Genomic DNA, 57,671 nt, shown 5'->3' with positions numbered 1-57,671 from the left:
CGGCGACTTCAAAGGCGCCCTGCGGTCGCTGACCGAGCGGCTCGATCACCACTTCATCATCGAGGAGGGCTCGCTGGCCCCCGATACGCTGGCCTGCCTCGAGCGCGAGGGTTTCGCGCTATTCATGATGCCCTTCCGCACCACGGCGGAGAACCTTGCGAAGTGGTTCTTCGACGCTCTGGCCGAGATGGGGCTGCCCGTAGCCCAAGTGGATGTGTACGAGACGCCGAACAACTGCGCCTACTACCGGAAGGATGCGTAGCAGATCTTCCGCAGGTTGGGGAAGAATTTGGATTGCAGTTGGTTGGCGAGCGAAAGGACGCCTGAGGTATGGTACCCGAGGAAGAGAACGACGGCCTGCTGGATGCCGAGCGGCACCAGGCGCGACATACTATTGCGGCGCGGGCGCAGCTGTTCCCCGTGGCCGAGAAGTTCGTGAGCCTGAACGGGGAGGGGCTCGCCGCTGGCCGCCCGGCGGCCTTCATCCGGTTCGCCGGGTGCAACATGTGGTGCACCTACTGCGACACGCGCTGGGCGAACCATCCCCTCGTAGAGGTGGAAGGGTGGAGCGTGCCCCAGCTTCTGGCTTGGGTGGCCGAAACCGGTGTGTCCTGCGTGACCCTCACCGGCGGCGAGCCGCTGCTGCAGCCCTACCTGCCCGATCTGGTGCAGGCGCTGCTGTCGGTGGAGAGCCCGCGACCCCTGCGCGTGGAGATCGAGACCAACGGTTCGCGCGATCTGGCCCCCATGGCCCACTTGCGCGAGGCGTGCGCCGAGGCGGGGCTGCCCGGCAGTCTGCACTTCACCGTGGATTGGAAGACGCCCACGGCCGGCGAGGCCGTGTCGGCTGCCATGCGGCGGGAGAGCTACGACCTGCTGGACTCACGCGACGCGGTGAAGTTCGTCGTGGGCAGCGAGGAGGACCTGGCCTTCATGGAAGCGCGGGCCGACGAGGCGGGGCTGTGGGACCGCTGCCAGGTGCTCGTGAGCCCCGTGTGGGGCGCCATCGAGCCGGCCGAGATCGCGGCCTACCTCATCGAGCATGGCCTGGACCGCGCTCGCTTGCAGCTGCAGCTGCACAAGATCATCTGGCCAAACGAGAGCCGGGGCGTTTAGGACGGCAGGGAAGAGGGGCGCGGGCTGGGGCGCCTTGCCCGACCGGTGGCGCTCGCCCGGATGCGGTATTCCGCCGAGCGCGTCGTCCCTCTGGAACGAAAGAAGGAAGAGTGACTATGCAGGAAAAGGCCCTCGTACTGTGCTCGGGCGGCGTGGATTCCACGACGCTACTCGCCGGGGCCGTGGCCCGGTTCGGGGCCGAGAACGTCTACGCCCTGTCCATCAGCTACGGGCAGAAGCACATCCGCGAGATCGAGGCGGCCCGGGCCGTAGCGGTCCACTACGGGGTGGAGCAGCGCTTCCTGGACTTGGGGGCCATCTTCGCCGACAGCGCCTGCTCGCTGCTGGCCCATTCCGACGAGGCGGTTCCCACGGGTGCCTACGGGGAGCAGCAAGAGGCGGCCGCGGGGGGCATCGTGAGCACCTACGTGCCCTTCCGCAACGGGCTGTTCCTGTCTTCGGCGGCCTCCATGGCCCTTTCCCTGGGCTGCTCAGTGGTGCTCTACGGCGCCCACCACGATGACTGGGCCGGCGCCGCCTATCCCGATTGCTCTCCGGCGTTCGTGGAGGCCATGGCCGCTGCCATCGCCGAGGGCACTGGCGGCGAGCTGCGCCTGGAGGCCCCGTTCGTGACCTGGTCGAAGGCGGACATCGTGGCCGAGGGGCTGACGCTTGGGGTGCCCTACGAGCTGACCTGGTCCTGCTACGAGGGCGGCGCGGCTCCCTGCGGTGCGTGCGCCACCTGCCTCGACCGTGCGGCCGCCTTCGCCGCCAACCACGTTGAAGACCCCGCGCTCGCCTCTGGCGAGTAGCGACATCGCGCGCCTGCAAGCCCCGAGCGCCCAAGAGGCGCCCTGAGAAAGGAGCCACCCTTGAAACCTTTGGAAATGGCCGAAGCCCTGTTCGGTGACGAGAAGCACGACGCTCCCGAGAGCCGCGCCGCGGAGGGCTCCGTGGACAGCTCCGCTCTGGCGGCGGTGGCCGCCCACCTCAAGCGCACGGCGGGGGAGGTGGACGCCGGCTCCCTCGCGGGCCGCGACGAGGACGAGACCCGTGCCGGCGGCGTCACTCACCTGGGCAGCCAGGGCACGCAGTACCCCACTGACTATGACCCCTCGGTGTTGGAGACCTTCGTCAACAAGCATCCGGGCAACGACTACTTCGTGAAGTTCAACTGCCCCGAGTTCACGAGCCTGTGCCCCATCACGGGCCAGCCGGATTTCGCCACTATCTACATCTCCTATGTGCCCGGCGAGCTGATGGTGGAGTCCAAGAGCCTGAAGTTGTACCTGTTCAGTTTCCGCAACCACGGCGACTTCCACGAGGACTGCATGAACATCATCATGAAGGACCTCATCAGTCTCATGGATCCGAAGTACATCGAGGTGTGGGGCAAGTTCACCCCGCGCGGCGGCATCTCCATCGACCCGTACTGCAACTACGGCCGTGCCGGCACGCCGTGGGAGAAGGTGGCCTGGGAGCGCCTGACCCAGCACGACCTGTATCCCGAGAAGGTGGACAACCGCTAGGAGGCCGTGTGGCCGGACGTTAAAGCTGAGCGCAAGGGCGCGTCCGGCGAGGGCGCCTTGCGGGCGCGTGCCGTGCGGGTGCGCCTCGCAAACGGCCGCGCGCGGGCTTGCTGACGGGACGTGAAAAAGTCGACGCTTTCTCTGAGCGTTGCGGGGCTGCGGTGCTATACTGCGCCCTGGCAGACTAGGGTCGACCCAAAGGACCGCAATGTTTCTCACCGTCACGTGCAATCCGGCGCTCGATTGGATGATGCGCCTGCCCGCTTTCGCCGAGGGCGTCACGAACCGATCGGCGGCTGATGATCTGTCCTACGGCGGCAAGGGTGTGAACGTGGCCACCATGCTGCACCGCTTCGGCCAAGATGCGTGCGCCTCCGGGTTCATCGCCGGCACCACGGGCACGGCGCTCGTGGAAGGCGTGGAGGCCGCCGGCGTCCCCTGCGATTTCGTGCGCCTGGATGCGGGGCAGACCCGCATCAACGTGAAGATGAAGCGCCCCCGCGCCGACGGCTCGTTGGAAGAGACGGAGATCAACGGCTGCGGTCCGGCGGTGGGCCCGGCCGACATCGCGGCGCTCCGTCGCCGCATCGAGCGGTTGGGCTCGGACGATTGCCTTGTGCTGTCGGGCTCCCTGGCGCCGGGCTGCCCGGCGGACCTCTACGCCGATCTGGCCGCGGCTGCCGCCGAGCACGGCGCGCGATGCGCGGTCGATACCACGGGCTCGGCCCTGACCGAGGCCCTCGCCGCACGGCCCTTCCTCGTAAAACCCAACAACCACGAGCTGGCCGAGCTGGCCGGCTGCGATGCCGCCGACGAGGCCGCCGTGGTAGCTGCTGCGCGCGACCTTGCCCGGGCCGGCGCCCGTTTCGTGCTCGTCAGCTGCGGTGCGGCCGGAGCGCTGCTGGTGGACGCGAAGGGGCTTGTCGCCCGGGGCGCGGCCCCGGCGGGCGCCCTCGTGAACTCGGTGGGCGCGGGCGATTCCATGGTGGCGGGTTTTCTGGCGGGGCTCGCGGGAGCCTCCCTTCCCGGCTGCGAGTCGCTCTGCCCTGGCGCGGACAACGCCGTCTACGCCCTGCGCCTCGGCCTGGCGGCCGGCTCCGCCACGGCCTTCTCTCCCTCTTTGGCATCGGCGGGGCAGGTATCCGACCTGCTTCCTGTCACTTTCGTGGAACCCTGCAACTGAAAGGAGTGCGGTTCGTCTATGAGAATTGTCGATTTGCTTCAACCCGGGGCCATTGCCATCGGTGGCGCGCCCGCCGACAAGGCCGGCGCCATCGCCCAGCTCGTGGAGCTGCACGACGGTGCCGGAAACCTCAACGACAAGGAGGCCTTCCGCGAGGCCATCATCGCCCGCGAGAACCAGGGCACCACGGCCGTGGGCGAGGGCATCGCCATCCCCCATGCAAAGACGGCGGCCACGAAGCGGGCGTCCCTTGCGGCCATGACGGCGCCTGCCGGGGTGGATTACGGCGCTCCGGACGGGGCTCCCTCCACGCTGCTGTTCATGATCGCCGCGCCCGACGACGGGGGAGATGTGCACCTGGAGGTGCTCTCGCGGCTCATGACCATCCTCATGGACCTCGACTTCCGCGCCCAGCTCATGGCGGCGGAAACCCCCGAGGCGTTCCTCGCCGCCATCGACGCGAAAGAGCGCGAGCGCTTCGCCGAGGCGGTGGAGGCCGAGGCCGAAGCCGATATGGAAGGCGACATGGAAGGCACCGAGGCCCTCATCGACGCTGCCAAGGCCGCCTATGCCGAGGAGCACGGCAAGGCCGACGGCTTCCGCATCCTGGCGGTGACAGCGTGTCCCACGGGCATCGCCCACACCTACATGGCCGCCGAGGCGCTCACGAAGGCCGCCGAGGCGCGCGGTATCGCCCTGAAGGCCGAGACCAACGGCACCGGGGGCACCAAGAACCGCCTGACCCGCGAGGAAATCGCCGCCGCCGACGGCATCATCGTGGCTGCCGACAAGGAAGTGGAGATGGCCCGTTTCGACGGCAAACCCGCGGTCATCGTGAAGGTGTCCGACGGCATCAACAAGCCCGACGAGCTCATCGACCGCATCCTGGCGGGCGACGCGCGCGTGTACCACCACGCCGGCGGCGCGAATGCGGCGGCTGCCGAGGACGAGGCGGGCGAGAGCGCTGGCCGCAAGATTTACAAGCACCTCATGGAGGGCGTCTCCCATATGCTGCCCTTCGTGGTATCTGGCGGCCTGTTCATCGCGCTCGCCTTCCTCATCGATGGCATCGCCGGGGTGCCCCAGGACGGCAACTTCGGCACCGGCACGCCGATCTCGGCCTGGTTCAAGACCATCGGCGGCTTCGCTTTCAGCTTCATGGTGCCGATCCTCGCCGCCTACATCGCCCAGTCTATCGCTGACCGCCCCGGTTTGGTGGTGGGCTTCGTCGGCGGCTTCATGGCCACGCTCGGCTCCACCTTCGGGCTGCCCGGCGGCGACATTCCCTCAGGATTCCTCGGCGGCCTGCTTGCGGGCTTCGCGGGCGGCTACGCCATGCTCGGCATCGAGAAGCTGTGCGAGAAGATGCCCGACTCGCTGGCCGGCATCAAGCAGATCCTCATCTACCCGCTGGCGGGCCTGGGGGCCATTGCCGTCATCATGTGCGCGGTCGGGCCGTTCGTGGGCATGATCAACACCGGCATGTCCAATGCGCTCACCTGGCTTTCCGATAACAACTTCGGCATTGTGCTCGGCATGATTCTGGCCGGCATGATGGCCATCGACATGGGCGGCCCCTTCAACAAGGCGGCCTACGTGTTCGGCACCGGCATGCTCGCCCTCGGCACCGACGCCAGCTTCCAGATCATGGCCTCGGTCATGATCGGCGGCATGGTGCCTCCCATCGCCATCGCGCTGTCCACCACCTTCTTCAAGGACCGCTGGACGGCCGACGAGCGCAAGAACGGCCCGGTGAACTACATCATGGGCCTGTCGTTCATCACCGAGGGCGCCATTCCCTACGCTGCCTCGGACCCGCTGCGCGTCATCCCCTCCTGCGTGGTGGGCTCGGCTGTGGCCGGCGGCCTGTCGTGGTTCTTCGGCTGCACGCTCATGGCGCCCCACGGCGGCATCTTCGTGGTGCCCGTCATCGGCGGCGCGCTCATGTATCTGGTGGCCCTTGCGGTCGGCTCGGTTGCGGGCATGCTCATGCTCGCGCTGCTGAAGAAGAAGCGCACTGAGGCCTAGGGCGGCGGCAAGAGCCTCCGGCGCGGGTCCCGGCGGGAGCGTTTCGGCGGGAGCGCTCCGGTGCACGTGCCCCGGTGGGAGCACCCGACGGGAGCGGCCCATCGCCGAGCGCCCCTAGCGGGAGCGCTTGGCGGCAGACAGAAGCATTCGACCTGACGATAAGGAGAAAACTATGGTTTCCCAGACGATCACCCTCACCAACGGCAGCGGCCTGCACATGCGTCCGGCCGGTGTCTTGGCCTCGGCCATGGCGCCCTTCGCAAGCGATGTCACCATCGTGGCTGCGGGCAAGGAAGTGAACGCGAAGAGCCTCATGGCCATTGTGGCCGCCGGCATCAAGTGCGGCACCGAGGTCGAGGTGCGCTGCGAGGGCGCCGACGAGCAGGCGGCACTCGACGCGGCCATCCAGCTTATCGAGTCGGGCCTGGGAGAGTAGCCCCATGGCCGCGCTTGAGGGCGTTGCCGCCTCGCCGGGGCTGGGCATCGGCACGGTGATGGTCATCGCCGAGCCCTGCCTTGCCTACGAGGTAGTGGAAGTGGCCGACGCCGAGGCGGAGAAGGGGCGGCTGCATAGCGCCATCGAGGCCTTCTCGGTGCTCACGCGCGAGAAGGCCGAGGTGGTGCGCGGGCGCGTGGGCGATGCCGAGGCCGCCATCCTCGAGGGCCATGTGCTCATGATCTCCGACCCGTTCATGGTGGCCGAGATGGACAATCTCATCGACGCCGGCCAGTGCGCCGAGGCGGCGCTCGATACGGTGTGCGAGACCTTCGCCGCCATGTTCGAGGCCGCCGACGACGACCTGACGCGCCAGCGGGCCGCCGATGTGCGCGACATCAAGAGCGGCGTGCTCTGCCAGCTGCTCGGCGTGCGAGAGGTGGATGTGTCCCGCGTGCCCCGCGGCACCGTGCTCGTCACCCACGATCTGGTGCCCTCCATGACCGCCGGCCTCGACCGCGACAACGTCGTGGGCATTGTGACGGAGACCGGCGGCATGACGAGCCACTCGGCCATCCTCGCCCGCGCCCTGGAGATTCCTGCCGTGCTGGCCGTGCCGGATGCGGTGCAGGAACTGCCCGAGGGGGCCCAGGTCATCGTGGACGGTGGCGAAGGCGTGGTAACCGTGGCGCCCGATGAGGCCGAGCTTGCGGCGGCCCGCGTGCGCCAGGAGGCCCTGCGCCGCGAGAAGGAGGCCCTCCAGCGCTTCGTGGGGAAGAAGACCGTCACCGCCGACGGGTGCCAGGTGGAACTGTTCGGCAACATCGGCTCGGTGGAGGACGCCCGGGCCGTGGTGGACAACGACGGCGAGGGCGTGGGCCTGTTCCGCACCGAGTTTCTGTTCATGGACGGCGGCGCGATGCCCACCGAGGAGGATCAGTTCCGCGCCTACCAGCAGGCGGCCCTCATCATGAAGGGGCGCCCCGTCATCATCCGCACCCTGGACATCGGCGGCGACAAGGACATTCCCTACCTGGGCCTGGAGAAGGAGGACAACCCCTTCATGGGCTTCCGCGCCATTCGCTACTGCCTGGCCCGCGAGGACGTGTTCCGCACCCAGCTGCGGGCGCTTTTGCGGGCGAGCGCCTTCGGGGACGTGCGCATCATGGTGCCGCTCGTGACCGGCGTGGAGGAGCTGCGCCAGGTGCGCGCCCTCATCCGCCGCTACGCCGACGAGTTCTCCCGCGAGGGCGTCGCCTGCAACAAGGACGTGCCCGTGGGCGTGATGATCGAGACGCCGGCGGCGGCCCTCATGGCCGATGCGCTGGCGGCCGAGGCCGACTTCTTCAGCATCGGCACGAACGATCTGACCGGCTACACCATGGCGGTGGATCGCGGCAACGACCGAGTGCGCTACCTGTACTCCACCTTCAACCCCGCGGTGCTCCGCTCCATCCGCTCGGTCATTGCCGCCGGCACAGAGGCGGGTATTCCCGTGGGCATGTGCGGCGAGGCGGCCGCCGATCCGCTGCTCATCCCGTTGTGGATCAGCTTCGGGCTCACCGAGTACAGCGTGGGGCCCGCGAGCATCCTCGCCACCCGCGCCGCCATTGCCGGGTGGAACCACGAGAAGGCCCGCGCCCTGGCCGCGGCAGTCATGGAGGCGGTGACCCCCGACGAGGTGCTCGACCTTTTGAAGGCGGCGTCCGCGTAGCGCCGCCGCTTTCATGGCGCTAGAGCCGGGGTGGCCTTTCGGTTGAAGGGGAGGGCTGGAGCCTTCCCCTACGGTCCCCCCCGCAGCTTGCGCCTCCACGGCTTGCGCCCCCCCCGTAGGGGCGGGCTTCAGCCCGCCCGCTCTGCCGTAGATTGCGGTGCTTTCGAGGAGGGGCCGCTTTCTGCTGCCCAAGCGTTGCGCAGACCGCATGGGGCGCCGGTTGGGTTCTGTGAATTGTAACGAGAGCCTCCCGCGGCGGTGACAGGCGCGGGCCTTTATGCGAAAATGGACGGCAAGACACAAGAGTTTGAGCATGTTAGGTAGCCTGTCACCATGACCGCCCAGTTCAGCATTCGGGAAGCCGATCCCGCCATCGTCGCGCGCTTGCAGCACGACCTCAGCCTGCCCCACTTCATCGCGACGACGCTTGTGGCCCGCGGCATCACCACGGTGCGCGCCGCCAAGCGCTTTCTCTCCCCCTCGCTCGATCGCGACTGGCTGAATCCCTACGATATCCCCGGCTTGGCCGAGGTGGCCGACGGTTTGCAGGCGGCCCTGGCGGCCAAGAAGCGCATCGTGGTCTTCGGCGACTTCGATCTGGACGGCATCTCGGCCACCACGGTGCTCACCCGCGGCCTGCGGGCCTTGGGCGGCTGTGCCTTCCCCTTCATCCCGCACCGCTTCGACGAGGGCTACGGCATCACCGCCGCCGCTTTCGAGCGCGTCCGCGAGCTGGCTCCCGACGTGATCGTCACCGTGGACTGCGGCATCGCCTGCAAGCACGAGGTGGCCGAGATCGTGAAGACCGGCATCGAGGTGTACATCACCGACCACCACGAGGCCGCCGACCTGGTGCCCGAGAACGTGTGCGTGGCCGATCCGAAGATGGAGCCGGGCTGTCCGAGTGCCATTCTGGCCGGGGTGGGCGTGGCTCTGAAGCTCGTGCAGATGCTGGGCGCGCGCCTCGGGTTCCCTCACCTGTGGCGCAGTTACACCGACTTCGCCACCTTGGGCACGGTGGCCGACCTCATGCCCATGCGCGACGAGAACCGGGCGCTCGTGGCCGACGGCCTGGCCCGCATGAACGCGAACCCGCGCCCCTGCATCGCGGCGCTTCTGGCCACCACGGGCCAGGCGGGCAAGGTGCTCACGGCGACGAACCTGTCGTTCTCGCTCATCCCGCGTCTGAACGCGGCCGGGCGCATGGGGAACGCCGACCTGGCCCTCGATTTGCTGATGTGCGACAACTACGCCGACTGCTGCACCATGGCCGAGGCTTTGGAAGAGGTGAACAACCAGCGCCGCGCCATCGAGGCAGAGCTGTCCGACATCGCGAAGGCACAGGCCGCCGAGACCTACCGGGGCCAGCGGGCGCTCGTGGTGGCCGGCGAGGGCTGGCACGAGGGCGTGAAGGGCATCGTGGCCTCCCGCCTCGTAAACACCTATGGGGTGCCGTCGCTGCTGTTCACCGTGGACGGAGAGGAGGCCCGCGGGTCGGGCCGCTCGGTGGGCAATGTGAACCTGTTCGAGGCCGTGGAGTCGCTCTCGCACCTGACCACCCGCTTCGGCGGCCACGGGGCGGCCGTGGGCGTGACCATCCCCACGAAGAACCTGCGGAAGTTCGCCGAGGGCTTGGATGCCTACATGCAGAAGCTGCCCGAGGCGGCGTTCCATCCGCTGACCACGGTGGACGCCTGCGTGCATTTGGACGAGTTGACCCTGGACACCGTGGCCTTGGTGGACCGTCTGGCCCCATTCGGCCAGGAGAACCCCCAGCCGGTGTTTCTGGCCCAGGGCGTGACGTTGGCGAACACCCGGGCCGTGGGCCAGACTAAGGACCACTTCGCCTGCACGCTCACCAACGGCCGGGCCTCGGTGGCCGGCATCATGTTCCACTGCGCCGCCATCGACGCGCTTCTGGTGAACGACGCGGTGGTGGACGCCGCCTTCACCGTGCAGATCGACGAATGGCGCGGGCGGCATTCGGTGAAGGCCATGCTGGAGGCCATCGCCCCGGCGCGCATCTGCTGCGCCCTGGAGGCCTGCCTGGATCCCGACGCCCTGTCGTTCTTCGCCGATCTGTTCGCGGAATCCGACGAGGTGCTGTGCGCCGATGCCTGCGGGGAGGGGGACGACGAGGCGCCGGCTCCCGACCTGGCCGCCCTGCGCCGCCATTGGGAGGCCGTGGCCGAGCGCGATCCCGAGGGGCTCGAGGCGGCCGTGGTGGCCGCCATTATCGGCGAGGCGCCGCTGCATCCGGCCCAGCGCCAGATCTTGGATGCGCTGCGGGCGGGCCAGTCCACCTTCGCCGTGATGGCCACGGGCCGCGGCAAGTCGCTGTGCTTTCAGGTGCACGCCGCCGTGCAGGCCCTCGCGCGCCGCGATGCGAGCCTGTTTATCTACCCGCTGCGCGCGCTCATCGCCGACCAGGTGTTCCATTTGCGGGCGAGCCTGGAGCGCTTCGGCATCGCCAGCGCCGTCATCACCGGCGAAAGCACGCCGGAGGAGCGGGGGCGCGTGTACGCCGGCCTGGCCGACGGCACGCTGGATATCGTGCTGACCACGCCGGAGTACCTCATGTTCCACGTGGACGAATTCGCCGCCTCGGGGCGCATCAAGTTCGTGGTGGTGGACGAGGCCCATCACATCGGCCAGGCCAAGGCCGGCCAGCGCGTGGCCTACACGCAGCTGGGCCATGCGCTCGCGCGTCTGGGGGCGCCCACGGTGCTGGCCGTGACGGCCACGGCCAACGACGCCATCGCCGATGACATCGGGGAAGTGCTGCCCGTGCGCGAGTCGGTCATCGACGAGACCGGCCGCGACAACCTGTTCGTGGACGACCAGCGCAACATCGCGCATCGCGACGACTACCTGGCCACCTTGATCGCTCGGGGCGAGAAGACCGTCATCTACGTGAACTCCCGCGAGCATTCGGTGGCCCTGGCGCGGCAGCTGCGCCGTCGGGTTCCCCAGCTGGCCTGCATGATCGGCTTCTACAACGCGGGGCTGTCCCGCGACGAGCGCAAGCGCATCGAGGCGCTGTTCCGCAACGACGACTTGAAGGTGCTCGTGGCCACCTCGGCCTTTGGGGAAGGGGTGGATATCCCCAACATCCGCCACGTGGTACTGTATCATCTGCCCTTCAGCGACGTGGAGTTCAACCAGATGAGCGGTCGCGCCGGTCGTGACGGCCAGCCCGCCTGGGTGCACCTGCTGTACGGGCGGGGGGATGCGGCCCTCAACGAGCGCATCCTGGCCGAGGCCACGCCCGACCACGACGTGATGGCCCAGGTGTACCGCCGCCTGCGCAGCTTGCAGCGCCAGTGCGACAGCGACTACTTCTGCATAGGGGAGGCCGATCTGGCCCACGCGGCGTCGGACAGCTTCCGCGCCGTGAGCCCCGTGTCCGCCGCCTGCGGCCTGGCGGTCTTCCGCGAGCTGGGGCTCATCGAGACGCGCACCGTGTACGAGGCGGGCCGCCCGGCGCTGTGGGTGCGCGTGCGGGAAGAGGTGTCGAAGGTGGAGCTGACCGACTCGGTGCGCTACCGCGAGGGGCTCGACGAGCGGGACGGCTTCGGGGGCTTCTGCCGCTGGGCCTTGGGCCAGGACGCCCAGGGGCTCACCGTGCACCTGTCGCACCCCATCGTGCCGCGCGGCGGCCGCAACCAATAGGAGAAGGGAGGCGCCGGTGAGCGCCGACAAGGAAGATATCAACGCCTGCGCGGCTCCGGTCGCGGCGAGCGGGGCGGCGACGAAGCAGACCGTCGACGCGCTGCTCGGCCGACCCGATCCCACGGGCCAGTCCGCCGCCTCGGCCGCTTCCACGCCCGAGGGCCGCTTTGCCGAGCTGGCGCGGCTCACGGCGGCTTATATGGATGCCGACGAGGAGGCCATGCTCAAGCGCGCCTTCGAGTTCGCGGCCCAGGCCCACGCGGGCCAGTGCCGCAAGTCCGGCGAGCCCTTCATCATCCACCCCATCGAGGTGGGCATCATCCTGGCCGATCTGCGCATGGACGCCGAGACCATCGCCGCCGCCTTGCTCCACGATACCGTGGAGGACACGAAGGTGACCGCCGAAGAGGTGGAGAAGACCTTCAACGCCCAGGTGCGCGCGCTCGTGGAGGGCGTCACCAAGATCACCCGCATCGAGGTGGAGAGCCTCACTGACGAGCAGGCCGCCACCATTCGCAAGATGTTCGTGGCCATGTCCAAGGACATCCGCGTCATCGTGATCAAGCTGGCCGACCGCCTGCACAACATGCGCACGCTCGCTGCCCTGCGCGAGGACCGCCGCATCTTCAAGGCCCGCGAGACCTTGGAGATCTACGCGCCCATCGCGCATCGTTTGGGCATCAACTCCATCAAGTGGGAGCTGGAGGACCTGTCGTTCTTCTACCTGGAGCCCAACAAGTACAAGCAGGTTTCCCGCATGGTCACCGAATCGCGCACCGAGCGCGAGAAGTATCTGGCCGACGTCATCGCCGTGCTGCGCGAGGAGATGGGCAAGCTGGGCATCACGGCCCAGATCATGGGGCGCCCCAAGCACCTGTACTCCATCTATCAGAAGATGACGAAGAAGGGCAAGGGCTTCTCCGAGATCTACGACCTCATCGCCGTGCGCATCATCACCACGTCGGTGAAGGACTGCTACTCGGCTTTGGGCGCGGTGCACACCCTGTGGCACCCCATGCCCGGGCGCTTCAAAGACTACATCGCCATGCCGAAGTTCAACATGTACCAATCGCTGCACACCACGGTCATGGGCCCGGCGGGACGCCCCCTGGAAGTGCAGATCCGCACCGAGGAGATGCATCGCAACTCCGAATACGGCGTGGCGGCCCACTGGCGCTACAAGGAGACCGGCACCTCGCGCCCCGGCGGCAAGGACAGCCTGGATGCCCAGCTGGCCTGGTTGCGCCAGATGGTGGACTGGCAGGACGAGACCGAGGACTCCCGCGAGTTTTTGAAATCGCTGAAGATGGACCTGGACAACACCGAGGTGTTCGTGTTCACGCCGAAGGGCGAGGTCATGAGCTTGCGCGCCGGGTCCACGCCCATCGATTTCGCCTACGCCATCCACACCGAGGTGGGCAACCACTGCGTGGGCGCGAAGGTGAACGGCTCCATTGTGCCCCTGTCCTACCAGCTGCAGGTGGGCGATCGCGTGGAGGTGCTCACCCAGAAGAGCGCCGGCCCTTCCCGCGACTGGCTGAACTTGGTGAAGACTCCCAGCGCCCGCAGCAAGATCCGCTCCTACTTCTCGAAGGTGACCCGCTCCGACGATTTGCAGATGGGGCGCGACATGCTGGCCCGCGAGATGCGCAAGCACGGCCTGGGCATCTCCAACGCCCAGTCGCTGCGCGCCTTGAAGCTGGTGGCCGAGTCCATGGGTTTCAAGGACCCCGACGATATGTTCGTGCAGGTGGGCGCTGGCAAGGAGCGGGCCCAGCACGTGAGCAACCGTCTGCTGAAGATCTTGGTGGACAAGGGCAACGAGGAGGCCGACAAGCCCACGGTGGGCACCTCGGCGTCGTCCACGGGCATCATGGCTCCTATGCTCACGAGTGTGAAGCGGCCGAAGAAGCACGAGACCCACACGTCCCAGGGCATCGTGGTGAAGGGCGTCGACGATGTGCTCGTGCGCCTGTCGCGCTGCTGCAATCCCGTGCCCGGCGACGACATCCTGGGGTTCGTGACCCGCGGGCGCGGCGTGTCGGTGCATCGAGCCGACTGCCCCAACGCGTTGGATCTGAAGCGCCATCCCGAGCGCATCATCGAGGTGGAATGGGAGGGCACTCCCTCGGCGGCGGCCAGCTATCAGGTGGAGATCTTCATCGAGGCGTTGGACCGCATGAATCTGCTGTTGGACGTGACCCGGGTTATTTCCGAAATGGGAGCAAACGTGCTGTCGTGCAACACGACCACCCACCGCGATGGTATGGTCGAGATGCGCTTTCTGTTCCAGGTGTCCGACCTGACGGTCATCGAGCGTGTGACCAAGCGCCTGTCCGATGTGGACGGCGTGTTCGACGCCCGGCGCATGATGCCCCAGGGCGCAACGAAGAAAGGATAGGCAATGGCAACCAACTTGTACGAGGTCAGCGGCTTGTGCGTCGATGTGAAGTATCTGATCATGGGCTTTCTGGCGAACAACGTGTACATCATCTCCGACGGCGAGGGCACTATGGTGGTGGACCCGAGCTGCAATGCCGATAAGATCCTGGCGGCTCTGGAGGGAACGAAGCTGGACGCCATCGTGCTGACCCACGGCCATTCCGATCACGTGGGCGCCGCCGCGGCTCTGCGCGAGGCCACCGGCGCGCCGGTGATCGCCTCGGCCATCGAGGCGCCGGCTATCGAGAATCCGGCTGCCAACGTGGTGGACGACGACCCCGTGCCCTGTCCGTTGGATCGCGTCGTGGCCCATGGCGATGTGGTGGAGGTCGGGAACATGAAGTGGAAGGTCATCGCGACCCCGGGCCACACCAAGGGCTCCATCTGCCTGTTCAATATCCCGCAGTTCGGCAACCATCCCGAGGGGTTGCCGGTGCTGGTGTCCGGCGACACGCTGTTTGCCGGCACCATCGGCCGCACCGACTTCGAGGGCGGTTCCATGGACGAGATGCGCGCCTCGCTGAAGAAGCTGGCGGCCCTGCCCGACGACACCGCCGTGCTGCCGGGGCACAACAGCCTCACTACCATCGGCGCCGAGCGCCGCCGCGTGTTCGCCCTGTTCGGCGATCCGGAGTAAGAGGAGCGCCCCGCCGGGAGGGGGTGCGGGGCGCGCAGGGGAGGGTCAGTTTTCAGGGGCCGGGGCCCGATATCCTGCGGGAGTCGGGCCCCGGCCTTTTCCGCAAGGCGGAAGCGGGCACGCGAAGTCGGGAGTGCACTCCCGGGCCGAGTTGTTGCTGCTCATCGACCGCGAGGTCGAGGGGGAGACTCTTTCCTAGGGGACACATCTTCTCCACTCTTGAAAAAAAACTACGCATCTCTGTCTTGCTGACGGAGCGTCTTGGGGTAGACTCTACTTATTGCGCTTTTTGGCGCAGATTCGACCGTTGGAAGGAACTCCGTGACCATCGAGTGGACGTTTTTCCTCTCTGAGCTTGTGCAGAACCCTATTCTGCTGGTGGTAACGCTGCTCAACATCGGCGTCATTGTGGTGAACGGTGCCACTGACGCTCCCAACGCCATCGCCACAGCGGTTTCCACTCGTGCCATGAAGCCGCGTCACGCCATCATTATGGCGGCTATCTTCAACTTCTTGGGCCTTCTGCTCGTGTCGCTCGTCTCTACGGCCGTGGCCCATACCGTCTTTTCCATGGTGAACTTCGGCGGCGACTCCCACCAGGCGCTCACAGCGCTGATGGCGGCCATGGTGGCCATCATCGTGTGGGGGGTGGCGGCCTGGTGGTTCGGCATCCCCACCTCGCAGTCTCATTCGCTCATCGCGGGCCTGACCGGTGCGGCCATCGCCGTGCAGGGCAGCTTCGACGCCATCAACGGCGCCGAGTGGATGAAGGTGATCTACGGCATCCTGCTGTCCACTCTGCTCGGCTTTGGTCTGGGCTGGCTCAACTACAAGGTGATCGGGCGGATGTTTCGCAGCGTAAATCGCCAGAGGGCCAACTCGTTCTTCAAATGGGCCCAGATCTGCTCGGGTGCCGGTGTAGCGTTCATGCACGGGGCCCAGGACGGCCAGAAGTTCATGTCCATCTTCATGCTGGCCATTATGATGACCGCCGGCATGGGCATGGATCTGTCGGATGTGACCCTGCCGCTGTGGCTCATGGTGTTCTGCGCGCTGAACATGGGCATCGGCACGGCCGTGGGCGGCGAGCGCATCATCAAGTCCGTGGGCATGGACATGGTGAAGCTGGAGTCGTTCCAGGGCTTCGCGGCCAGCCTGTCCACGTTTGCCAGCCTGTTTCTGGCCACCTTCGGGGGCCTGCCCGTTTCCACCACGCACACGAACACCACGGCCATCATGGGCGTGGGGGCGGCCAAGAACCCCAAGGGCGTGAAGTGGTCCATTGCCATCGACATGGTGAAAACCTGGGTGCTCACCTTCCCCGGCTGCGGCATCCTCGGTTTCATCTGCGCGAAATTGTTCCTCTGCATTCTGTAAAGCGAAAAGGAGTTCCCCGTGGCAAAGAAGCACAAGTACGATTACTTCCACGCGTACGAAGAGCTGTCCGACTTGGCGGTGCAGGAGGCGAGCGTCCTCATCCGCGCCATGGAGGACTTCACCGACGCCTCGGCGCTGCGCGCGGTGCTCGACGAGGCCCACGAGCTGGAGCACGCGGGCGACATGATCAACCACGACATCTACAAGCATGTCGGCGGCGATTTTATGCCCCCCTTCGATCGCGAGGATATTGTGGCTCTGGCCCAGGCCCTCGACACCATTCTGGATGAGATCGAGGATGTGCTGCAGTACCTGTACATGTTCGACGTCCATGGGGTTCCCGAGGACGCCAAGCGCTTCGCGACGCTCATCCGCAAGTCGTGCAAGGCGGTGGATGCCGCTATGGAGGACTTCCGCAACTTCAAGAAGTCGAAGTCGTTCAAGCAGTTGGTCATCGATGTGAGCAACTACGAGGAAGAGGCCGACGCGCTGTACGTTGAGGTGATTCGCAACCTGCACGTGAACCACGCGGACGATCCCATGCACGTGATGAAGTGGTCGCGCCTGTACGCCTTCATGGAGAGCTGCTGCGATGCCTGCGAGCACACGGCCGACCTGATGAGCACCATCCTGCTGAAGAACATGTAGCCGGCGAGGTTCGGGGGCTCGAGCGGCGCCCCGGATCGCTGCAGGCAGGCGGGGGACGAGCCTTGAAGCTCGTCCCCCGCCTGGCATTTAGGGAGTTGTTTGCGGCTCGGGGCTTTCATCGGTCGCCGGCGGATCGGAGGGTGCGGGGGCGTCTTCCTCGGCGATGGCCGCGTCCTTCTCCGATTCGGCCCGCTTCGCGCCGCGCTTCTTCTTGAGCTCGCGGGGATTGTGACAGGGTTTGCGCGGCTCGGGGGTCTGGGGCTCGAAGGGGTCGATGGCGCGCTCGGGGCGCGGCTCGGGCTCCAGGCCGATGATGCGGTACAGCTCGTCGCGGTCGACGAGGAGGCGGTCGGAGGGGTCGGGCTCGGCGGCCGCCTCGGGGGCGTCGGCCGCCAGGGGCACCTCGATCTTGTCCATGAGGATGGTGGGCTCGTCGACCTCGCCGGTCTCGTCCATCCAGCGGCCGCTCAAGCGGTCGTAGAGCCGCTTGCCGCCCCGCTTGAAGCGCTCCATGCGGCTGCGGTTGCGCCCGCGCTCGCGGGCGGTCTTGCCCACGGGCACATGCACCTTGCGGGCGATGAAGCGCGCCGGCCGCACCACGCTCTCCACGACGCGGTCGGAATAGTCGCGGGGCGGCTTGGTGCGCCATCCCATGATGAGCGACAGGTAACGCAGGCCCATGATGAGGGCCGCGCACAGGGCGCCTGCGGAATCGGGCAGGATGCCGCCCGCCTTCAGCGGGCAGTACACGATGCAGCCGATAAGCGCCGCCGAGCCGTAGATGGGTCCGGTTTGGAAGGCTACGGGTGCACGGTTCATGAGCACATCGCGGGAGATGCCGCCGCCGATGGCGGTGATGGTGCCGAGCACCACCGACGGGATGATGCCGAGGCCGGCCGACAGGCTCTTCGAAGCGCCGATGATGGCCCATAGGGCAACGGAGATGTTGTCAAGGAGATCCACGATGGGATCGAGGTAGGTGGCCAGCTTGCCGAAGTAGAACACCGCCACGCCCGCAAGCGCGCAGGACAGCAGGAACCAGGGGCTCTGGAAGGCGTACAGGCCGTAGTTCTGCAGCAGGATGTCGCGGATGATACCGCCGCCCATGCCGGTGATGCACGCTATGGCCACGCATCCGAAGATATCGTAGCGGGCGCGCACGGCGGACATGCCGCCGGACAGGCCGCCGGTGATGGTGGCGGCCAGCTCGAACCAGAAGGGCAGAGTGAAGGCGGTTTCTAAGGCGGTAGCTACCATGATGCGGCCGTTCTAGCGCTTGTCGGAGGCGCGGTCGGTGGCGGAGGGGTTTTCGGGGGCGGGGGTGTGGCCGGTCGCGGCGTTGTCGCCCCTGTCGTCGCCGGCGGCTGGCGTGTCTTTCACGTCCTCCACGGCCATGACGCGGGCGACGACCGGCTCGCCGTAGAAGTTCAAGTCGCAGGTGAGACGCTCGGCATCGGCGCGGGAGAAGCCGTCGTCGTCCACCGTGGCGATGGCCGCCAGGGCCGCCGTGCGGGCGCGCTCGTAGAGGTCCCAAAAGGACTCGGTGCTCACGTGGCCGGTGAAGGGGTGCTCCCAGGGCTGTCGATCCAGGTTGGCGTAGGGGCTGTCCGTGCGCTCGGCGGCACGGTGGCTCAAGGCCGCGGCCAGGGAATGGCGGCGCACGAGGCGCTCGGCGGTGCCCAGCACCTGGCGCTTCCAGCCAGCGGGAGAGTACAGCACGCGCCAGGCGGCGCGCTCGGCCCGCACGCCGGCGGAAAACAGGCCGTCGGGAACGGCGATGCCGTAGGCGTCGCGCACAGCCAGGCCGTAGAGGCGCGACAGGGTGGAAAGCAGCGCGGCGCTGCCCTTCAGGGTGGCAGTGGCCGGATTGAAGCTGGCCACGGTCTCGCCGCGCTTGGCCGTGAGCGCCAGCTCGTCCAGCTCGGTCTCGATCACAGCGTGCACCTCGCTGGCGTCCTCGGTCGCCAGTCCTTCCACGCCGGCGGCGCACAAGGCGTTCACCTGGGAAAACACCAGGGGGTGTACGGTGCGGTCAAGCTCGTAGTGGCAGAGGAATCCCAGTACGTAGGCCCGCGCCCGGGATCGCTCGCGCAGGGGCAGCCGGGGCACAGCGGCTTTCAGGGCGCAGATGAGCTCGGTCGGGCGGGTCCGGTGGATGGTGGTGCCCAGCCGCGCGAAGGCGCCGAAGCGCGGATCGACGGCCGCGAAGAACAGCGGATCGGGTCCTTGGCCGCCCAGCAGGAAGGCCTCGGCCTCGTCGCGCGAGCCGCCCACCGACTCGAATACCTCGTGGTAGACGTCCTTCGCGAACAGGTCATGGGCGATGATGGCCGGCATACAGGCTCCTCACGACAGATGGATGGCAGGATGCCCTGGGCCTTCGGCGGCCCAAAGCGAAGTGCCCATATTACGCAACGGACCCATCATAGACAATGGCGTGTCCGTCAGCGGCCCGCGCCCGTCTACCGTCGGAAAACCGACATATGCGGCGGCACCTTCCATTTCTTGGTATAGTGGCTCAAGTCTATCCGGAAGGCCCGAAAAGGCGATTCCCCGCATTCTGAAAAGGAGAGGGCGTCATGGCTTTGATCGTTGCGAAGTTCGGCGGCACATCCGTTGCCTCGCCGGAGCGCATCAAGAACGTCGCGAAGCGGCTGGTGCGGATGCGTCAGCAGGGCAACGAGGTGGTGGCGGTGGTGTCGGCCATGGGCAAGACCACCGACGAGCTGATGGGGCTCGCCAGCGCGGTGACTGCCGCGCCGCCGGCCCGCGAGCTCGACCGCCTGCTGTCCACCGGCGAGCAGGTGTCCATGACGCTTTTGGCCATGGCCATCGAGAACATGGGCTACAAGGCCATGAGCTTCACCGGGCGCCAGGCCGGCATCGAGACCGACGGCACCCACAACAAGGCGAAAATCGTGAAGGTGCACAACGAGCGCATCCTGGACGCCCTGGCCTCCGGGGTCGTCCCCGTCGTGGCCGGATTCCAGGGCATCGACGCCAACGACGACATCACCACGCTCGGCCGCGGCGGCTCGGACACCACGGCCGTGGCCATCGCCTGGGGCATTAACGCCGACGTGTGCGAGATCTACTCCGACGTGGACGGCGTCTACACCACCGACCCGCGCATCGCTCCGCGGGCGCGCAAGCTGGACTCCATCTGCTACGACGATATGCTGGAGCTGTCCAGCGCCGGCTCGGGCGTGCTGCAGAGCCGCGCGGTGGAGTTCGCCCGCAAGTGGAAAGTGGTCATCCATTCCCGTTCCGCCTTTTCCGACGCGGAGGGGACCTACGTGAAGGAGGAATACGAAATGGAGGAGGCTGTCATCACCGGCATCGCCAGCGACACGTCCGAGGTGAAGGTGACCGTGCGCCGGGTGCCCGATGCCCCGTCCGTGGCCGCCAAGGTGTTCTCGGCGCTTGCCGCGAACAACGTGAACCTAGACATGATCATCCAGAACGTGTCCGAGGCCGGCTTCACCGACATCTCCTACACCACGCCTTCGGCCGATCTGCCCCGGGCCATCGAGACCATGGAGCGCATCGTGCCCGAGATCGGCGCCCGCGAGTTCATCGTGGACGAGGATATCGCGAAGGTGAGCCTGGTGGGCACGGGCATGAAGTCGTCGCCGGGCGTGGCATCGCGTACGTTCCAGACGCTGGGCGATAACAACATCAACATCATGGCCATCTCCACCTCGCCGATCCGCCTGTCCATGATCGTGGACGCGGCCCAGGCCGTGCAGGCCGTGCAATGCCTGCACACCGCCTTCGGCCTGGACTCCGATGACCTGTTCGTGGAAACCCAGCTGTCCGCCGAGGAGATCGCCGCCAAGATGAAGAAGGGACGTTGATGCTCCGCCGTTGCTGACGCAACGTCGGGACCCTCGCTGACTTCCTTGGGCGAACCTCGTGCTCGAATTAACGTGAAAGAGAGGATTACTATGTGGAATAAAGAAATGCCCGCAAATCCCGTAGTCGCCGTGGCCGGTGCCACGGGTGCGGTGGGGCAGGAGTTCCTACGCGTGCTGCACGACGTTGACTTCCCGGCCGCCGAAGTGCGCGCCCTGGCGAGCGCCCGTTCGGCGGGCAAGACCGTGGCCTTCGAGGGCTGCGGGCAGGTGCCGGCCGGCGATTTGGTCGTGCAGGAGATGACCCCGGAGTCCTTCGAGGGCGTGGACATCGCCCTGTTCTCCGCGGGCGCCGGCGTTTCCAAGGCTATGCGCGAGGCGGTGACGGCAGCCGGTGCCGTCATGATCGACAACTCGAGCGCCTTCCGCATGGACGAGGACGTGCCGCTCGTGGTGCCCGAGGTGAACCCCGAGGACGTGGCCTGGCATTCCGGCGTCATCGCGAACCCGAACTGCTCCACCATCCAGATGGTGGTGGCCCTGAAGCCGCTCTACGACCTTTCGCCCATCAAGCGCGTTGTGGTGTCCACCTATCAGGCGGCTTCGGGCGCCGGCGCCCCGGCCATGGCCGAGCTCTACGACCAGACCCGTGCGTTTTTGGACGGCACGCCTGAGGACGAGCTGGAGATCTCCGCCTTCGTCCACCGCATCGCCTTCAACACCATCCCGCACATCGACGTGTTTTTGGATGACGGCTCCACCAAGGAAGAGTGGAAGATGGTGGTGGAGACCAAGAAGATCATGGGAGACCCCGCCATCGAGGTGGCTGCCACCTGCGTGCGCGTGCCAGTGCTGCGCTGTCACGGCGAGGCCGTGAACGTGGAGTTCGCCGACGAGGTGACGGTGGACGCGGCCCGCGCGGCCCTGACCGCCGCCCCCGGCGTCGTGGTGATGGACGACACCGAGAACAAGGTGTATCCCATGCCCGGCCTGCTCGCCGGCACCGACGGCACCTTCGTCGGCCGCCTGCGCCAGGACCCCACGGTGCCCCACGGCATCGCCTTCTGGAACGTGGCCGACCAGATCCGCAAGGGCGCCGCCCTGAACGCCGTGCAAATCGCCCAGCTGCTGTTGCCGTAGGGCGCAGCTTCGAATTCGGTAATGTGAGGCGGCCTCCGGGCCGCCTTTTCGCGTTAGGGGCAGGTTCGAGTGCTTTGCGCCGCGCCGCCTTCCGCGAATTGTGTTCGGCGCCCGGGAGGGACCCTTTCTGCATGAGATTTCGAGTTATGAGCGTCTTGGGATGCCGATCGTGAATCAATGCGCAACACTGTCGACTGGCCCAATGGGCTGACCTGGTGCTTTCTGAAGACGCTTTTGAAGCACGGGTGTGGTTAAGAGGCCGAGATGCTCATAACTCGAAATCTCACGCAGAAATTGGAGAGTCCAATAGCCGGGCCGGCCGTTCGCTCTTCGAATCGTCGCGGTACACGGCGCGCACGAGGTACTCCACGTTGCCCTCGGGGCCGGTGATGGGGGATTCCACGACGCCAGTGACGGTGAATCCCGCTGCGGCAAGGGCGTCCTTCACCTCTTCGACGGTGCGCAGGCGCACGGCCGCATCGCGCACCACGCCATGATCGGTCTCGTCATGGGCCGATTCGAACTGGGGCTTCACAAGGCCGATGAACACGGTGCCCGGGCGACTGAAGTGCGGGAACAGGGGAGCCAGCGCGGCCAGGCCGATGAAGGACACGTCGATGACGATGAGATCGAAGGGGGCGCCCAGGACCGCGGGGTCGGCTTCTTTGATGTTCGTGCGCTCGAAGACGGCCACTCGCGGGTCCTGGCGGATCTTCCAGGCCAGCTGGCCGTAATTCACATCCAGAGCCGCCACGCGCGCGGCACCGGCCTGCAGAAGGCAGTCGGTGAAGCCGCCGGTGGACGAGCCGATGTCCAGGCAGTTCATGTCCGACACGTTCTGCTCGAAGGCGTCAAGCGCCCCTTGCAGCTTGTGGCCGCCGCGCGAGACGAATTGCTTGCGCCCGCGCAGGAAGATGTCCGCGTCTGGCCGCACGAGTAGGGCCGCGCTCGATACGTACACGTCGTCCACCCGCACCTCGCGAGCCATCACGGCGCGCAGCACTGCATCACGGTTGGGGAACTCGTTTCGCTCAACCAACAGGTCGTCCAGGCGCATCTTCTTTGGCTTCTTGTTCATGGGGACATTATATCGCGGGGATGCCGAGGAGGGCAGAGCTCGTTGTGGCGAGGTGCTCAGTGAGAAGGTCGCGGTCGATGTTCTTCAGTTGCGCGATGCCGGAAAGCGCATTGCCCAGCTCGGCGCGCCAGACGTTGGCGGGAAGCGACTCTCCTGCGCGAGAGGGCATGTCGGTTTCCAGCAGCAGGCGATCCAGGGGAATCTGCCGTGCGTACTCGCGTCCGCGCCGCGATGCCAGCATGCGGGGGCCGACGGAGAAGTAGCAGCCGGCGGCCACGGCGCGGTTCAGGTCGTCGGAAGTGCCCGAGAACCAATGGAGGATCACGCGGTGCCGCGCGAGCGTGTTGGCTTCCTGGAGCAGGTCGAGCACCGTGCCGGCGGCGTTGACAGCGTGGATGGAAATGAGCTTGGATGCGGTGCCTTCGGATTCCGTATCGCTTGCGTCGGCGTCGTCACCGTCAGCGACGCCGGCTGATGTCGCTTTGCCGTTGGCGGCATCGCCCTGATAGGCGGGGGCGGCAGGGGAAGTGTTGCAAGTGTCCAAAATGCGTTCGAGGGCGGCGACTTGACGCGCACGGCGTTCGGCGGTGTCGCGAGGGCCAGCGAAGTCCAGCCCGATCTCCCCGATGAAGCGCGCGGACGCAGCCAGTTCGCAGAAGCGGTTCAGTCCGGCATCGCCCACGCGTCCGTCGGCGATCCACCAGGGATGGGCCCCCAGAGCCACAGCGACATTCGGCACCGAGGACAGTCCCGAATGCAGGCGCTCGTACTCGGCAGGCGTCACCGTGCACGAGAGCGCAGCGATGCCCGCCTGCGCCCCCGCAGCCGCCAGGGCCGCCGGCGCGGGCGCAAATCCCACATGGCAATGCATGTCGTAGAACTGTTCCATGGCGCCTCTCGCTTGCAGATGTTTGCTGACAATTATATATGAAGTAAAGAGGCGATATTTAGCTGTCAGCTAATGCGCGCGGTGCCTCGACTCTCTAAAATGGAATAAGCTCAGAAACGGTTGCGTCCAGCGCGTCGGCAATGCGTCCCAAATCGTCGATGCCGACGCCGACCCGGCCGGTCTCGATGCGCCAGATATGGGACTTGCTGCTTCCTACCATGAGCGCAAGTCGCTGCTGGGAGAGCCCCTGCTCAACCCGACGTTCCCGAATGGCAGTCCCAAGGGCAAGTCGTTTCTCGTCTGTATTCATCCCATAAGCGTATGTGGTATATTGATGCGAAAGGTTTCATATATGAAGCCAATAAGAGAAGAGTGCGAGCAAAGGACGGTCGATGGCGCTTAAGGATATTCGCAACTGTTTGAGCGGCGCGGCAAGCGCCGCCTCGGGAAAGGTGAAGGCCGTGGGCGGCACGGTAGCGGAAAGGGCTGCCGGAGCCAGTGTGGTGGTGGCCGAGCGCGCAAAGGAGGGCGCACAAATGGCTGCAGAGGCGCAGGCCGAAGCGCGCAAGAAAAAATACGCACCGGTCTTTCGCGAGGAGTATCTTGCGCCCGATTACGATTTGCCCAATATGATTGTCATAGAGGACGAAGACAAGAGAAAGGGCATCGACGTCTGCGAAGGCGCCATTGGGTGGCTTACGCGGGCAAATGGAATGGAAATCCTGCACCTCTATCACGAGTTCGTTGATGAAAGCGGCTTGGTGTTTCACCCTCTTCCGCAAATGGATGCCGCGTATTTGCTTGACGTGTCGGGATCGGGTCGCTTCGTCAATTTGGAGTGTCTCTTTGCCGAGACGCAGAAGGAGAAAATGGCGGAGTTGCAGAATGTGGCCTATTGTCTGGGCGCGAAGTACTGTCGGCTCGAGACCTACGAATCGCTGGAAGAAGAGTCCGTCGTCCGAAGAAAAGGCAAGGTGTCCGCGCGAAAGATGGGAGCTGTGTCTGCATCGGCAACGGGGGAGGTCGAATGCGGGGGCACATCGCTCGAAGAGCGACGTATGCTCTTCGAGCGCGATTTTTCCGGAAGCGATAAACCGGTGCGACCGCAGTTGAGTTGGTTTAAAAGTAGCAAAGAGGTCAATGGTCTTATTGATATGCGATGCTCCGACAGTTTCGATAATGAGATTCGCGAGTACACTGTCGAAATAGATTGCCGATCTGTTGCCACGTTAAGTCATGCTCGCGCTACTGCCATTGATGCGGCCCTGAAGGGTCTTAAAATCTCTCTCGGTCTATCGCTAAAGGAAGAGAGTAGCCGTGAGAGCCGACAGAAGATGAGCTTCTACATCAAATTTCAGTAAGCCCTTTCTTCTGTCGGTGTGCGGCTGATGTGGTTGCCGCGTCACCGTTATCGGCATGCCGCGGGGCGACGGTGCCAAAGCGGTGCCGTCCGCGCCGACGCTCTTCGGCGCGCAGATGGCGCCCGCTGCCCGCGGCCGCCGATAGGGAGGGCGATCGGCAGCCGCGGGCGGGGTTCTGAAAGCAGAGAGGCTTCGCGCTCGCCCTACCCGAGATAGGTGGTCACGGCGTGTTCGGCGGCGTTCAGTCCTGAGTACAGGCAATAGCTCACCAGGCCGCCGGACATAGCGTAGTTGTAGGTCTCCTTGTACAGCTTGCAGGCGTCCACGCCCACGCAGTACAGGCCCTCGATGACATCACCGTCGATATTCACCACGGCGTTGTCGTAGTTCACATCCAAACCGCCGATGGTGTTGGTGACCGACGGATCCTGGCGCACGGCGTAGAAGGGACCGGTCTGGACGGGGATGAGGAACTCGGGGCCCTTCAGGTAGTCCTCGTCCAGGCCGCCCGCGCACAGGGCATTGTAGCGATCCACGTTTGCCTTCATGTTCTGCGCGTCCACGCCCATGGCCTCGGCGAGGGCCTCGATGGTGTCGGCCTTGAACACGTTGCCGCGTCCCGAGGCCACGCACTCATCCAGTTGGGCTTGAAACTCCGGCAGATTCGCCCCGGCCTTGTACTTGCGCCACCCGGACAAAATGCCCTCACCGGTCATGAAGCGATCGACCATGGCCTGGTCGAACACCGTGTAGGCCTTCTTCTGACTGATGATGGAGTTTACGTACAGGGCCATGTAGCTGGTCACGTAGGTGCCCTCGTTCATGAAGCGGTCGCCGTTCTCGTTTAGGAACAGCAGGGGGTTGTCGCAGCAGCCGATGGCGATCTCGTCATAGACCGTGTAGCCCTCCACGGCCGTGCGCGGCAGGATGGAGGTCATGTAAGTGCCCGCGCCCACGTCCTCGGCCATGATGACGCCGTCGCCGGTGCCGGTGGAGCGGGTGGTGCCGAAGGTCATGTCCCAAGCGGTCAGCGATTCGATGAGCGCGTTGTTCAGCCCGAAGCCGCCTGTGCCCACGATGGTGGCCGCGGCCTCAACGGCGAAGTAGCTGTTGTCGGCCAAGTTGTGGGCGTACACGCCGCGCACCTTCCCCGCATCGGTCATGAGGGCCACGCCGGGGGCCTGGGTGATGATCTCCACGCCCAACTCGCGCGCCTTGTCGGCCAGGGCGGCAATCATGGTGGCGCCCTTCTCCTCGGCCCACCAGTGGTAGCACTTGAAGGCGCTGATCTGGCCCTTGTACACGTCGACGCGGTCGAACTGGTAGCCCAGCTCGCGCAGCCAGTCAACCGACTTGCCCGAGGCGTTGATGAAGCGCTTCCACAGGGCGGCGTCGATACGGTAGTTGGAGTAGACGAGCTCCTCCTCGATGAGCTCGGCGACCAGCGGCATCTCCACATTCGTCTCGTGCTGCAGCGTGCTGCCCCAGCCGAACATGCCCTCGGTGCCGCTCGTGGAGCCGCCCAGCTCGCCGCCCTTCTCCAGCAGGATGACGTGGGCGCCCAGCTGCGCGGCCTTCACTGCGGCGCCGAGGCCGCCGGCGCCCGAGCCGAGTATGACGATGTCGCATTCCCGCGTGTCGGTGGCCTTGGCCGCGACATCGACCTCGCGCTCGACGATGGAGGCGGCCCGGGCCTCGTCGCTCGGACCGGTGGCGGGGATGGCGGTCTTGTCGGCATTGTCGGCTGCGGGCGCCGGAGCGCTGGCGGTACAGGCGCTGAGCGCCGCGGCTCCGGTGAGGCCGGCCAAGCCTAGGGCGGTGCCGGTTAGAAAGTGTCTGCGATCCATCATGGTGCATCCCTCCTCGAGGATTGGGCGGACGGCCCCTCGCCGCCTGCGATGGCTTTGAGTATGGGGGAAAGTGCCGCCGCGGGCCTTCCCCAAAAGGGGCGAACTCGCGGCTCTCGGGCGGGTTTCCCCCGAAACGGGGGAGGGTGCTGCCCAGGGCTTTTTGCGACGATGGCATACAATGGGAGGAGAAGGGAAGCGGGCGGCACCCGCTGGTGCGAGGGGAGGGCGATAGTGTGGGAAAGCGAGCTTTGAGGGGTGCCCGCGCGCCGCGCGAGGCTCTGGATATGTCCGTGCTCGTGGGCCACGGGATTCACGTGGCGTGGGGGTGGCTCATGTTCACGGGCTCGCTGTTCGCGGGACCCCGGGGCGACCTCATCCATGCCCCGCTGCTGCCCGACGCGCTGTACACGTTGTCGCTCGGGGCCAACGTGGTAGTGCTGGCGGCCTTCGTGCTGTGGGGGCGGTCGCTGGCCCCGCTGTTCAAGCGCGAGGGCGTGGCGGTGGCGGCTGCGGTGCTGATGGCCGCGGGCACGTTTTCCGCCTCGCGCTTCGTACCGCTTCTGCTGGGCAGCCCCACGGCCTTGGTGGAGGTGCTGGCCGGCCTGATGACCGGAGCGGGCGCGGGCGTGTTTCTGCTGTTGTGGGGCGAGGTGCTGCTGTCCTTCGGTGTGAGGGGCTGCCTGCTGTACTTCGCAGCGTCCAGCTTCCTGGCGGCCTTGGCGCACATTGCGGCGGGGCTTGTCCCTGTGGAAGCGGTGCAGGCCCTGGTATCGCTGGCGCCCGTGGTCGAGCTGGCGCTGTATCGGACGGCCGTGGGTCGGCGCGGGCTGGCCTTGGCTCGCAGCAACCGCACGGCCGAGGTGCCCGCGCCTCTGCCGCGCAACGTGGTGGCGCTGGGAGTGTTCTTCGGGATCTCCTTCGGGGCCATGCGCGGCTTCTTCTTCCACGTTGACGAATCCGGCCTGGCTGACGCGCGACATGTGGTGAGCATGCTGTTCGTCATGGCCGCTTGCGTGCTCGTGTACGTGGTGTCGGTGCGCCGCGGCACCGACTTTGGGCGTCTGACCTACCAGATCGCGCTGCCGCTGGTGGCCCTGGGCTTTCTGCTGCTGCCGCTGTCCCAGGGGTGGTCGCTTGCGGCTACGGCGGCCTATCGCATCGGATTCCAGTATATGTACGTGATCCTGTGGGGGCTGTGGGTGTACTGCGCCCGACGTGACGGCACTGCATCGCTGTGGCTCATCGCCTGCGGGCTGCTGTCGCTGCAGCTGAGCAAGCTGGTGGGGTTCGTGGCCAGTGCCGATGCCATCACGGTGCTGGGGGCGGCTTTCGACCCGTCGGTGTTCACGAGTGTGTTTTTGTTCGCGACGGTAGTGTTCGCCCTGTTCGCGAAGGAGAACCATATCGCGGAAGGCGGTTGGGAAGGGGTGCGTCCCGCTGCCGAGGCGAGCGACGAGGCCTCCTTCGCCGAGCAGCGCTACGAGGGCGCGGCGGCTGTGTTTTCCCTGTCGCCCCGCGAGACCGAGGTGTTCTATCTTCTGCTGCGCGGTCGCAGCCGCGCCCACATCGCCAAGGAGCTCGTCGTCACCGAGGAGACGGTGAAGTCCCATATCAAGGCCATCTATCAGAAGGCCGGCGTCCACACCAAGCAAGATCTCATCGATCGCGTAGAGGCCCTCGCGGGGTAGGGGCTGGCGGGTTTGCTATACTGGCCGGTAGACTTTGAGAAGTGAGGACTGGTTATGAACAACAACCATGGATGCTGCTGGTGGGTTTTCGTTATCGGGGTGGGAATTGCCTTCGGTCTCTTCCTGTTCGCATTCTGCGGATAACGATGGGCGCCGCGCCTGAGAAAGACACTGCAGTGGGGCGGTGTGCAACAGTTGCTTCTGGCGGACTGCGCGATGCAGCCCCCGAGGCGATGGCTGCGCAAGGTACGCGCACCGAGCCCGTGGCGCCCTGCGCGTCCTGCAGCGAGAGCGCGGATCGTCCCAGCGACCTTATGCGGTCGGTTGCGCGCGAGTTGGCCTACAACGCCGGCCGGGCGCGCGGGGCGCTGATATTCGACCTGGCCGTGCTGGCCCTCTGTTTTGTGGGGTTCTACGGCAACGAGTGCGGCTTGAAGCCGTTTGCGGCCGCGGCCTTTCCCGATAGCCCAGCGACCTATCTCGCGCAGTGCCATCTGAACGACTTCCTGGGCGGCGCGGCGTTTCTCGCCTACACCAACCTGCTCCTCGATTTGGTACGGTCCGACATGCGCATCCGTCGGCTGGCCACGAGCCTCGTCTACCTGTTTTTCTGCGGCCTCTTCTGGGAATACGCGGCCCCGCTCTTCATCAGGGCCAGCACCGCCGACCCCCTCGACCTGGTCGCCTACCTGGCGGGCGCGGTTGTTTACTGGCTCGCCGGCCTTCCCTTGCGCCGGCGCCTTCGCGGACACTCGATCGAACGCGCGGCTGGCTGACGGGGGGGGGCTCGGCTGCAATCTAAGTATATGGTATATTGTCGTTTACGGCTTCATTTATGAAGCCACCCCGCGAAGAGCGGGAAGATGGGAGCGTCGCGCGAGGTTGCTACCGGCGTCATATGAGGTGTTGGCCGGGGAATGACACACGCGGGGTCTTACTGGATTGCGCTCGCGGATAAGAGCCGAATTGAGAGAAGGATGAGGTATGGCGCTGAAGTTGACGAAGACGATGAAGAACGTGGGTCTGGGGGCGCTGGCGGTGATCGTGCTGCTGCTGGTTTCTGTGACGGTGTGGAATGTCTCGGCGTGGATGAATCGCGACACCTCCGTCGATACAAGCCGCTCTATACGGGAGGAGATTCTTCCCGTGGCGAAGCTGGCGACCTACGAGTACAACTTCACGCAGATCATCCATCATGCTAGCACGAACAACGATAATTGGTTCAAGATAGATCTGCCCTTCTCTGACAATAAGTTCATCGCGACTATCGAGGGGGTTGCGACTATTGCGGTTGATGCCGAGCAGATGGAGATCGATCCGGTCTTTGAGGGCGACAAGCTCGCGAAGGTGAGCATCAAGCTGCCTCATTCGAAGCTGCAGCAGCCTATCGCGCTGGACAATGGGTCGCTCCAGGTGTACGAGCAGCGTGACGGCTTTTTCAACCCCGTGACGCTGGATGACTACAACGGACTGCTGGAGCTTACCCAGGAGGAGCAGGCTGCGAAGGTGCAGGAAAGCGGTCTTTTGGAGCAGTCGGATGAGCGCCTCCAGGAGTTGATCGCTCACCAAGTTCATTCGATCTACGGCGACGACGTGCAGATCGACTTCTCATTCATCGAAGCGTAAGGGATAGGCTCGAAAGTTTGCACGGGCATCGCTCGGGCGTGTTCTGCGCTAGTTTCGGATCGCTTGTCCAGTTTTGGGCTCGGGTAGATTGGACCTTCGTTTTTGCATGAGATTTGCGGTTAGGAGCGTCTGCGCGGGCGGGTTGAGGGCTCTTAGGCGAGGGCTCGGTGCAAAACCCCAGGTGGTAGGCGCTCACGTTGCTCCTAGTGAGAGGGCAACACATCCCGAGACGCTCATAACTCGAAATCTCATGCAAAAAGCGGGCACCTCATCGACCGGAAGGGGCTTGGGACCTAACGCCTTCCGCTAGTCGTGTTCAGCGGCGGCCTCGGGGTTTTCATTGGCGCCTAAATCTTCGGGGACGGTTTGCTCTTCGAACTCGGTTTGGGCGGTCTGCTCGGCCTGGTTGGGGGCCATCCAGTCGCCGGCGATGGCGAAGGCGAAGCAGAGGATGAGCACCGCCACGACTGCGATGATGCCCCACAGCACACCGGGGTGCTTGGCCTGGGAGCCGGCTGGGCCGCCTTCGTCCACTTCGAATTCCTGCAGGGCGGGAAACTCGGGGTCGCTGGCCGAGGACTCCAGCACCGTGGGCTCTTCGGCGGCCAGGGGGTCGCGTTCGGCGAAGGTCTTGCGGCCCTCGTTGCGTCCACGGCCTCCGTCGGGGCGCTCACCGCGGTGCTCGTGGGCCGACCCGTGGTGTTTGTGGTCGTTCTCGTTGTTCTTTTCGCGCGTTGCCATGACGCTGTCCTCTCTCGACGGCGGGTGTTGTATCCTATGGTGACCCATTCAACGATCCCGAAATGAGGCGGTTGGTGCATTGTCGCCAACCGCTTTGCTGTCTGTCGGAGAAGCGAAAGAAACTCCGCAGGGGAAGGGGCTCATCCGGACCGCCGCACCGCAGTGCCACTCCGGGTTGTGCTGGCTGTCGCGCCGCGGCGCCGCCCCGGACGGCGTCGCGGCGCAGCGCCTCCCGCCCCTTCCCCCGCAGAGCCTTTCACGCCGGTATGCGAAGGAGCCGCTATGGCCATTGACATCGATACGCTGAACGACCCGCAGCGCGAGGCCGTTATCACCACAGAAGGTCCGCTGCTGGTGCTGGCCGGCGCCGGTTCCGGCAAGACCCGCGTGCTGACCTACCGCATCGCCAACATCATCGAGCGGGACCTGGCGGCCCCCTGGGAGATTCTGGCCATCACCTTCACCAACAAGGCCGCCGCCGAGATGCGCGAGCGTCTGGGGCAGCTGGTGGGCGGCCGGTCCCGTGGCATGTGGGTGTCCACCTTCCACTCCATGTGCGGGCGCATCCTGCGCGCCGATGCCGAGCGGCTCGGCTTCACCAAGGGCTTCACGATCTATGACACCGACGATCTGAAGCGCCTGTACAAGGACATCATGGCCAGCCTGAACATCGACCCGAAGCGCTTTCCCGTGAACGCGCTGATGAACCGCATCTCCCAGGCGAAGAACGACCTGGTGGTGCCCGCTGACTTCGAGGCGAGTGCCACCGATCCGGTGGGCAAGCAGGCCGCGCGCGTGTACACGCGCCTGCAGGAGCGCTTGCGCGCCGCCAACGCCATGGACTTCGACGACATGCTGCTGTACGGCTACCTGCTGCTGAAGCACCACGAAGATGTGCGGGCCGCCTATCAGCAGCGATTCCGCTACATCATGGTGGACGAGTACCAGGACACTAACCGCGCCCAGTACGCCATCACACAGCTCCTGGCGGCGGGGCATCGCAACATCATGGTGGTGGGCGACGACGACCAGTCCATTTACTCGTGGCGCGGGGCCGACCTGCGCAACATCCTGGAATTCGAGAGCGATTACCCCGAGGCGCGCGTGGTGAAGCTGGAGCAGAACTACCGCAGCGTGGGAAACATCCTCGCCGCGGCCAACGCCGTGATCGCCAACAACCGCCATCGCAAGGAGAAGCGCCTGTTTACGGCCTCGGGCGACGGCGACAAGGTCTCGGTGTACCTGGCTGCCGACGAGCGCGACGAGGGGCGCTGGATCGCCGGCGAGATAGAGAAGCGTCGCGCCGATGGGCTGTCGTACAACAACATGGCCGTGTTCTACCGCACCAACGCTCAGTCGCGCATGCTGGAAGACATGCTGCTGCGCGCCGGCGTGCCCTACCGCATCGTGGGCGGCACGAAGTTCTTCGACCGCGCCGAGATCCGCGACGTGATGGCCTATCTGACGCTGGTGGTGAACCCGGCCGACGACATCGCCACCAAGCGCGTGATCAACGTGCCGCGCCGCGGCATCGGCAAGGCCACCATCGAGCGCATCGACCAATTCGGGCTGGAAATGAACATGCCGTTTCTCACGGCTGCCGAGCTGGCCATCGTGGACGAGGAGATCCGCCCGGCCACGCGGCGGGCCGTGGGCGAGTTCTTGCAGGTGATCAAGGACGCCCAGAGCTACGGCGGCAACCTGCGCAAGATCATCGAGATGGTCATCGACAAGGCCGGGCTCATCCGCGCGTTGGAGGACGAGGCCACCGACGAGGCCCGCGGCCGCATTGAGAACATCCAGGAGTTTCTGGGCGTGGTGGACGAGTTCACCGAGACCCACGACGTTGAAGATGCCGACTATGCCGCGCCTACGGCCGGCGAGGACGCGGGCGGCGAGCCGGTGCGCGTGCTGCGCGGCGATTCTCTGGCCGACTTCATCGAATGGGTGCGCCTGCGTACCGACATGGACATGGTGGCCGAGGACGGCCAGGCCGTCACGCTGATGACCGTGCACTCGTCGAAGGGCCTGGAGTTCGACTGCGTGTGGGTGGCCGGCATGGAAGAGACGCTGTTCCCGCACATGAACTCCGTGGGCGACGCGGCCTCGGTGGAAGAGGAGCGCCGCCTGGCCTACGTGGCCATCACCCGCGCCCGCAAGAAGTTGTATCTGACCTGCGCCCAGCAGCGCCAGATCTTCGGCCAGACCCACGCGAACCCAGTGTCGCGCTTCATCGGCGAGATTCCCGGCGAGCTGCGCCAGACCACGGGTCTGGGCTCGGCGGGCTTCTCGGGCACCGGCTGGGAGAAGCGGGGAAGCCGCCGGGGCATCGCCGGCTCGGGCACCGAGGCGGGGGAGGGCCGCGTGTTCGGTCGCTCCAGCGCATCGGGCTCGCGCGGCCGCAGCTTTGAGGAGTTCCGCGCGAGCGGCGGTTTGGGCCGTGGCGAGCGCGCAACCGGCGCGGGATCGGGCTTGGGGTCGAGCGCGGGCGCCAGTCGGCGCGGGGCCGGCGTGAACCCCAACGCCGGCAAGAAGGCCGCCGCCCGGGCCACCTTCGCTGCCGGCGATGCCGTGGACCACAAGACCTTCGGCCGCGGCACCGTGGTGAAGGTGGACGGCGACACCCTGCACATCAAGTTCGCCAAGACCGGCCAGACCAAGAAGTTGCTGAAGGATTACGCCCCCATCGTGAAGATCGGGTAGGCGCAAACAGTTACCCGTTCAGAGCGCAGAAGTTTATCGCCGGGATGATGAAGATCATCCCGGCTTTTTGCTTTCGGAGGATGGCACGGCTGCGGCGGTGCCCCATGCTAGGACCCATGGCAGCCCCGAGAAGCCGTTCGAGAAAGCGGGCGGCTTGCCGCGGGAATCACATCCGAAGGAGGATACGCAATGAACGCAATGGGAGGAATCAGTCGTCGCACGCTTCTGCAGATGGGCGGCCTTATGGGCATGGGAGCCCTGGCCACGACCGCGCTTACCGCTTGCGCGCCGCAGAAGTCCGCGGATGGCGCAGGCGCTCTGGCGGATACGGCCGGCGCCTCGGTGCAGGACGGCCCCTTCGCCGTGCCGGAGTCCATGCTGCAGCCCGAGCCGATCACCGAGTTCGCCGAGACGCATGACTACGATGTCGTCGTGGTCGGCGCCGGTCTTGCGGGCCTGTCTGCCGTGCACACGGCCCTCGAGGGCGGCGCGCGGGTGGCCTGCGTGCAGAACACGGCCGAGATGTCCACCTCGGGCAACATGGGCGGCGCCATCGATCTGGCGACGACGTCGCCGGCGGCCGTGCAGGCCTGCCTGTCCTTCCTGATGGAGAAGTCGGACTACCGCTCCGATCGCCGTCTGCTGAACGTGTGGGCCCAAAACTCCCAGGAAGCGCTGGCCTGGTGGGCCGAGGCCGCCGCGGCCGAGGGTGTGGAAAGCGTGCCCTACGAGAGCTCGCTGCACGTGCACGGCTACGATGTGAACCTGGTGGCCAACACGTACTTCCATGTGAAGGGGTCGAACAACACCGCCGCCACGGCCATCAAGGACGGCCTGGCCAAGCAGGGCGCCGAGTTCTTCTTCGCCATGCCCGCCGTGCAGCTTCGCATGGAAGACGGCGCGGTGACGGGTGTGATCTGCGAGAACGAGAGCGGCGAGGCCGTGTGCTTCAATGCCGCCAAGGGCGTTATTCTGTGCACGGGCGACTATTCGGGCAACACCCCCATGCGCGAGTATCTGTGCCCCGACCTGAAGGGCCTGAACCCCAGCATGGAGTCGCGCGACGGCAGCGGCCTTATGATGGGCATCTGGGCCGGCGCGGTCATGGAGCCGCCCTGCCACGCGAAGATGGTGCACGAGGGCGCCAAGGCCCGTGTGGACGTGCCCTTCCTGAACATCAACCAGCAGGGCGAGCGCTTCATGTGCGAGGGCCCCATGCGCACCGCCTATCTCAACAACTTCCAGCGCCAGCTTCTGGCCGATAACGGCTACGAGAACGCCAATGCGGGCCGCTTCTTCTCCATCCTGCCGGGGAACTGGCGCCAGTTCGCCGAGGAGTGGATCGCCGAGGACCCGCTGGCCTTCTCCATCACCGGCGGTGCGGGCGACATCCAGGACTCCGACCTCATCAGCGCCGAGACCATCGAGGATCTGGTGGCCGCCATCAACGCCTTCAAGGACGAGAAGAAGTGGGACACGCCGGCTATCGATGCCGCCGCGGTGAAGGCGACGGTCGAGCGCTACAACGAGCTGTGCGCCGCCGGCGCCGACGACGATTTCGGCAAGGAGGCGCGCTACCTGGTGCCCATCGACAACGGCCCCTATTTCGCCGTGGCGCGCGGCGGCCTTTCGGTGCCGGCTATTCTCGGCGGCCTCATCATCGATGAGAACGGCCAGTGCCTGAACGAAGATCAGCAGCCCATCGCCGGCCTGTTCGCCGCCGGCAATGCGAGCGGCCCGTTCTTCGGCGGCGTGGACTACCCGCTGGATGTGCTGGGCCTGTCCGTGGGGCGCGCCATCACCACCGGTTATGTGACCGGCGCCTACGTGGCCGCGCTCTAGTTCGCCTTCCCTTACCCTCCCTCCCCGGGCCGCTGCTCGCATCCCTTCCTCGAGCAGCGGCCCCTTTCGGGTTGCGGCCCTCTTCTCGCTGATCGGTTTGCTACAATGACACGGATTCGGCCTGGTCGCAGGTGAGAGAGGAGCGGCGTCATGAGATTGGGGCGCGGTCATATGGCTTTCGTCTTTTTGGGCCTCGCTTTCGCCCGCGCCTGGGTGGCGCTGCTGTTCGCCGATCCGCTCTCTCCGGGCTACGGGTCTGGTTGGGGCACGTCGTTCTTCGATATTGCCTATGTGGGCTGCGCCCTGGCGGCGATAGTGGGCTTTCGGCGCGTTATCCCGCTGACGGCCCGGCGCTGGCCGTGGATGCTGTCGGCCGCACTTATGACCGTGGCTTCCGTGGGATTTGTCGCCGACGGGTGGCTGGGGCTTGGCGAAGGCGCCGCGGCGGTCGTCTCGCTGACGGGCGGGTCGGGCTTTCTGCTGTACACCTTGGTGAATGCCGAGGTGCTGGCGACTCAGGCTCTGCGCTCGGTCATTCTCTATCTCAGCGTGGGGCGCATCCTCAGCTGGGTTCTCACCTTCTTCTTCTCCGACATGGGCTTCGACCGGGTGGCCGTGGCCGCCGTGGCGCTTCCCTTCGTGGCACTGGCCATGACCCGCGCCGCCTTAGACCGAGTGCCGGAGCGCAATCGCCCGCTTGGCACCTGCCCCCGTTTCTCGATGCCGTGGATTCTCCTTGCGCTGATGGGCGTGTACTCCTTCGTGTACGGGCTGCATCAGGGCACCTTGGCTCCGGGGGTGGGGCGCTACGCGTCGCTGTTCAATGCGGCTTTGGCGCTGCTCATCGTGCTTCTGGTGCTGCTGGCGCCGGGAAAACTGAGCTTCCGCGTGCTCTGCAATGTGCCCGCGGTGTTTCTCGCCTGCGGGTTTCTGCTCATGTCGCTGGAGGGAGCGCTGGTCGGCGTTGTAGCCGATATGCTGATCGCGCTCGCCTTCGATGTGGCGAAGATCACGGTCGTGTTCCTGTTCTACGATATGAGCCGGCGTCTGGGTATTTCCATCGTCGTGCTGTCGGCATCGCTGGCGGCGGTGGAGGTGTTCGGCCTGGCGGGCAACGGGGTGGCCTTCCTCCTGGCCCAGGCCGAAGCCGGCGCCGCGGCGGGCACGCTCGCCCATGCGGTGATCATCGCCCTGGCCTTCGCGGTGGGCGTGATGGCCCTGACGCGGCGCGATGCGTTCAGCGATTGGGGCGCGCGGCTGACCGATCCCGACGAGGGCGGCGAAGATGCCGGCGTTCCCAACGAGGCTATCGCGGAGCGCTGCGAGCGCATGGCCGACCAGTGGGGGCTCACGGCGCGAGAGCGCGAGGTGCTGGGACTGGTGGCCCGGGGACTCACTTCGCGTCAGGTGCAAGATGCACTGTTCATCGCCGAGGGCACCTTCAAGACCCATATGCGGCACATCTACGAGAAGAGCGGCGTGCGCGGCCAGAAGCAGCTGCGCTTGCTGTTGCAGCGGGAGACGGGCGCGCCTGTCGATTAGGGCGCCGTGGTGCGCGCCGGGTCGCTTTCGCGGCACTAATAGGGGCGGGCTACTTGCCCTGGGGACATTTTTATCCTAGGATTAGCGCAACGCGGGAGGAGGTTGGCTTGTTCGGAATCGAAGTGGTGTGCTACCTCTTTCTGGGAGGGGTCGGGGGAGGTCTGTGCGCGGTTTTGGCGACCCTGGCCCTGGCGGTGCCCGCGGCCTCGCTGGCGCAGTCGGTGCAGCCGGCCTACCGGGGATTCTTCGCGCGCGGATGGTCCCTGGCCGCACTGCTTCTGTTCGCGGGCGCGCTCTGCCTGCTGGCCGATAGCGGCAACTACCCCGCTCTGCCCCAGCTGTTTCTCAGCGGGCGTTTGACTTACCTGACCGTGGGCGCCTACGCTCTGGCAATCGCCCTGGGCTGCTGTCTGGCCGCCATGGTGTTCTGGCGCTGCGCCAGGTGTGTTCGCTCGCGGGCGGTCTATCGCGCCGCCCACGGTCTGCTGCTGGCGGCGGGCGTGGTGGTGGCGCTGTACACGGGACTGTTTCTGGCCGACATCCCGGCGGTGGCCTTTTGGCACACGCCGTGGCTGCCTCCGCTGTTCCTCTGCTCGTCGCTGTCGTGCGGTTTGGCGCTGACGCCGCTTGTCGCCTGGGCCGGTGGCGCATGGCCCGCCTTGGCGCGGGCGCTGCGGCCCTTGGTGGCCGTCGATGCCGCCGTTATCGGATTGGAGATGCTGTGTTTGGCCCTGGTGGTGGTTCTGCCACTGCTGGATGCGGGTGTGGATTCCTTCGCGGCGGCCCAGCGCGTAGCGGCCCTCGATGTGGCGGCGGGCGCGGGTGCGCCTTTGTTCTGGGTCGCCGTGGTCGGCGCGGGATTGGCGCTGCCCCTGGGGCTGGAAGTGGGCCGCCGCCACGCACCTTCCCTGCCGTTTTTCGCGGTCGTGGCTGTTCTCGTGGTCGCGGGCGCGCTGCTGATGAGATACTGCATCGTGAACGCCGGGACGCACCCGGTGGTATACCTCATGGGAGTGTGAATGTCATGGCCATCATTTCAGCGGACGAGTTTACCTTTCAGCCCGACCCCGATTCCACGAGCCCCCTGTGGCTACAGCTGCGGCGCCATCTGGCCTATCTGATCAGCGCCGGGCGCCTGAAGCCGGGCGACCAGCTGCCGAAGATCCGCGAGTTGGCCGTGGCGCTGTCCATCAACTTCAACACGGTGAACAAGTCCTATCTCAGTCTGGCCTCGGACGGCTACGTGAAGTCGGTGCGGGGCAAGGGCGTGTTCGTGTCGGACGCGCTGTCGTCGGCGGGCAACGAGGAGCGCGAGGAAGTGACGGCGCTGCTGCGCGACTGCCTGCAGGCGTGCAAGGCCTGCGGGCTGAGCTACGACGACACGCTGAACCAGATGAAGCGCTACGTGCAGAAGCTGAAGATGGACGAGGCCCGGGCGCGCATGGTGCCGGGCACCAACATCATCGAGTTCGTCGCGGCCGACGGCCCTGACGGCATCCAGGAAAAGGAAGCGTGATCTTTATGACTCGTCGCAGCGCCCCTGCAGCGCCTGTCTCATCCGCTGTCTCCGCGACCGCCCCGCGCTGGCAGTTCGTTCCCGACGAGGGCGGCCAGCCTACGGGCGAGCGCACCTCCTCGGTGGGCATCGTGGCCTTCACCCTGATGGTGTTTGCCCTGGTGTACGCCCTCATCTTCGCCGTCGGCTGGGCCGTGGCGGGCGCCATTGTGCCGCCGCTGTTCTTCGTGGCCCTGGCGGCGGCCGTGCTCGTGGCCATGGGGGTGCACATCGCTCAGCAATGGGAGCGGGTGGTCGTGCTGCGCCTGGGCAAGTTCAACCGCGTGTCGGGCCCGGGCTTGTTCTGGACCATCCCCTTCGTGGAGCAGAACACTGCGCGCATCGACTGCCGCGTGCGTGCCACCACCTTCGACGCGAAGGAGACCCTGACGAGCGACTTGGTGCCGCTGGACGTGAACGCGGTGCTGCTGTGGATGGTCTACGACGCGAAGGCGGCCTGCACGGAATGCAGCGACTTCAGCCGCACCGTGGAGCTGGCGGCCCAGGCGGCCCTGCGCGATGCCATCGGCCGTTTGTCGGCGGCCGAGGTGGCCATCCGCCGCGAGCAGCTGGACGCCGACATCAAGGAGGCCCTGGAGAATGAGGCGGCCCAGTGGGGATTGTCGGTGCTGTCGGTGAAGGTGCGCGACATCCTGCTGCCCCAGAACCTGCAGGATGTGATGAGCCTGGAGGCCCAGGCGGAGCAGCGGCGCAAGGCGCGCCTCATCCTCATGGAGGCGGAGCAGGATATCGCCGCGATGATCGAGGGGCTGGACGGTGCCTACGGGGCCGAGGATGCGGCCCTTAAGCTGCGCGCCATGCACCTGCTCTACGAGAGCGTGCGCGAAACCGGGGGCACCGTGGTGGTGCCCAGCAGTTTCAGCGAGGGGTTCGGCGACGTGCTGCCCGAGGGGGCGAAGCGCGCCCTGGGGAAGATGGGCTCCTAGGCCCCGGGCCCAGGGCGCGTCCAGCAGTGCCTGGCGGGAGGGGGCGCTGCGGGCGGCAGCGTGCCTAGAAGCGCTCGGCGGCCACGGCCAGCAAGAGCGCGGCGCCCTTGAAGAAGTCGCTGCGCGTCTGCGCGCCCAGCTCGGAGGCGAGCCACGTGGCATAGGGCGCAAAATACTCGGCAAGGAAGGTGTCGAAGTCGTCGGTGCCGATGGCGGCGCCTGCGGGCGCCCGGACGGCCTCGGCCTGCACGAGGCAGAGGAACTGCAGGAACTCGGCCATGGTGCCGATGTGGTCCACCGGGTCGTTGGTCTGGCCGGCATCCAGGTCCTTGGCCACGCCGCAGCGGGTCATGAAGCGCTCGATGGCCAGGGACGTCTCGCTGACGAACAGTAACCCCCGTTGGCCCTGCTGCTGGGCGCGCCAGACGCCGGCGTAGGGGGTCAGCGGCGGCTCCTTCTCGCCCACGAACAGGCGGGTGTGCTCGCGGCGCAGGGCGTGCAGCGTGGCTTCTGCATCGCCGTCGGCCGCGGCGGCCAGGTGCGTCGCGGCCGCGGTCACGCGCTCGTCGCCCGGGGCTGCCAGACCGAAGGCCTCGCCGGCCGCCTCGGCGTACTCGCCGGTGGCCACGGCCTCGGCCAGGGGGCGGCTCGGCAGCAGGAAAGCCAGCGACAGCAGTTCGAAGGCGCTCGCGCGGTGCATCCACCTCTCGGCGGTCATCTTGGATTCCATGGGAAACAACCTTTCGTAAACGAGGAGGCCAGCGGGTCATGCGCCCGCTGGCCTCGGTGCACGGGGCGCCGGTCGCATCGCAGAGGGAGGGGCGAGCGGCCGGCGCCGACGATGGTGCTGAGGGCAAGGGCCCTACTTCAGGAAGTACACGTTCGGACCAGTGCCCTGGTCGGCCAGCAGCTGCTCGTGCTCGCGGGCCGCCAGCACCTTCGAGATCTCCGACTCGGGGTCGTCCAGATCGCCGAAGGTGCGGGCGTAGGCCGGGCAGATGTCGATGCACAGCGGCTTCTCGCCCCGGTCGAGGCGCTCCGCGCAGAAGGTGCACTTCTCCACGGTATTGGGCAGGTGCTCGGCTGCTGCGGCGTCGCCCAGGGCGAAATCCAGCGGATAGGTGGGGCTTTGCGGCACGAGGGTGCGCACGCCCTCGTAGGGGCAGGCGGCGATGCAGCTCTCGCAGCCGATGCAGGCCTCCCCGTCGACGAGCACCAGGCCGTCCTCCTCGCGCTTCTGCGAGGCGCCCGTGGGGCAGATCTCCACGCAAGCTGGATCGTCGCAGTGCTGGCAGGCCAGGGTGTAGAACTTCATCGTCACCTGGTCGGGGTAGGTGCCGCCGGCCTGGCGGAAGTGCTCGCCGCCTTCCGTATGGGCCCGGCTGTACAGCACCTCGGTGGGTAGATTGTGGTCGACGCGGCACGCCATGGAGCACATGTTGCAGCCCGTGCAGCGCTTGGTGTCAACGGCCATTCCGTATTTCGTCATAGGTCAGCGCCCCTTACATCTTCTCGACTTCGCAGATCCAGTCATTGAAGTTATTGTTGCTCGTCACGTCGTCGGGGCACCAGCGCGTCAGCGACTGGGCGTAGCCCTCCTCGAACTCGTCCCAGGTAAAGCCGTGGGGCACCCAGACGGAATCCTTGCGAATGCCCTCGGTCACCAAGGCGTTCAGCACCACCGAACCGTGGTCGTTGAACACGCGCACCTTGTCGCTGGTCTTGATACCGCGCTCGGCGGCCGCCTCGGTGTGGATGCGGCAGAAGGGCTGCCCGTCCAGCTTGCGGAAGTCGTCGAGCCAGGGGTGGTGGCTCCACAGTGTCTGACCGTGGTAGATGTCGTGGCTGCTCATGCCGTACAGCGGGTACTTCGCCCGATCGGGGTTGTCCGCGTAGGCCTCGATGGAGGGCTTGTAGTAGGGCAGGCGGTCCTGCAGGCCGAACATCTGGCCCCAGTTGTCGCGCGGCATGAGGTACTCCAGGTAGAACTGGGTGCGCCCGAAGGGATTGTACTCGGGAGTCACATGGGCGTCGCAGCTGTAGTCGCCGAGCACCACGCCGTTCTCGGACAGGGCGTCGAAGCCCACGCCGGCCTCGATGTTCTCAGGGGTGTCCAGATAGCGGCGCAGGTAATCGGTGCCCTCGCCGACGATGAGATCGTCGTAGCCCATCTTCTCGGCCACGGCCTTGATGATGTCGAAGTCGGACCTCGCGTCGCCCACCGGGTCGATGGCCTTCTGCTCGAAGATGCCGCCCTCGATGTACTCGTAGGTTTCCCACGGCATGCAGCAGGGGAGCACCAGGTCGGAGTAGTGGGCCGTGGTGGTCATGATGGTATCGATGGTGACGATGTAGTCGATCTTGTCGTAGGCCTTCAGCAGCGCGGAGGAGCCCGAGAAGTTGTCGAGCGGGTTCGCGCACATGTTCACGAGCGTGCCCATATGGAAGTCTTGTCCGGCCCACTGGCCCGTCTCGGCGATCTGCGCGATCCAGTCGCCGGTGAAGTGGCCGCCGGGTACGGCGTCTTCCAGGGTGAAGTCGTCCTCGTTGAAGGTGGTCGGCTGCTTGAACATGGTCGCGCTCTCATGGCCGAGGTTGATGGAGCCCACGTAGGAGCCGCCGGGAATGCCCACGCTGCCCGTGAGGGACGCCAGAAGGCCGATGAGGAAGTAGATGCGCCACGACTCGTAGGTGTGCTCCAGGCCGTAGTTGATGTAGAAGCTCGTGGGGCCCTCGGTGGCCACGGTGCGCGCCAGGTTCTCGATCTGGGCGGCCGGGATGCCGCACTCGTTGGCGGCGAATTCCACGGTGAAGGGGGCGATGTTCTCCAGCGCCGCGTCGAAGACCGTGCGCACGGCCACGCCGTTGGCGTCGAAGGTGCCGCGGATGGCCGGGTTGGTGGCGGTAGCGTGGGCCACGAAGGCCTGGGCGTCCTCGTCCCATACCACGGGCACGTCCGCATCGGTGCCGGCCTCGGCCTGACCGAGGCTCGACAGGCGCAGGTAGGCGCCGGCCTCGTCGATGAGGAAGGGGGCGACCGACTTGTTCTTCACGTAGTCCCAGTTCGCGAGATCGTTGTCCACGATATAGTGCACCATGGCGCACATCAGGGCCGCGTCGGTGCCCGTGCGCACCGGCACCCACTCGTCGGCGTGGGCCGCCGTGGTGGACAGCAGCGGGTCGATGGCGATCAGCTTCGCGCCGTTCTCTCGACCGGTGCAGATGGCGTTCCAGGCCGCGCGGCAGAACGAGGCCTCGGCGGGGTTGGCGCCCCAGGCGACGATGGTCTTGGCATTGGCCAGGTCCTCCACGGCGCTTTGCGGGGAGGACAGGTGCACGAAGCAGAAGACGATGCCGGCCATGTCGTGGCCGACTGACAGCACCGTGCCACCGGTCTTCTGGATCAGGCGCGAATTGGCGAAGCCCGCGTTAAAGGACGGCAGCGGGGCGATGGTGCCGTCGGGCATCATGGCGCTGTTGATGATGCCGGTGGGGGTGCCGTTCAGAATGCCGTTCATGTTGCCGGCGCCGCCCTGCCACATGTTGGATGCGCCGCCGTAAGTCTCCATGCTGGCCTTCAGCTGGTTGGCGAACAGCTCGATGGCCTCGTCCCAGGTGATGCGCTCCCACTCGCCGCTGCCGCGCTCGCCGGCGCGCTTCATGGGGTACATGAGGCGCGAGGGGCCGTAGATGCGCAGCGGGTTCGAGACGCCCTTGACGCAGCCCACGCGCAGACCCTTGTTCTCGTTGGGAAATTCCATAGGCAGGGTGCTGACGATCTTGCCCTCGCGCACGGTGGCCTTCAGGGCGCAGCGACCGCCGCAGTTGCCATGGCAGGTGCCGATGTAGGTCTCTTCCTGTCCGGCCGTCGAGGCCAGATCGTTGGCGGCGTCGCCCGAGGTGTCCACGCTGCTGCAGCCGGCCATGCCGGAGGCAGCGAGGGCGCCGGCGGCGAGGGCCGTGGTCGTGAGGAACGACCGGCGCGTCAGCTGAGTGCTGGGTGTTTCCATATCTCCTCCTGTCGACAGGAGAGTGGAAGCGAGTCCCCTTGGCCTAAGAGACCAGCTCCGATTCCCTCCCTTTTGCGAAGCGCGCGTCGGCGGCTTCGCCCCTTCCTGAGAAACCAATTGATCTCAACGGAACGAAGTGTAGTATACTAATCATAGGATTTCAAGACTAATCTTAGGATTAGTTAGGATAGAACCGATGGGGCGAAGGGGGGAGCCATGGCGACGACGGGGCGGCCGACGCTGGATTACTGGCTGGGCGAGTACGCGGCCATCGCGGAGGAGTTTGTGGACGGGCTCCAGGCTGATGGAATCGGCTTCGCGCCGCCGTTGACCGCCGCGCAGCGAGAGCTGCGGGCCGCCACGATGGAACGGCTGGCGGCGAAGGGGGCGCGCTTCATGAACGGGGGCGCCTCGGTTTCGACGGGCTTTCTCTCCAGCGCGTGCCGGGCCTGCGTGGGGGATTGCGGGAGCCGCACGTTCTACATCAACCTGCGGTGTCATCGGGGCTGTTATTTCTGCTTCAACCCCAATCAGGTGAACTACGAGCGCCACGTGCGCGAGGACGCCGACTGGCGCGGCGGCTTCGACCGGTTCGTCGCCGAGGTGGACGCCGTGACCCATGTGGGACTGACCGGCGGCGAGCCTTTGCTGTGCAAGGACAAGACCCTCGCTTTTCTGGCCCATGTGCACAAGGGCGCGCCTGCGGCCCACGTGCGCCTGTACACGGCCGGCGAGGGCTTCGACGCCGCCTTCGCGCGCGAGGCCCAGACCCGCGGCCTCGATGAGATCCGTTTCAGCGTGAAGCTGGACGAGGGCGAGCGCGCGGTGGAGGAGGTGCTTGGGGCCATTGCGGTGGCGCGGGACATCGTGCCTGCGGTGATGGTGGAGATGCCGGTGATTCCCGGTCAGGAAGAGGCAATGCGCTCGTTGCTGCGCGCCCTGGACGCGCAGGGCGTCGACGGGATCAACCTGCTGGAGTTCTGCTATCCGCTGCACCGCTGGGACGAGTTCGCGCGCCGCGGGTTCTCCATCAAGAACCCGCCCTTCGAGGTGCTCTACGAGTACGAGTACGCTGGTGCCCTGCCCGTGGCCGGCAGTGACGAGGCCTGCCTGGGCCTGTTGGAGTTCGCCCTGGACGAGGGCCTGGGTTTGGGCGTGCACTACTGCTCGCTCGCGAACAAGAACATCGACCAGGTGCTGCAGGTGAACCGCCGCTATCCGCTGGACGATCGCCTGTACCGGCTGGAGGGCGATGGGTTCTACCACGTCGCCAAGGTGTTCGACCAAGATGTGACCGCAGTGCAGGTGCGCTTCGGCGGGTGCGGTATCCCCTGTCAGCGGGAAGACGATGCGACCCTCGTCTTCCACCCGCGCCATCGCGAGGAGGCGGAGAGAGGCGGCGCGGTGGTCGCCGACTCCATCTGCACCGTGCAAGAATCCGAAGCCGGCCCCTGCGTACGCGAGCTTGCCCTGCGCATAGGGGAATGAGGCTGGCGGGGCCGTACCGCACCCGCACGCAAAGCGAGGGGCCCGCCTCGCGCAACCCGGGCCCCTCGCTTTGCGGAAATCAAAGCCTGTGTGGTGCCCGACGTCAAGGCGCAGGCTGCTGATGTGTACGCCCATTGGGCCATGAGCCTCAGCGATGCCATCAACGCATTCCTGGTGAAATCCATCGACGCGGTCGGCCTAGCACCCCGCGCAGAAGCGGCAGGCGGAAGGGGCGGCCGCGATGCCGCCGCGGGCGGTTTCGCGCAGCTCCATGGGCAGCTCGCGGCCCACCTTGTCCATCACGGCCACGTTCTCGTCAAAGGGCACGAGATTCTCCACGCCCGCCAGCGCGATCTGGGCGCAGACCAGCGCCACGGGCGCGGCGGTGGCGTCGCGCTTCTGGCAGGGCAGCTCCACCAGGCCGCCCACCGGGTCGCACACCAGGCCCAGCAGGCATTGGATCACGTTCGACGCGGCGTCCAGCGCCTGGGTCGGCGTGCCGCCCGCCATGGCCACGGCCGCCGCGGCCGCCATGGCCGCCGCGCTGCCCACCTCGGCCTGGCAGCCGCCCTCGGCCCCCGATACGCTGGCGTTGCGGGCCACGATGTAGCCCACGGCCGCCGCCGTGAGGATGCCCTCGCGCAGCTCGTCGTGGCTGTATCCGCGCACGTCGCGCATGGCCAGCAGCACGCCGGGCAAAACGCCCGAGGAGCCGGCCGTGGGGGTGGCCACGATGATGCCCATCTTGGCATTGGTCTCCAGGGTGGCCAAGGCGTAGATGGCCGCCTGGGCGGTCAGGGGGTCCATCAGGTGGCGCTTCTTATCGTCGCCGTTCAAGCTTTCCGTCACCTTCGCCGCCTCGCCGCCGATAAGGCCGCCGATGGAGCGCTCCGGTGCGGTGATGGGGGTGGTGGCCGCCGTGTCCATCACGGCCAGCACGCGGTCGAGATAGGCATCGATGTCGGCGCTCGCGCCCTGCTTGGCGCACAGGGCCTCCTCTCGGGCGCGGAAGGCCTCGGCGATGGTCGCGCCCTCGCGCTCGCACAGGGCAAGAAGCTCGGCGCCGCTCGTGTAGTTCCAGCGCGCGAACACCTCGTCGGCGTCGGCGGGCACCTCCACCGGCTCGCCGTCGGTGGCGCTCATGGCGGGGATGACGCGGGCGTTCAGGATATCGGGATGCAGGATAAGGTACTCGCGCACCTTGCCGTCCACGTCGTCGTCGGTCTCCAACACGGTGAAGGCGTCTCCGCGCTTCTCGGTGCGGTGCAAGTTGGCCGTGGCGATGTTGATGCCGCAGCTGGCCAGCACCGAGGAGATGTGGGCCAGCACGCCTCGCACGTCGTGCTGGTGCACCACCACGCTCGTGTGCTCGCCGGTGATGTCCACGTCGATACCGTTGATGCGGCGGATGACTGCGGCCCCGCCGCCGATGGACACGCCGCGCATATCGAGCACGTTGCCGTCGCCGTCCTCGCAGTGCACGTCCACGGTGTTGGGGTGGTCGCGGGCGGTGGTGGTGTCCCACACGATGTCGATGGCCACGCCGGCTTCTTCGGCCAGCTCGAAGGAGCGCGACACATTGGGGTCGTCGGCGGCCAGGCCGATGATGCCGGCCACGAGCGCCTTGTCGGTTCCGTGTCCGCTGCCGGTGGCGGCGAACGACCCGTACAGGGTGAAGCGGGCCGTGGCGGGCGTGCCGCCGAACAGCTTTCGCGCGATGGAGGCGATGCGCAGGGCGCCAGCCGTGTGCGAGCTGGACGGGCCCACCATGATCGGGCCGATGATGTCGCGCAGGCCGTATGTTTTCATGACCTTCTCCTTCCAGGGGCCCTGCAGGGCCGGGCGCTTGCGTAACCGGCGTCGGCGAGTGCGCCGTCAGCCGCTCGGGTCGTTGTTTTCCTCGGGAAACGCTATCATAGCCCATCGCCAGAGGCGCGCGGGAGGGGTATACTGCCTCAAAACCGTAAATTGCTACAGGTACAGAAAGGGGCACTCATGTCTGCCAAGATTCTCGTCGTGGGCCACCGCAATCCCGATAACGACTCCATTTCCGCTGCGGTGGGATACGCGCATCTGAAGAACGCGCTGGCCGCCCGCGATGGCGAGGCCGGCGTGGAGTACGTCCCCGCCCGTCTGGGCCCCCTGCCCGTGGAGAGCGCCTGGATGCTGGAGCGCAACAATATCCCCGAGCCGGTGCTCATCGACAACGTGAACCCCGTCGAGCGCGATGGCGAGGAAGTGAAGCAGCAGGTGATCCTTGTGGACCACAATGAGATCGCCCAGGCTGCTCCCGGCATCGAGAACGCCGAGGTGGTAGAGGTCATCGACCATCACCGCATCGCCGACATCTCCACGGCCAATCCCATCCTGTTCCTGAACCTGCCCATCGGCTCCACGGCCACCATCGTCACGCTGCAGTTCCGCCAGACCGGCATCGAGATGCCCGACTCCATCGCCATGGTGCTCTTGTCGGCCATCCTCACCGACACCGTCATCATGAAGTCGCCCACCTGCACCCCGGTCGACGTGGAGCAGGTGAACTTCCTGGCCGACAAACTGGGGCTTTCCGCCGTGGACTTCGGCATGGAGATCTTCCGCACCCGAGGCGGCGAGCGCACCATGCCCATCGCCAAGCTGGTGGAGGCCGACTCCAAGGAGTTCAAGGTAAGCGACGACGTGACCGTGCTCATCGCCCAGCGCGAGACCGTGGACCTGCCCACCGTGATGGGCCGCGAGGCCGAGATTCGCGAGCACATGCGGAAGCTCGTGGACGACAACGGCTACGAGTTCGCCCTGCTGATGGCCACCGACATCTTGGCCGAGGGCTCGCAGTTCATCGTGGAGGGCGACACCGCCCGCGTGAACCGCGTCTTCGACATCGAGTGCTGCGAGGGCGGCAACTGGATGCCGGGCGTGCTGTCCCGCAAGAAGCAGGTGGCGGCGCCGATTCTGGCTTCGTAGAACGACCGATCCGTCCCTTCGGGCCCGACCAGGGGGCAAGGGCGCCGTGCTCGGGCAGTCCTCGCTCGGCGGAACAGTCCACTGGACTGTTCCGTTCGCTGCGGAATCTGCGCGCGGACCCTCGCCCCCTGATCGGGCTCTGCTTTGTTTTTCAGGGAGGATCGCCGACGATGCCGTCGCCCCCGTTGCTCTTCTCTGGCTGTGCAGACGAAGCCGGAACCGAGGAAAGAAAGGAACCCTATGAACTCCCAGCGTGTGCTTGATTCGTTTTTGGAGATGGTGGTCATCGAGAGCCCGTCGTGGCATGAGGCGCCGATGGCGGCTTACTGTGCCGAGCGACTGGCCGAGATGGGATTTGCCGTCACCTTCGACGCGACGGCACCCGTTACGGGGTCGGACACGGGCAATCTCATCGCGCATCTGCCGGGCACGGTGCCAGGGCGCGTGGCGTTCTCGGCCCATCTGGACACGGTGAAGCCCTGCGCGGGCATCGAGGCCGTGGTGGAGACGCGTCATATCTGCGACGAGGTGACCTGCCGCATGGCCGAAGTGGTGGCCTCGGCGGGGGAGACCATCCTGTCGGCCGACGACAAGGCCGGTATCGCCGCCATCTTCGAGGGCGTGCGCGCCACGCTGGAATCCGGTGCGCCGCGGCCCGACATCACGGTGCTGTTGACCACCTGCGAGGAGCAGAGCCTGTTGGGCTCCTCGGCTCTGGCGCCGGATGCCCTGGCATGGCCGGCCGATTTGCCGGCCGCCTCGCGGGGCACCGCTGCTGCGGGGCTTCTGGGCGACGGCGCGGTCACGGCTGAGCCGGTGCCGCTGTTCGTGCTGGATGCCGATGGCGCGCCGGGCACCGTTATCATGGGCGCGCCCTATCACTGGACGCTGCGGGCCCGGGTGGAGGGCCGCGCGGCCCACGCCGGTGTGGAGCCGGAGGCGGGTGTGTCGGCCATCGCCATCGCCGGCGCGGCCGTGGCCGCCATGCCGCTCGGCCGCATTGACGAATGCACCACGGCCAACGTCGGCCACATCGAGGGCGGCGTGGCCGTGAACATCGTGCCAGCCGCTTGTACCCTGGAAGGGGAGTGCCGCTCGCTGTACGAGAGCCGCGTGCTCGCCCAGCGCGATGCCATGACCGCGGCTTTGGAGGAGGCCGCCGAACGCCTCGGCGGTGCGGTGGAGGTGGCCTGGACCCTGGATTACCCCGCCGCCGTGCACGAGTCGGGTGACGCCATCGTGGGTCACCTGGAGGCCGCCGCGGCCGCCTGCGGCCTACCGGTGCGCCACGCTCTCTCGGGTGGCGGCGCCGACGCCAACGTGCTGGGCACCAAGGGGGCCGACGCCATCACCTTAGGGATAGGCATGACCAACTTCCACAGCACCGACGAGTACATCGAAGTGGCCGATCTTCAGAATATGGCCCGCTACGTAGAGGCCATCATCGCCGAATACGCCCGGTAGGGGCCGGTATCGGGGGACCTCCGGTCGGATCCCTCCCGTAGGGGCAGCCCTCGGGCCGCCCGCGACCCGCGACGGCCCCTGTCCTGCCGCTGGGGAACCAAACCCCTCGTTTGCGCCCCGTTTTCCATAGGCGATCTACCAGGTATTATGTGACATTTTACCTGGTCAAATCCATGGTCGCAAACGACGGGTTTGGTTCCCGGCCTCCCTGTACCCGACTCCTGGCAGCTGGCTTTCCATCCCGTTTGTGAACATTTTGTGCCGCTGACGGGAGGTATGGACACGCCCGGGTGCGTGGCGTTTGACACACGGCGGGAACCCTCGTAGTATGCATCCTCGCGCCTCTGGGAGGCGCTTGTTTTGTGCAGTGTAAGCTCGTGGATAAAAGGAAAGGAAAAGAGTCTTGCCTACAATCAACCAGCTGGTCCGCAAGGGCCGCAAGAAGTCGGTCGACAAGTCGAAGACCCCGGCTCTCAAGGGCAACCCGCAGAAGCGCGGCGTGTGCACTCGCGTGTACACCACCACCCCGAAGAAGCCGAACTCCGCTCTTCGCAAGGTCTGCCGCGTGCGTCTCGTCAACGGTATGGAGGTCACGGCCTACATCCCCGGCGAGGGCCACAACCTCCAGGAGCACTCCATGGTGCTCATCCGCGGCGGCCGTGTAAAGGACCTTCCCGGTGTCCGTTACAAGGTCATCCGCGCGGCGCTCGACTGCGCTGCGGTGGACAACCGCAAGCAGGCCCGCAGCCGCTATGGCGCCAAGCGCCCGAAATAACATTCGTTAAGCCGCGCGGGCCGAAGGGTTCGGCCTAATGGACGGGGCACCGTCCCGAAGCGCGCAGAAGCAAAAGGAGAAACTACATGCCGCGTCGTGCAGCAGCAGTCCGCCGCGAAACGCAGCCGGACGCAAAGTTCAACAACCGTCTCGTCACGCAGCTGATCAACAAGGTCCTGCTTGACGGCAAGAAGTCCATCGCCGAGAACATCGTCTACGGCGCCTTCGATCTGGTCGCCGAGAAGACCGGCGAGGATCCGCTGGCCGTGTTCAAGAAGGCCATGGACAACGTGCGCCCCACCCTCGAGTGCAAGCCGAAGCGCGTGGGCGGCGCTACCTACCAGGTGCCGATGGAGGTCAACTCCCGTCGCGCCACCACTCTGGCCATCCGCTGGATCGTCGACTTCTCGCGCAAGCGCAAGGAGCACACCATGATCCAGCGTCTCGCCAACGAGATCATCGACGCTTCCGAGAACACCGGCGCCGCCGTGAAGAAGCGCGAGGATATGTACAAGATGGCCGAGGCTAACCGTGCGTTCTCGCACTACCGCTTCTAAGGCTGGTGTGATATATGGCTAAAATTGATCTGAAGGATACGCGCAACATCGGCATCATGGCCCACATCGATGCAGGCAAGACCACCACGACCGAGCGCATCCTCTACTACACGGGCAAGACCCACAAGATCGGCGAGGTGCACGACGGCGCCGCTACCATGGACTGGATGGTCCAGGAGCAGGAGCGCGGCGTGACCATCACCGCTGCTGCCACCACCTGCTTCTGGAAGTACCCCGGTGGCGCTGCCGGCGGCAAGGAGTACCGCTTCCAGATCATCGACACCCCCGGCCACGTGGACTTTACGGCCGAGGTGGAGCGCTCCCTGCGCGTGCTCGACGGCACCGTGGCCGTGTTCGATGCCGTGGCCGGCGTGCAGCCGCAGTCCGAGACCGTGTGGCGCCAGGCTGAGCGCTACGGCGTGCCCCGCATCGCCTTCATCAACAAGTACGACCGTGTGGGCGCCGACTTCTTCCATGCCATCCAGACCATGCGCGACCGCCTTGACGCGAAGGCCGTTGCCGCTCAGATCCCCATGGGCGCTGAGGACAACTTCTGGGGCATCGTGGATCTCGTGACCATGACCGCCTGGGACTTCAAGGCCGACGACAAGGGCATGACCTACCCGGAGCCCATGGACGCCATCCCGGCCGAGTTCCTCGAGGACGCCGAACTGTACCACCAGGAGCTTCTGGAGGCCGCCGCCGACTGCGACGATGCGCTCATGGAGAAGGTCCTCATGGAGGAAGAGGTCACCGTCGACGAGCTGAAGGCCGCCATCCGCAAGGGCGTCATCGCCTGCCAGATCAACCCCGTGTTCGTGGGCTCCGCCTACAAGAACAAGGGCGTGCAGGAGCTGCTGGACGCCGTGGTCGACTACATGCCGTCCCCGGTGGACATCCCGGCCATCAAGGGCACCAACCCCGAGACCGGCGAGGAAGAGGAGCGTCCGGCCGACGTGAAGGCCCCGTTCTCTTCCCTGGCTTTCAAGATCATGACCGACCCCTACGTGGGCAAGCTGACCTACCTGCGCGTCTACTCCGGCGCCCTGGATGCCGGCAGCTATGTGATGAACGCCGTGAAGGACAAGAAGGAGCGCATCGGCCGTCTTCTGCAGATGCACTCCAACCAGCGCGTCGACATCGACTCGTGCCAGGCTGGCGACATCGTCGCCGTCGTGGGTCTGAAGGACACCTCCACCGGTGACACCCTGTGCGCCGACAACGCGCCGATCATTCTGGAGTCCATGGAGTTCGCCGATCCGGTTATCGACATTGCCGTGGAGCCTAAGACCAAGGCCGAGCAGGACAAGATGGGCGTGGCTTTGGCCAAGCTGGCCGAGGAGGACCCCACCTTCCGCGTGTCCACCAACCACGAGACCGGCCAGACCATCATCGCTGGCATGGGCGAGCTGCACCTGGAGATCATCGTCGACCGCCTGCTGCGCGAGTTCAAGGTAGAGGCCAACGTGGGCAAGCCCCAGGTTTCCTACCGCGAGCGTCCGGGCCACGAGGTGCTGAACGCCGAGGGCAAGTTCGTCCGCCAGTCCGGCGGTCGCGGCCAGTACGGCCATGCGGTCATCAACATGTACCCGCAGGAGCCCGGTGCCGGCTACGAGTTCGTGAACAAGATCGTCGGCGGCGTGGTGCCCAAGGAGTACATCCCCTCCATCGACAAGGGCATCCAGGAGGCGCTGAACTCCGGCGTGCTGGCCGGCTACCCGGTCGAGGACGTGAAGGTGGAGCTCATCGACGGCTCCTACCACGATGTTGACTCTTCGGAAGCTGCCTTCAAGGTGGCCGGCTCCATGGCCATCAAGGACGCCCTGCGCAAGTCCAACCCGGTCATTTTGGAGCCCGTCATGGCCGTCGAGGTGGAGACTCCCGAGGAGTACACCGGCTTCGTCATGGGCGATATCCCGTCCCGCCGCGGCCTCATCCAGGGCCAGGAGCAGCGTGGGAGCGCCGTGGTCATCGAGGCCAAGGTTCCGCTGGGCAACATGTTCGGTTACGCGACCGACCTGCGCAGCGGCACCCAGGGCCGCGCGGTGTACACCATGCAGTTCGACTCCTACGAGCCCGTGCCCAAGTCCGTCCAGGACGAGATCATCAGCAAGGCCGGCGGCAACGCCTAGGGCGCCCGTCAGCAACTTCTATTTGGAGGTAATGTAAGTGGCAAGTCAGAAGATTCGCATCCGCCTGAAGGGGTACGATCATGAGATCGTGGATCAGTCCACGCGCCTCATCGTCGATACCGCTCAGAAGACGGGTGCCAAGGTTTCCGGTCCTATTCCGCTGCCGACGGAGCGCAACCTGTACTGCGTCATCCGCGGGCCCCACGTGAACAAGGACTCCCGCGAGCAGTTCGAGATGCGCACCCACAAGCGCCTCATCGACATCCTGGAGCCGACCCCCAACACGGTTGACTCCCTGATGCGTCTCGATCTTCCCGCTGGCGTTGACATCGAGATCAAGCTGTAAGGAGGGAAGTGCTGTGATTAACGCTATCTATGGCAAGAAGATCGGCATGACCCAGATCTTCGACGACCAGGACCGCATCGTTCCTGTGACCGTTATTCAGGCTGAGCCGAACACGGTGTGCCAGGTGAAGACCGTGGACACCGACGGCTACGAGGCCGTGCAGATGGGCTTCGGCTACATCAAGCCGCGCCGCGTGAACCGCCCCATGCAGGGTCACTTCGACAAGCAGGGCGCCGAGCCGAAGCGCTACCTGCGCGAGGTGCGCGTGGAGAATGCCGGCGAGTACAAGGTGGGCGACACCCAGACCGTGGCTGCCTTCGCCGAGGTGAAGAAGGTGGACGTCACCGGTACGTCCAAGGGCAAGGGCTTTGCCGGCGTCATGAAGCGCTACGGCTTTGCCGGCGGCCCGGGCGGCCATGGCGCGCACTTCCACCGCGCTCCCGGTTCCGTCGGCCAGTGCGCCACGCCCTCTCGCGTGTTCAAGGGCCTGCGCCTGCCGGGCCACATGGGCTGCGATACCGTGACCGTGAAGAACCTCGAGGTCGTGCGCATCGACGAGGAGCAGAACCTGATCCTCGTGAAGGGCGCTGTCCCCGGCGGCAAGAACGGCATCGTGCGCGTGCGCATGGCTTAGTGAATCGATCGGTAACAAGGAGTTACAGAAATTATGGCAACTATTGAGATTAAGGACGTGAAGGGCGCTGCCGCCGGCACGGTCGATGTGAACGACGCCGTGTTCGGTATCGAGCCGAACGTGCCTGTCATGCACCGCACCGTGAAGGCGCAGCAGGCCGGTTGGCGTCAGGGCACCGCTAACACGCGCACCCGCGGCATGGTCCGCGGCGGCGGCAAGAAGCCGTGGCGTCAGAAGGGCACCGGTCGTGCCCGCCAGGGTACCATCCGCGCTCCCCAGTGGACTGGCGGCGGTACCGTGTTCGGCCCGCACACCCGCTCCTACGACCAGAAGGTCAACAAGAAGGAGATCAAGCTGGCCATGCGCAGCGCCCTGTCCGCGAAGCTGGCCGACGGCGAGCTCGTGGTGGTCAAGGACTTCGATTTCGAGAAGCCCTGCACCAAGGACGCCGTGGCGCTGATCAAGGCCCTGGGTCTGGAAGGCAAGCGCATCTGCGTGGTCATCGGCAACGAGGACATCGAGGCGTTCCTGTCCTTCCGCAACATCCCCGAGGTGAACATCCTGCCGGTGGGCGATATCAATACCTACGAGCTCATTGACAACAAGGTGCTCGTCATCGCCGAGCCGTGCCTGGCCCGCATCGAGGAGGTGCTTGCATAATGGAGAAGGATCCCCGCGACGTCATCATCCGCCCCGTCATCACGGAGCACAGCTACGATGCCATGGAGAACAACGTGTACACCTTCGAGGTTGCCAAGGACGCCAACAAGGTCGAGATTCGCCAGGCCATCGAGGCTATCTTCAAGGTGAAGGTGGTCAAGGTGAACACCCTGAACGTGAAGTCGAAGCCGAAGCGCGTTCGCTACCAGGAGGGTCGTACCCGTACCTGGAAGAAGGCCATGGTCACCCTGGCCGAGGGCGAGACCATCGAGATTTTCCAGGCGTAGTCCGAGCCCGAGCGCTTGCGTCGCCTGACCTGAGGGTCGCCTTAAGCCCCGCCATCCGGCGGGGCTTTTTTGTGTCTTGGAACCGTCCCCCCAGTTGGTCGCAAGAAGCAAGAAAGAAACCGTCTGGCGTGAGATCGGTAGAAAGCAGTTGAAAAGTGCGGGGGGGGGGGTGCTATGCTGTCAAAGCCCTTGAGGCAGTCTGAGTGGCCGCTTCCAAATGGGAAAAGGGCAAAAGAGAGAACTAAGCTAAGGGGAAGAAGAAATCGTTCGCGATGGGATTTGCGAACGAGATCGGGTCTTTGGATCGGCGCGATTTGATGACTCGGGAGCTCGCTGGGCCGCTCTCGAATGCATCGGTTTGCGCTGATACGGCCAAAGCGATTTGACGCTTTTGGGCCAGACGACAGGGTGTCAGCAGATTCTGCTGTCACAGGTCGCGGCGTCCCCTTGCGCTGTTGCAAGTGCTGAAGGAGGCAAGGCTTTGGCTCGACACACAATTGCGGGAACTTTCGCCAAGATCGTTTTGGCATCTGCGCTGGTTGCAAGCGTCCCGACACTTGCTTTTGCTGACGAGGTCGAGGGCTTCTTTGGGGACATGTCCTCTGTTTCTGATGGAGGCTGCGGTGAGCCGGCTGAAAGTTGGCGTTTTAAGGAGGGGTACCCTGAAAGCCTGCTGCTGGAGCTCTCCGAGGAATCGGGCATAGTGCCCTACGGCGCATTTTCCGATGTGGGCGATTCCTATCGCGCGACATGGTCCCAGGCTAATGGGGTGGGGAAGTATGTCTACCGCAGAACCCCCACGGAAGCAGGGACGATCATCACGGCTCCTGGTGTTCGCGAGGTGGGAATCGACGTCTCCTACTACAACAACGAAAAGAGGGGAACCTACTCTGCGATCGATTGGGCGCAGGTCAAATCGGATGGCATCACGTTCGCGATCATTCGGTGCGGGGATGGCCCGACCTTTGATGACCCTTGGTTCGCTCGGAATGTCAAGGGCGCTAAGGAGCAGGGCATAAAAGTGGGCGTCTATCTATATGCCCGCGCGCAGAAACTGACGGGCGAGGGGAAGTCCGTTCAAAATGAGGTTGCCCATACGCTGCGGCAACTCAGCAACGCCGGTCTTACTCCGGCTGATCTCGATCTCCCCGTTTATTACGACATGGAGGACAAAAGCCAACGCGTGCTGGATTCTGCCCTCTTGGGGCAAATCGCGAAGGCCTATTGCGATGGCATGCAATCTGCGGGATACAGCGTGGGAATCTATTCGAATCCAGATTGGTTCAGCAATGTCCTCGTTGATCCGGCGTTTACTTCGGAGAATATGAAGAGGGCAGGATGGTCGCGCTGGGTTGCCCGCTATTCCTGGGGTTCCTCGTCCAGCGGGGTCGAGGCAACTGATATCTGGCAGTTTACGAGCATTGGTCTTGTCAACGGAACACCAGCGAAGTATTGCGATGTCAACTTTTCCTACGTCAACTTCGATGAGCTAATGCCCCGTCAGAAGATCTGGGAGCAAAAAGACGGCCTGTGGTATCTGAGGGACAGCGCGGGAAACTACCTTAAGGGATGGCAGCGCATTAAAGAGAGACAGTACTATCTTAACGATAAGGGCGTCATGCAGAGCGGTTGGGTGCAACTTGCCAATGCGCGCTATTACTTCGGTGCCGCAGATGATGGATCCATGAAGACCGGCTGGGCTTTCGTCGATGGCAATTGGTACTACTTGAACAACGTGGGCATTATGCAGACGGGATGGCGGGATATTGATGGCGAGAGCTACTACCTTGCTCCTCAGACCGGCGCAATGGTCACGGGTCAGCAGACTATCGACGGCGAGATTTATCAGTTCTCCTCCTCGGGCGCGCTTATTACCCAGGCAGCTTCGTCTCAGCCCCAAGGAGCAGTCCGATGGGTGTACGACGGTGGCGCATGGTATCTCCGCGACTCCATAGGCGCCAATATGACTGGTTGGCAGAGGGTGTCTGGTTGCTGGTACTACCTGAATGCCTCTGGGGCGATGGCCACGGGTTGGAAGCAGGTGGGCGGCGCCTGGTACTACCTGAATCCCGCCGGCGACATGGCCACCGGATGGAAGCTGGTGGACGGCGTCTGGTACTACCTTTACGGTGACGGGTCCATGGCCACTGGATGGAAGCTGGTGGACGGCGTCTGGTACTACCTTTACGGTGACGGGTCTATGGCGACTGGCTGGGTGTGGCTTGCCGGCGCCTGGTACTACCTGAATCCCGCCGGCGACATGGCCACCGGCTGGAAGCTGGTGGACGGCGTCTGGTACTACTTGCAGTCCTCGGGCGCCATGGCCGTTGGCTGGAGCCTGGTAGACGGCCGATGGTACTACTTGAGCAACTCGGGCGCGATGCTGGCCAACAGCTGGGTGGGCAATTACTACGTAGGCGACTCTGGTGCCATGGTCACGGACGCTTGGGTGGGGAACTATTACGTGGATTCTTCCGGACTTTGGGATGGAGTGGGCTAGGGTTCTTGCCACTCAACCTGGGAATAGTCGATGGCGGTATATGTTATTTGTAAGGGGTGATTGCGTATGAGTAGCAAGATCAAGATGGTGTCGTTATCAACGGAAAGGCTCTCGCGCTGCTTGCTGGCCGGTGCTCTTTCCCTGAGCATGTTGGTTGCTCCTATCCCCGCCTTCGCGGACGAGGAGCCCGCGCCGGCGCCGGCCCCCGACGCCCCCGCGCAGGGCGGCGATGGCGCCGGCGAGGGGGACGCCCCCGCGC

Annotated in this window: 48 protein-coding genes and 1 pseudogene (1 of these 49 running past the window's edge); 38 read left to right on the top strand and 11 right to left on the bottom strand. The window is 65.7% G+C overall.

Annotated elements, in window-relative coordinates; genetic code table 11:
• The 13 genes from G503_RS0105950 to G503_RS0105890 form a co-directional block, all read left to right on the top strand.
• On the top strand, positions 1 to 262 hold the 3' portion of the coding sequence (locus G503_RS0105950; protein ID WP_028026856.1) for a 6-pyruvoyl trahydropterin synthase family protein. 164 nt of this gene lie to the left of the window's left edge; only the last 262 of its 426 coding nucleotides appear in the window; its start codon lies off the left edge, out of view; it ends in the stop codon at positions 260 to 262.
• A 68-nt stretch (positions 263 to 330) separates the two neighbouring features.
• Positions 331 to 1,116 carry a radical SAM protein gene (locus G503_RS0105945; protein ID WP_051190980.1) on the top strand — a complete coding sequence of 262 codons (786 nt, stop codon included), beginning with the start codon at positions 331 to 333 and terminating at the stop codon, positions 1,114 to 1,116.
• A gap of 116 nt (positions 1,117 to 1,232) precedes the next feature.
• The gene (gene queC, locus G503_RS0105940; RefSeq protein ID WP_035022038.1) at positions 1,233 to 1,928 is read left to right on the top strand and encodes a 7-cyano-7-deazaguanine synthase QueC; all 696 of its coding nucleotides are present in this window, start codon (positions 1,233 to 1,235) and stop codon (positions 1,926 to 1,928) included.
• Positions 1,929 to 1,988: 60 nt separating this feature from the next.
• Positions 1,989 to 2,645, top strand: coding sequence for a preQ(1) synthase (gene queF / locus G503_RS0105935; RefSeq protein ID WP_257482914.1), 657 nt, complete (start codon positions 1,989 to 1,991; stop codon positions 2,643 to 2,645).
• Between the two features lie 208 nt (positions 2,646 to 2,853).
• Positions 2,854 to 3,828: a 1-phosphofructokinase family hexose kinase gene (locus G503_RS0105930; RefSeq protein WP_028026852.1), complete on the top strand. Its 975-nt coding sequence runs from the start codon at positions 2,854 to 2,856 to the stop codon at positions 3,826 to 3,828.
• A gap of 18 nt (positions 3,829 to 3,846) precedes the next feature.
• Entirely contained in the window at positions 3,847 to 5,856 is a 2,010-nt protein-coding gene (locus tag G503_RS0105925) for a PTS fructose transporter subunit IIABC (protein WP_028026851.1), read from the top strand.
• Positions 5,857 to 6,028: 172 nt separating this feature from the next.
• The gene (locus G503_RS0105920) at positions 6,029 to 6,292 is read left to right on the top strand and encodes an HPr family phosphocarrier protein (RefSeq protein ID WP_016309265.1); all 264 of its coding nucleotides are present in this window, start codon (positions 6,029 to 6,031) and stop codon (positions 6,290 to 6,292) included.
• A 4-nt stretch (positions 6,293 to 6,296) separates the two neighbouring features.
• On the top strand, positions 6,297 to 8,006 hold the full coding sequence (ptsP, locus tag G503_RS0105915) for a phosphoenolpyruvate--protein phosphotransferase (RefSeq protein ID WP_028026850.1): 1,710 nt from the start codon (positions 6,297 to 6,299) through the stop codon (positions 8,004 to 8,006).
• A 333-nt stretch (positions 8,007 to 8,339) separates the two neighbouring features.
• Positions 8,340 to 11,678, top strand: a complete 3,339-nt coding sequence (recJ, locus tag G503_RS0105910; protein WP_028026849.1) for a single-stranded-DNA-specific exonuclease RecJ — start codon at positions 8,340 to 8,342, stop codon at positions 11,676 to 11,678.
• A gap of 100 nt (positions 11,679 to 11,778) precedes the next feature.
• Positions 11,779 to 14,079, top strand: coding sequence for a RelA/SpoT family protein (locus tag G503_RS0105905; RefSeq protein ID WP_235715508.1), 2,301 nt, complete (start codon positions 11,779 to 11,781; stop codon positions 14,077 to 14,079).
• A 3-nt stretch (positions 14,080 to 14,082) separates the two neighbouring features.
• On the top strand, positions 14,083 to 14,757 hold the full coding sequence (locus tag G503_RS0105900; protein WP_028026847.1) for an MBL fold metallo-hydrolase: 675 nt from the start codon (positions 14,083 to 14,085) through the stop codon (positions 14,755 to 14,757).
• Positions 14,758 to 15,078: 321 nt separating this feature from the next.
• Positions 15,079 to 16,134, top strand: coding sequence for an inorganic phosphate transporter (locus tag G503_RS0105895; RefSeq protein ID WP_028026846.1), 1,056 nt, complete (start codon positions 15,079 to 15,081; stop codon positions 16,132 to 16,134).
• 18 nt (positions 16,135 to 16,152) lie between these two features.
• Positions 16,153 to 16,782, top strand: a complete 630-nt coding sequence (locus tag G503_RS0105890; RefSeq protein WP_028026845.1) for a DUF47 domain-containing protein — start codon at positions 16,153 to 16,155, stop codon at positions 16,780 to 16,782.
• A gap of 87 nt (positions 16,783 to 16,869) precedes the next feature.
• Here G503_RS0105890 and G503_RS14005 read toward each other — a convergent pair whose 3' ends face one another.
• Both G503_RS14005 and G503_RS14000 read right to left on the bottom strand, forming a co-directional pair.
• A complete protein-coding gene (locus tag G503_RS14005; RefSeq protein ID WP_084636318.1) occupies positions 16,870 to 18,039 on the bottom strand; it encodes a trimeric intracellular cation channel family protein in 1,170 nt (389 codons plus the stop codon).
• 12 nt (positions 18,040 to 18,051) lie between these two features.
• The gene (locus tag G503_RS14000) at positions 18,052 to 19,119 is read right to left on the bottom strand and encodes a zinc dependent phospholipase C family protein (RefSeq protein WP_202805167.1); all 1,068 of its coding nucleotides are present in this window, start codon (positions 19,117 to 19,119) and stop codon (positions 18,052 to 18,054) included.
• A 242-nt stretch (positions 19,120 to 19,361) separates the two neighbouring features.
• Between G503_RS14000 and G503_RS0105875 the strand changes: the two genes are divergently transcribed.
• Together G503_RS0105875 and G503_RS0105870 are read left to right on the top strand one after the other, a co-directional pair.
• Positions 19,362 to 20,639, top strand: a complete 1,278-nt coding sequence (locus G503_RS0105875; RefSeq protein ID WP_028026844.1) for an aspartate kinase — start codon at positions 19,362 to 19,364, stop codon at positions 20,637 to 20,639.
• Between the two features lie 90 nt (positions 20,640 to 20,729).
• Positions 20,730 to 21,776: an aspartate-semialdehyde dehydrogenase gene (locus G503_RS0105870; protein WP_035022034.1), complete on the top strand. Its 1,047-nt coding sequence runs from the start codon at positions 20,730 to 20,732 to the stop codon at positions 21,774 to 21,776.
• A gap of 283 nt (positions 21,777 to 22,059) precedes the next feature.
• Here the strand turns inward: G503_RS0105870 and G503_RS13995 are convergent, their stop codons facing one another.
• The 3 genes from G503_RS13995 to G503_RS0105855 all read right to left on the bottom strand — a co-directional run bounded on the left by G503_RS13995 (position 22,060) and on the right by G503_RS0105855 (position 24,053).
• A complete protein-coding gene (locus G503_RS13995) occupies positions 22,060 to 22,854 on the bottom strand; it encodes a TlyA family RNA methyltransferase (protein ID WP_051190978.1) in 795 nt (264 codons plus the stop codon).
• 7 nt (positions 22,855 to 22,861) lie between these two features.
• Positions 22,862 to 23,743, bottom strand: coding sequence for a TatD family hydrolase (locus G503_RS13990; protein WP_035022031.1), 882 nt, complete (start codon positions 23,741 to 23,743; stop codon positions 22,862 to 22,864).
• A gap of 94 nt (positions 23,744 to 23,837) precedes the next feature.
• On the bottom strand, positions 23,838 to 24,053 hold the full coding sequence (locus G503_RS0105855; RefSeq protein ID WP_028026842.1) for a helix-turn-helix domain-containing protein: 216 nt from the start codon (positions 24,051 to 24,053) through the stop codon (positions 23,838 to 23,840).
• Between the two features lie 82 nt (positions 24,054 to 24,135).
• Here G503_RS0105855 and G503_RS0105850 point away from each other — a divergent pair, with 82 nt between their 5' ends.
• The gene (locus G503_RS0105850) at positions 24,136 to 25,104 is read left to right on the top strand and encodes a hypothetical protein (protein ID WP_028026841.1); all 969 of its coding nucleotides are present in this window, start codon (positions 24,136 to 24,138) and stop codon (positions 25,102 to 25,104) included.
• A 203-nt stretch (positions 25,105 to 25,307) separates the two neighbouring features.
• On the opposite strand, the gene G503_RS0105845 is transcribed toward G503_RS0105850, so the two are convergent.
• Positions 25,308 to 26,954 (bottom strand): FAD-dependent oxidoreductase, encoded by a 1,647-nt coding sequence (locus tag G503_RS0105845; RefSeq protein ID WP_028026840.1) that lies wholly within the window; start codon positions 26,952 to 26,954, stop codon positions 25,308 to 25,310.
• 233 nt (positions 26,955 to 27,187) lie between these two features.
• Between G503_RS0105845 and G503_RS0105840 the strand changes: the two genes are divergently transcribed.
• From G503_RS0105840 to G503_RS0105830, 3 genes are all read left to right on the top strand, one after another.
• A complete protein-coding gene (locus tag G503_RS0105840) occupies positions 27,188 to 28,642 on the top strand; it encodes a helix-turn-helix transcriptional regulator (protein WP_156891947.1) in 1,455 nt (484 codons plus the stop codon).
• Between the two features lie 335 nt (positions 28,643 to 28,977).
• Positions 28,978 to 29,418 carry a hypothetical protein gene (locus G503_RS0105835; RefSeq protein WP_156891946.1) on the top strand — a complete coding sequence of 147 codons (441 nt, stop codon included), beginning with the start codon at positions 28,978 to 28,980 and terminating at the stop codon, positions 29,416 to 29,418.
• Between the two features lie 208 nt (positions 29,419 to 29,626).
• Positions 29,627 to 30,268 carry a DUF4230 domain-containing protein gene (locus G503_RS0105830; protein ID WP_028026837.1) on the top strand — a complete coding sequence of 214 codons (642 nt, stop codon included), beginning with the start codon at positions 29,627 to 29,629 and terminating at the stop codon, positions 30,266 to 30,268.
• 306 nt (positions 30,269 to 30,574) lie between these two features.
• On the opposite strand, the gene G503_RS0105825 is transcribed toward G503_RS0105830, so the two are convergent.
• Positions 30,575 to 31,009 (bottom strand): hypothetical protein, encoded by a 435-nt coding sequence (locus G503_RS0105825; RefSeq protein ID WP_028026836.1) that lies wholly within the window; start codon positions 31,007 to 31,009, stop codon positions 30,575 to 30,577.
• Between the two features lie 282 nt (positions 31,010 to 31,291).
• On the opposite strand from G503_RS0105825, the gene G503_RS0105820 reads away from it, so the two are divergent.
• The 6 genes from G503_RS0105820 (at position 31,292) to G503_RS13980 (ending at position 39,598) form a co-directional block, all read left to right on the top strand.
• A complete protein-coding gene (locus tag G503_RS0105820) occupies positions 31,292 to 33,712 on the top strand; it encodes an ATP-dependent helicase (protein WP_028026835.1) in 2,421 nt (806 codons plus the stop codon).
• 189 nt (positions 33,713 to 33,901) lie between these two features.
• Positions 33,902 to 35,554 (top strand): FAD-dependent oxidoreductase, encoded by a 1,653-nt coding sequence (locus G503_RS0105815; protein ID WP_028026834.1) that lies wholly within the window; start codon positions 33,902 to 33,904, stop codon positions 35,552 to 35,554.
• Positions 35,555 to 35,704: 150 nt separating this feature from the next.
• Complete coding sequence (locus tag G503_RS0105810) at positions 35,705 to 37,096, top strand: helix-turn-helix transcriptional regulator (protein WP_084636317.1); 1,392 nt, start codon at positions 35,705 to 35,707, stop codon at positions 37,094 to 37,096.
• Positions 37,097 to 37,203: 107 nt separating this feature from the next.
• Positions 37,204 to 38,115 (top strand): NrfD/PsrC family molybdoenzyme membrane anchor subunit, encoded by a 912-nt coding sequence (gene nrfD / locus G503_RS0105805; RefSeq protein WP_028026832.1) that lies wholly within the window; start codon positions 37,204 to 37,206, stop codon positions 38,113 to 38,115.
• Positions 38,116 to 38,120: 5 nt separating this feature from the next.
• Complete coding sequence (locus G503_RS13985; RefSeq protein WP_051190977.1) at positions 38,121 to 38,612, top strand: GntR family transcriptional regulator; 492 nt, start codon at positions 38,121 to 38,123, stop codon at positions 38,610 to 38,612.
• Between the two features lie 5 nt (positions 38,613 to 38,617).
• The gene (locus G503_RS13980) at positions 38,618 to 39,598 is read left to right on the top strand and encodes a slipin family protein (protein ID WP_084636329.1); all 981 of its coding nucleotides are present in this window, start codon (positions 38,618 to 38,620) and stop codon (positions 39,596 to 39,598) included.
• Positions 39,599 to 39,662: 64 nt separating this feature from the next.
• Here the strand turns inward: G503_RS13980 and G503_RS0105790 are convergent, their stop codons facing one another.
• The 3 genes from G503_RS0105790 to G503_RS0105780 all read right to left on the bottom strand — a co-directional run bounded on the left by G503_RS0105790 (position 39,663) and on the right by G503_RS0105780 (position 43,608).
• A complete protein-coding gene (locus G503_RS0105790; RefSeq protein ID WP_084636315.1) occupies positions 39,663 to 40,328 on the bottom strand; it encodes a TorD/DmsD family molecular chaperone in 666 nt (221 codons plus the stop codon).
• 132 nt (positions 40,329 to 40,460) lie between these two features.
• Positions 40,461 to 41,087, bottom strand: a complete 627-nt coding sequence (locus G503_RS0105785; RefSeq protein WP_028026830.1) for a 4Fe-4S dicluster domain-containing protein — start codon at positions 41,085 to 41,087, stop codon at positions 40,461 to 40,463.
• A gap of 13 nt (positions 41,088 to 41,100) precedes the next feature.
• Entirely contained in the window at positions 41,101 to 43,608 is a 2,508-nt protein-coding gene (locus G503_RS0105780; RefSeq protein ID WP_028026829.1) for a molybdopterin-containing oxidoreductase family protein, read from the bottom strand.
• 216 nt (positions 43,609 to 43,824) lie between these two features.
• Here G503_RS0105780 and G503_RS0105775 point away from each other — a divergent pair, with 216 nt between their 5' ends.
• Complete coding sequence (locus G503_RS0105775) at positions 43,825 to 45,096, top strand: radical SAM protein (RefSeq protein WP_035022026.1); 1,272 nt, start codon at positions 43,825 to 43,827, stop codon at positions 45,094 to 45,096.
• Positions 45,097 to 45,294: 198 nt separating this feature from the next.
• On the opposite strand, the gene sdaAA is transcribed toward G503_RS0105775, so the two are convergent.
• Positions 45,295 to 46,905, bottom strand: coding sequence for an L-serine ammonia-lyase, iron-sulfur-dependent, subunit alpha (sdaAA, locus tag G503_RS0105770; RefSeq protein ID WP_028026827.1), 1,611 nt, complete (start codon positions 46,903 to 46,905; stop codon positions 45,295 to 45,297).
• 186 nt (positions 46,906 to 47,091) lie between these two features.
• Here sdaAA and G503_RS0105765 point away from each other — a divergent pair, with 186 nt between their 5' ends.
• The 12 genes and pseudogenes from G503_RS0105765 to G503_RS13970 all read left to right on the top strand — a co-directional run.
• On the top strand, positions 47,092 to 48,057 hold the full coding sequence (locus tag G503_RS0105765; protein ID WP_028026826.1) for a manganese-dependent inorganic pyrophosphatase: 966 nt from the start codon (positions 47,092 to 47,094) through the stop codon (positions 48,055 to 48,057).
• A gap of 240 nt (positions 48,058 to 48,297) precedes the next feature.
• Positions 48,298 to 49,521, top strand: coding sequence for a M20/M25/M40 family metallo-hydrolase (locus G503_RS0105760; protein WP_028026825.1), 1,224 nt, complete (start codon positions 48,298 to 48,300; stop codon positions 49,519 to 49,521).
• Between the two features lie 403 nt (positions 49,522 to 49,924).
• Positions 49,925 to 50,296: a 30S ribosomal protein S12 gene (gene rpsL, locus G503_RS0105755; RefSeq protein WP_016309240.1), complete on the top strand. Its 372-nt coding sequence runs from the start codon at positions 49,925 to 49,927 to the stop codon at positions 50,294 to 50,296.
• An 86-nt stretch (positions 50,297 to 50,382) separates the two neighbouring features.
• Positions 50,383 to 50,853 carry a 30S ribosomal protein S7 gene (gene rpsG / locus G503_RS0105750; RefSeq protein WP_016309239.1) on the top strand — a complete coding sequence of 157 codons (471 nt, stop codon included), beginning with the start codon at positions 50,383 to 50,385 and terminating at the stop codon, positions 50,851 to 50,853.
• Between the two features lie 14 nt (positions 50,854 to 50,867).
• Positions 50,868 to 52,985, top strand: a complete 2,118-nt coding sequence (fusA, locus tag G503_RS0105745; protein ID WP_028026824.1) for an elongation factor G — start codon at positions 50,868 to 50,870, stop codon at positions 52,983 to 52,985.
• Between the two features lie 37 nt (positions 52,986 to 53,022).
• Positions 53,023 to 53,331 (top strand): 30S ribosomal protein S10, encoded by a 309-nt coding sequence (gene rpsJ, locus G503_RS0105740; protein WP_016309237.1) that lies wholly within the window; start codon positions 53,023 to 53,025, stop codon positions 53,329 to 53,331.
• 13 nt (positions 53,332 to 53,344) lie between these two features.
• Complete coding sequence (gene rplC / locus G503_RS0105735; protein ID WP_028026823.1) at positions 53,345 to 53,965, top strand: 50S ribosomal protein L3; 621 nt, start codon at positions 53,345 to 53,347, stop codon at positions 53,963 to 53,965.
• A 33-nt stretch (positions 53,966 to 53,998) separates the two neighbouring features.
• Complete coding sequence (gene rplD / locus G503_RS0105730) at positions 53,999 to 54,625, top strand: 50S ribosomal protein L4 (protein ID WP_028026822.1); 627 nt, start codon at positions 53,999 to 54,001, stop codon at positions 54,623 to 54,625.
• Complete coding sequence (rplW, locus tag G503_RS0105725; RefSeq protein ID WP_035022021.1) at positions 54,625 to 54,912, top strand: 50S ribosomal protein L23; 288 nt, start codon at positions 54,625 to 54,627, stop codon at positions 54,910 to 54,912. The genes rplD and rplW overlap by 1 nt, the downstream gene beginning before the upstream one ends.
• A 595-nt stretch (positions 54,913 to 55,507) precedes the next feature.
• Positions 55,508 to 56,338 (top strand): annotated as a pseudogene (locus tag G503_RS16945) (GH25 family lysozyme); the annotation flags it as partial.
• 66 nt (positions 56,339 to 56,404) lie between these two features.
• A complete protein-coding gene (locus G503_RS16695; RefSeq protein ID WP_235715505.1) occupies positions 56,405 to 57,412 on the top strand; it encodes a hypothetical protein in 1,008 nt (335 codons plus the stop codon).
• A gap of 66 nt (positions 57,413 to 57,478) precedes the next feature.
• The coding region (locus G503_RS13970; RefSeq protein ID WP_035022019.1) for a hypothetical protein at positions 57,479 to 57,671 on the top strand (193 nt) is incomplete at its 3' end.

The sequence above is a fragment of the Adlercreutzia mucosicola DSM 19490 genome (assembly GCF_000422625.1).
Classification (GTDB): domain Bacteria; phylum Actinomycetota; class Coriobacteriia; order Coriobacteriales; family Eggerthellaceae; genus Adlercreutzia; species Adlercreutzia mucosicola.
The sequence above is the reverse complement of the archived record's forward strand: the minus strand, read 5'-3'. Positions and strand labels throughout refer to the sequence as shown.

What these genes read in the sequence shown, in the direction of transcription:
- G503_RS0105945 (WP_051190980.1), top strand. Translation starts at nt 331, where the DNA reads ATGGTACCCGAGGAAGAGAACGACGGCCTGCTGGATGCCGAGCGGCAC.
- queC (WP_035022038.1), top strand. Translation starts at nt 1,233, where the DNA reads ATGCAGGAAAAGGCCCTCGTACTGTGCTCGGGCGGCGTGGATTCCACG.
- G503_RS0105930 (WP_028026852.1), top strand. Translation starts at nt 2,854, where the DNA reads ATGTTTCTCACCGTCACGTGCAATCCGGCGCTCGATTGGATGATGCGC.
- G503_RS0105925 (WP_028026851.1), top strand. Translation starts at nt 3,847, where the DNA reads ATGAGAATTGTCGATTTGCTTCAACCCGGGGCCATTGCCATCGGTGGC.
- G503_RS0105920 (WP_016309265.1), top strand. Translation starts at nt 6,029, where the DNA reads ATGGTTTCCCAGACGATCACCCTCACCAACGGCAGCGGCCTGCACATG.
- ptsP (WP_028026850.1), top strand. Translation starts at nt 6,297, where the DNA reads ATGGCCGCGCTTGAGGGCGTTGCCGCCTCGCCGGGGCTGGGCATCGGC.
- recJ (WP_028026849.1), top strand. Translation starts at nt 8,340, where the DNA reads ATGACCGCCCAGTTCAGCATTCGGGAAGCCGATCCCGCCATCGTCGCG.
- G503_RS0105900 (WP_028026847.1), top strand. Translation starts at nt 14,083, where the DNA reads ATGGCAACCAACTTGTACGAGGTCAGCGGCTTGTGCGTCGATGTGAAG.
- G503_RS14005 (WP_084636318.1), bottom strand. Translation starts at nt 18,039, where the DNA reads ATGGTAGCTACCGCCTTAGAAACCGCCTTCACTCTGCCCTTCTGGTTC.
- G503_RS14000 (WP_202805167.1), bottom strand. Translation starts at nt 19,119, where the DNA reads ATGCCGGCCATCATCGCCCATGACCTGTTCGCGAAGGACGTCTACCAC.
- G503_RS0105875 (WP_028026844.1), top strand. Translation starts at nt 19,362, where the DNA reads ATGGCTTTGATCGTTGCGAAGTTCGGCGGCACATCCGTTGCCTCGCCG.
- G503_RS0105870 (WP_035022034.1), top strand. Translation starts at nt 20,730, where the DNA reads ATGTGGAATAAAGAAATGCCCGCAAATCCCGTAGTCGCCGTGGCCGGT.
- G503_RS13995 (WP_051190978.1), bottom strand. Translation starts at nt 22,854, where the DNA reads ATGAACAAGAAGCCAAAGAAGATGCGCCTGGACGACCTGTTGGTTGAG.
- G503_RS13990 (WP_035022031.1), bottom strand. Translation starts at nt 23,743, where the DNA reads ATGGAACAGTTCTACGACATGCATTGCCATGTGGGATTTGCGCCCGCG.
- G503_RS0105855 (WP_028026842.1), bottom strand. Translation starts at nt 24,053, where the DNA reads ATGAATACAGACGAGAAACGACTTGCCCTTGGGACTGCCATTCGGGAA.
- G503_RS0105850 (WP_028026841.1), top strand. Translation starts at nt 24,136, where the DNA reads ATGGCGCTTAAGGATATTCGCAACTGTTTGAGCGGCGCGGCAAGCGCC.
- G503_RS0105845 (WP_028026840.1), bottom strand. Translation starts at nt 26,954, where the DNA reads ATGATGGATCGCAGACACTTTCTAACCGGCACCGCCCTAGGCTTGGCC.
- G503_RS0105830 (WP_028026837.1), top strand. Translation starts at nt 29,627, where the DNA reads ATGGCGCTGAAGTTGACGAAGACGATGAAGAACGTGGGTCTGGGGGCG.
- G503_RS0105825 (WP_028026836.1), bottom strand. Translation starts at nt 31,009, where the DNA reads ATGGCAACGCGCGAAAAGAACAACGAGAACGACCACAAACACCACGGG.
- G503_RS0105820 (WP_028026835.1), top strand. Translation starts at nt 31,292, where the DNA reads ATGGCCATTGACATCGATACGCTGAACGACCCGCAGCGCGAGGCCGTT.
- G503_RS0105815 (WP_028026834.1), top strand. Translation starts at nt 33,902, where the DNA reads ATGAACGCAATGGGAGGAATCAGTCGTCGCACGCTTCTGCAGATGGGC.
- G503_RS0105810 (WP_084636317.1), top strand. Translation starts at nt 35,705, where the DNA reads ATGAGATTGGGGCGCGGTCATATGGCTTTCGTCTTTTTGGGCCTCGCT.
- G503_RS13985 (WP_051190977.1), top strand. Translation starts at nt 38,121, where the DNA reads ATGGCCATCATTTCAGCGGACGAGTTTACCTTTCAGCCCGACCCCGAT.
- G503_RS13980 (WP_084636329.1), top strand. Translation starts at nt 38,618, where the DNA reads ATGACTCGTCGCAGCGCCCCTGCAGCGCCTGTCTCATCCGCTGTCTCC.
- G503_RS0105790 (WP_084636315.1), bottom strand. Translation starts at nt 40,328, where the DNA reads ATGGAATCCAAGATGACCGCCGAGAGGTGGATGCACCGCGCGAGCGCC.
- G503_RS0105785 (WP_028026830.1), bottom strand. Translation starts at nt 41,087, where the DNA reads ATGACGAAATACGGAATGGCCGTTGACACCAAGCGCTGCACGGGCTGC.
- G503_RS0105780 (WP_028026829.1), bottom strand. Translation starts at nt 43,608, where the DNA reads ATGGAAACACCCAGCACTCAGCTGACGCGCCGGTCGTTCCTCACGACC.
- G503_RS0105775 (WP_035022026.1), top strand. Translation starts at nt 43,825, where the DNA reads ATGGCGACGACGGGGCGGCCGACGCTGGATTACTGGCTGGGCGAGTAC.
- sdaAA (WP_028026827.1), bottom strand. Translation starts at nt 46,905, where the DNA reads ATGAAAACATACGGCCTGCGCGACATCATCGGCCCGATCATGGTGGGC.
- G503_RS0105765 (WP_028026826.1), top strand. Translation starts at nt 47,092, where the DNA reads ATGTCTGCCAAGATTCTCGTCGTGGGCCACCGCAATCCCGATAACGAC.
- G503_RS0105760 (WP_028026825.1), top strand. Translation starts at nt 48,298, where the DNA reads ATGAACTCCCAGCGTGTGCTTGATTCGTTTTTGGAGATGGTGGTCATC.
- rpsG (WP_016309239.1), top strand. Translation starts at nt 50,383, where the DNA reads ATGCCGCGTCGTGCAGCAGCAGTCCGCCGCGAAACGCAGCCGGACGCA.
- fusA (WP_028026824.1), top strand. Translation starts at nt 50,868, where the DNA reads ATGGCTAAAATTGATCTGAAGGATACGCGCAACATCGGCATCATGGCC.
- rplD (WP_028026822.1), top strand. Translation starts at nt 53,999, where the DNA reads ATGGCAACTATTGAGATTAAGGACGTGAAGGGCGCTGCCGCCGGCACG.
- rplW (WP_035022021.1), top strand. Translation starts at nt 54,625, where the DNA reads ATGGAGAAGGATCCCCGCGACGTCATCATCCGCCCCGTCATCACGGAG.
- G503_RS16695 (WP_235715505.1), top strand. Translation starts at nt 56,405, where the DNA reads ATGCCCCGTCAGAAGATCTGGGAGCAAAAAGACGGCCTGTGGTATCTG.